Source organism: Shewanella sp. LC6 (genome assembly GCF_006385735.2).
Lineage (GTDB): Bacteria > Pseudomonadota > Gammaproteobacteria > Enterobacterales > Shewanellaceae > Shewanella > Shewanella xiamenensis.
In genome coordinates this window covers 115,343-173,013 of record NZ_CP043902.1, presented here as the reverse complement: position 1 = coordinate 173,013, position 57,671 = coordinate 115,343, and the positions used below count along the sequence as shown (strand labels likewise).

Genomic DNA, 57,671 nt, shown 5'->3' with positions numbered 1-57,671 from the left:
GCATTCGCACTTAAATCATCGGCTCACATTGTCATGAAGGGCGGCAGCAAAAGCAACAAAATTTACCTTTGTTGACTTAGCTAAGTTAATGATTCATTGATAAAAATGATTTTCATTTGTTCATAGAATCGCGTTTAGTACCGCACGAACGGTACTGCAAACTCAAGTATAAAAAGAGTAAACCTTAGGCAACACTTAAGGAAAACTACCTAACAAATCACATAAACTCCTATGCAGATCATAGCCAAGCAAGCGCAGCGTGGCATAATAGCTCCCATATTTGCTCCAACCCTTTGCCCATAAGGAAGACCCGATGTCCGTGAAAGCCGATCCTTGTTCGCAACCTAGCTTAATGCATCCAGATCAAGCCATTCCCCTTCTGCTTGAGCAGGTTAGCCCAGTGTCAGACACCGAAGTCGTTACACTTCCCCACGCGCTTGGCCGCGTGTTAGCAGAGGACTTGGCCTCGTGTATCGATTTACCCCCCTTCGATAACTCATCAATGGATGGCTACGCTTTTCGCTTTGCCGATTTAAACAGTCAAACCGAGCACACCACATTAACACTGATTGGTAGCTCCTTCGCAGGCCATGGCTTTGAGGGTGAAATTACCCCCAACTCCTGCGTGCGCATTATGACGGGCGCGCCAGTGCCTGCGGGTTATGACACAGTGCAAATGCAGGAAGAGACCCAAGCACAGGGCAATCAAATCCAAATCAATCACCCTAAGGCTAAGGGCGCCAATGTGCGTTGCCGCGGTGAAGAGCTGTTGCAAGGCACCAAAGTGCTGAAAGCGGGCATCGAAATTAAAGCCGCCGAGCTCGGTGTATTAGCCACCATTGGCGTGAGTCAGGTGCGGGTTTACCGCCAACTCAAGGTCGCATTTTTCTCCACCGGAGATGAGCTGCGCCCCGTGGGCAGCGACTTAGCGCCAGGGCAAATTTACGACTCCAACCGCTATTCAATCCAAGGGTTACTCAGCCGTGCCAATGTGGAATGGTTGGATTTAGGGGTTGTCGCTGACGATCCAGAGGCGATTCGCCATGCATTTCGCCATGCCGCGAGCCAAGCGGATATGGTATTAACCTCGGGCGGCGTATCCGTCGGTGAGGCAGATTTTACTAAGCAGATCCTTGATGAAGAAGGCAAAATCACCTTCTGGAAACTCGCCATCAAACCAGGTAAACCCTTCGCCATGGGACGCATAGGCAAAGCAGTATTCTGTGGTTTACCGGGTAATCCTGTGTCCTCTATGGTGACCTTCTACAAGCTGGTGTGGCCAATTCTAAACAAGATGCAGGGCTTAACCCCAAAAGCGCCACTGATGTTATCGGCTACCCTGACGACACCAGTGCGTAAACAGCCCGGCCGCGTTGAGTATCAGCGCGGTATTTTATCCCGCAATGCACAGGGCGAGCTGGAAGTCGCCATTACAGGCAGTCAAGGGTCGGGTATGTTGACCTCTATGAGTTTGGCTAACTGCTTTGTGTTGTTAGAACAGTTCCAAGGTGACTCGCCAGCGGGCACAAAAGTCATGGTTGAACCCTTTAACAGCGTGCTTTGCTAAGGTCTTTTTATGAATCAACAAGTAGACATCCTTAGCGATAGCGAACTCACCCGCTACAGCCGCCAAATCTCGATCAAGGCGATGGATATCGATGGCCAAGAACGCTTAAAACTCGCCAAAGTGTTGATGATTGGCGCCGGCGGTTTAGGCTGCGCGGCGGGGCAATATTTGACCGTTGCGGGTATTGGCGAGATGACCTTAGTCGATTTCGATACGGTTGAGCTCTCTAACCTACAGCGCCAAGTGCTGCATCAGGATGCCACTATTGGCCAACCTAAAGTCGAGTCGGCCAAGCAGCGCCTTAATCAGCTCAATCCTCACGTTAAAATCAATACCATCAATGCGGTATTGGATGACCATGAGATCGATGCCTTAGTCGCCAACCACAGTATCGTGGTCGATTGCACCGATAATGTCAGCGTGCGTGAGCAGTTAAACCAAAGCTGTTTTAAGCACAAGATCCCACTGATTTCTGCCGCCGCCATCCGCATGGAAGGCATGGTCACCGTATTTGACTATCAAGCGCAAACGCCTTGTTATCATTGCTTTAGTTCACTTTTTGGCGAGCAGCAACTCAGCTGTGTCGAATCCGGTATTCTTGCGCCTGTCGTCGGTATGGTCGGCTGCTTGCAGGCGGTTGAAGCAATCAAAATCATCACGGGTATGGGCAAAACACTGGCAGGACGAATGCTGATGATCGATGCTATGACCATGGAATTTCGCGAGATGAAATTACCCAAGCACCCTCACTGCAAGATATGTGGTGAGTAGCACATTAACCTTTAATATTCAGCACGCTTTTTACAATTAAGGAATGACAAATCAAATGGATACTGAAAATAGCGTATTTGACCGCCGCACAACCGATGACCCCATTATAGGCGCGGGTGTCTATAACTTAGTGATTGGCTTAACCCTCGTCTGGGGTTTTGCCGTGAACTATATGATGGTCAGCTATATCGACCCCGAGGCGATTGCCAGCGTGAATCCGTGGGTGTTCTTTATCGGTTACTTTGCCTCCTGCTTCTTGGGGATTTATCTGTTCCAATCTTCAACTAATCCCCTCGTCAGCTTTATTGGCTATAACTTTGTAGTCGTGCCCTTTGGCCTGATTATTAATATGGTTGTCAGTCAGTACGATCCCGCATTAGTTACCGAAGCGATTAGAATAACTGGCCTAGTCACGATTGCCATGATGTGTTTGGGCACCCTGTTTCCAGCGTTTTTCCAAAAAATATCTGGGGTACTCACCATCGCATTACTATTGGTGATAGTGGTCGAACTAATTGAAATATTTATCTTTAATACCCATCACGGCATTTTAGATTGGATAGTTGTGCTGATCTTTTGTGGCTATATTGGCTACGATTGGGGCCGCGCGAACCAAATCCCGAAAACCGTCGATAACGCCGTCGATAGCGCCGCCGCTTTGTATATGGATATCATCAATCTATTTCTGCGTATTTTGCGGATTTTAGGACGAAAATAAGTCACTCAATGACAAGGAAAACAGCATGAAACTAACCTCACCACTGTTAATCGGCATCATCATCGGCACCAGCTTAATCGGCTGCGGCGAGAAAACCGAGCCAGCAACAAACGCTCAGGCTGAAACAAAAACGGAAGCGAAAGCACAAATCGCCAACCCGGCATCAGAGTATTGCGCCTCCCTCGGTGGCATATCGGAAATCCAAAGAACCGCAGAGGGGGAACACGGTATGTGTACCTTGCCAAACGGTGAACAGATTGAAGAGTGGGCGCTATTTCGCCGCGACCATCCACAGGAAAAGCCCAGTAATTGAGGCTGAGTAAAAAAGCAGGCGCACTCGGCGCCTGTTGTTTTATGTCCCGCTGACGATCTGATTTCGCCACTGCAAACGTTTAGCCTGCGAATGGAAACTCCAGGCTAACACTCGGGTGATCTTATTACCCTGCTGCATCTCAATGGTTTTAACGGTATCCACACCCAACTTTGCCAATGCTTGATAGCAAGGTTTAAGATTTTCCTGCTTTGACACTAAACTGGTAAACCACAGACACTGCTCGGCAAACGCTTGGCTCTCGCGGATCATTGTGGCTAAAAATTGCCTCTCTCCACCTTGGCACCATAACTCCGCCGCTTGACCACCAAAGTTTAAGGTTGCGCTGGCCGCTTTAGGCTGTTCACCGCGATTAAGTTGCAGATTACGCACCTTGCGCAGCGAGCCTTCGCTAGCTTCTTTTAACGAGCCATGAAAGGGAGGATTGCACAGAGTTAACTCGAAGCGGTCAGATGCCTGAATGATCCCCTTAAAGACCGACTTTTCATCCTGCTGCTGCCTTAAGGATAAGTGCCCCTGCAAACTCGGGTTATTGTCGATAATCCGCTGCACATTGGCTAGCGACTCGGCATTGATATCCGAGGCGACAAACTGCCAGCCATACACTTGATGCCCTAGGATGGCATAAACGCCATTCGCCCCAGTGCCGATATCTAAAACGCTAACTTGTCCAGCACGCTGGACGGGGGCGCCTTCGAACAACAGATCAGCCAAGTAGTGCAGATAATCAACTCGTCCGGGGATTGGTGGGCACAGCGCGCCCTTAGGAATATCCCAAAACGCCAGCCCATAATGATGTTTCAAAAGGGCCGCATTGAGGGTTTTCACCGCCAAGGGATCGGCAAAATCTATCGATAAGGCGCCGTATGGCGTTGGCCGAACAAAGGTTTTTAGCTTAGGGTAACTCGTCATCAACGCCGAAAAGTCATAGCCGTGAGCATGCAAATTACGCGGGTGTAAGGTCTTTCTCTCAACGCCCTGTTTTGGCTTGCTCATCGCTTTAGCGGGGGCAATATTTGGTTTTGCTGATTTTGCTGATTTTGCCACAGGTGGCTTAGGCGTGCTTGGTTTGCTGCGTTTTCCTGTAGGTGACATCGCAGGCTTAGCGGCAATTTTAACGATGGGCTTTGACATAATGATGGTTCAACAAGAGCGGGCCAATCCAAAGATCGGCCCTTAGCCTATTGGCTGGATTAATCGTAAAGATAAGAGGTAAACAGTAGATTGACTACTATTGGTTTACCCGCTTCCGTGGTCAGCAGATTATTGACCATATCAAAGCATTCGCGGCGGATTTCTTCACGGCCAGTAAGAGACTTAATTTTTTCTTCGGCTTGGTTACCCAGCACCTCAATAATGGCGGCACGCAACAGTGGATCATGGCGCTCAACGATCACTAAATCATCGGGACTCTTTACCATCAGTTCAACACTGATCTTTACAAACCCGAGCTTTTTGCGGTTTGAAATATAGTTAGTCACAATTTCGGGCTCAAACCCGTAATAGGCGAAATCCCCAGTAGGGGGTGGAGCTTTCTCGTCGGCTGCATATGCGCTAAACACAGCACTGAGCAAGATCAGGCAGGCTGATAATAATTTTTTCATCGCGGTTTACAGCTCCCTAAAAACAATAATGGTCAATGGAAGAAACTTCCCAATCTATCTGGTAGACTGCCGACGTTTGCTTATATTGTAACGAGTATTTAATGAATGTGACCAGCTTAAGCTTTCCCTATGGCGAATCTATTCAATGGTTTTGTGCCGATAATGCCAAAAATCTTCCCGCTTCTCCCCTTAAGGAATGGTTACTGGCGCCAGGAAGCCTGACGCAAAAACTCAAAACCTGCTGCGATAAGTTTGAAGTAAAAATCCTTGGTGAAGGCCAATGTGCCCCGCTCGAAGGGGAATATCCTAAGCAAAACACCGTTTGGGTGCGCGAAGTGTTACTCTGCCTCGATTCTGTACCTTGGGTATTTGCCAGAACCTTGATCCCTCAGTCTTTGTTATCGACCCGCCAAGCCGATTTTTTAGGCTTAGGTACACGTCCGCTCGGCGAATTATTATTTAGCCAAGATAGCTTCATTCCTGGTCGCATTGAAATCGCCCAATTTGACACCGATAGCCGCCTTGCCCAACTGGCACAGAGTTTAGCGCAAAACGTCGAGCATGAACTTTGGGGCCGACGCCGATATTTTCACCATGACGAAGAGGAAATGTTTGTCAGTGAAATGTTCCTTCCGGCCGCTGTACAAGCGATGGCGAGGCTACAACCCTAGCACTCTTAAGCTAAAACAAAAATGCCTCTATATCAGAGGCATTTTTCGTTAGAACAATCCCTTCTTATTGGCGCTGACGGCGCCACGCAAAACCACCGAGCAACATCAGGCTTAGCCAACCTAGACTGCCACCACCAGAGCTTTCTTTATCACTTGCTGTAATGGGAACTGGTTCGGCATTCGCATTGGCTAAACGAATTACCGCGGTGCGGTTATCGCTGGCCTGAGAGACCACTTGCATCGTCAACCCAAGTTGTTGCAGTTGCATGCCAGACTGAGGTTGTAGTGGTGCGCTGTAATCCAAACTATCATCAAAAAGACTGACCGCATCGAGGTTATTGTCCCCAGAGTAAGCTGTTTGTTTTACCATGCTAAAAGCCGCATCACGGATTTGTTCATCGGTAGAAAGAGTGCCAATCATATTCTGGTCAGCATCAATCACACCTATCAAGCTACGGCCGGGATGATCCGATACATTGTTATCGCTGTAACTGGCATTCTCTAGCCATAGCAGTACACCAGGATCAAACCCTTTACTCTTTAAGCCCGCATCGACACCATTATGGCTACGTAATTGAATAAGGTAACGGGATGCGGCGCCAGGGCGAGTACTGGTAATGCGGCTGTAACCCACAAGAGCCGCTTTACCAGCCACCTCAGCATTATCGGCATACCGCTCAGTTACGCCCTGTTTAATGCTGATATTGTCGATAGTAATCCCCGACTCAATTGCCGCCTCATCGGTCACATAGGTAAATTCAATGGTGACACTCTTACCTGCATAGGCTGACAAATCATATTCCAAGGCAACCCAAGCATCGCTGCCCACTGCGGTAGAGATGTCTGATGACTTACCAGTGATAATATGTCGGGCATTGTTAATTGCGTTGATCGACTTAGTGTAATTACCCGCAATCGCCGTACCATTAACCTTAACTTGCATATAGTCATAGTCAGTCTCAATTGCCCAACTCGCCTGCAAAGAGAGTGTGAGTTTTTCGCTGGTGCTAGGCAAGGTTGCGGTAAAACTCATACTGTTTGTCAGCATGTTACCTTGACCAGAGTAGTACTGGTAACTCCCTTGATAAGGTGCTTTAAAGGCAATTTGTGCCGCTGGAAGCGGTATCGATATTTGATTCACGGCATCTTGGTTTATCGCCTGATTAAGCGTGATTTCCATACCCGATTTAGGAATACTGTCTAAACTAATCTCGCGCTCGTTAAGCCACTTTCCTTTATATTTTGTCTGTAAATACGAACGTGCGTAGGGGCTAAAACCACTCGGCTGCGCACCAGGAATAGCCCCTGTCCAACTGCCTCCCGACATTAAAGACCAATAACCGACAGGCGAACCATCTTTGTTAGCGTTGTCTGTAGTGTCGTACTCATCGGGCAGCCCAAGATCATGACCAAATTCATGGGTACAGACCCCAGTCGCTGCATCAATCGGTTGGATAGTGTAACCAAAGAGTTTTTTGCTCGAGCCCGGTAAAGTGTAACCCTGAGTACCTTGATCCACGTAATAACGGTGCGACCAAATAGCGTTGTCCCCTAATTTACCGCCCCCTGTTTCTTCCCCAATACTCGAGTGGAAAATCATCACATGGTCAATAATACCATCGGGCTCGTTTAGATTGCCGTTATCATTTAAATCATATGGATCTTCAATATCATAGGTTGCAAGCTCTGCAGCTGACATATTCGCTACTGCTAGCGATACTGCTTCTTTAACCAGTTCAGTCACGTTAACATCGTTGCCAGTGTCGGCATCATTAGCGCCATAATAATCAGCATTTTGGCTAGCGGTATACCAACCTTTAACGTCACCACTAAAGAAGAAGGTTTTGCCCGAAACGGCTTGGTAATACTGATAGGCCGAATCTAAAGTTTGCCCCTGCGGGCCACTAAAACCAGCCGTAGAGAAGAGTAAATTCTTGTAGTGAGAAGCAGGATAACTCGAGTAATACATGTCGGTATCACTCGCTGTTAAGCCGTTGTTATTATATTTTAAATCTGGAAAATCAATCAGTACGGTTAACACCTTAACCGTTTTAGTCACATCTGCATCCGCTAAAACACGCTGTGCGGGTGCACGCATCACCGCTGATGTTTTGGCTTTTTGCAGGCGTTCATGCTCAGCCTCAATCACCATTCTAGGCTCTTTAGGCTGTGCGAAACTTGCGCGGGCAATAAAGGCTTCAACGGCCGCTTGCTTAACGCTATCGCTGGCATCCTCTGAAACTTCACCCCGCTTAATCAACCAATAGAGGATCCGCTCTTTATTAATGACTCCTGCATCCGCTGGCGTGTGATTGGGCGCAGCAATACTCGCGCCACTCAGCAAGGCCAACATCAATCCAAACGCTGTGATACTCTTTGTACTTCGCATTACCGTCTTCCTTCCGTCACAATCTGCGCTGTTATAGCCAAGCTATTTTTTAAGGCTAGTGCCTATTTGCTCTATGGCAAGTTTGTTTATTGGTTGTCTTCCCTCATCGGAAAGCCAACTTCAATGGGATGTGAAAACATATCAGGACACCAAGAGTGTAACAACTTGATACAGATTGGAAGGTGATGGTTTTTATACTTTTGTCAGCGTTGGTTCAGCAAGCATCCTCAACAGCGATTTTTTGCCATAAAAAAACCGCATTAACGATGTAATGCGGTTTTTGATAACTTGGTGCAATACGCTTACCCAGCAGTTTTCATATAGTTTGATACTCCATCGAGGAACATTTGTACCGATATCATTACCAGCACCATCCCCATCAAACGTTCAACAGCCGTTAACCCTTTTTCACCCAACATACGGGTAAAGAGCTTATAAAACATTAAGATAACCGCACTCGCGCCCCAAGCTGATACGAGAGCAATAGTCCAATCCCCCATACGTGAGCTATCGGTATGCGCTAGCAAAATGAGCGCGGCAAGAATAGATGGCCCCGCCATTAATGGTATCGCCATCGGCACGATAAATGGCTCCTCCCCTGCTGCAAGGCCAACCACACCACCCGGCTGGGGGAAAATCATCCGAATCGCGATCAGAAACAAAATAATCCCACCGGCAATACTGACCGATTCAGATCGCAGATTTAAGAAACTTAAGATGGCTTCGCCGGCATACAAGAAGGCCAACATGATCACTAATGCAAAAATGAGTTCACGAATCAAAACCCTACGACGTTTTTTAGGATCAATATGCCGTAAAATCGACGCGAATATCGGTAAATTACCGAGGGGGTCCATGATAAGAAACAACATTACCGCAGCAGAAAATATATCCATTTAACTTTATCAACGTCTAAGCCAACATGAGCACATATTGTATAACCTTTTCGCGTTACAGATGTGAAAAATTATCTAGAAAATTCCTTAAGATGGATTATGAGTGCCGTTTCATGATCCTCTAGCGGTTTTTTACCTATCATCCATAAGCCATTGAGTCGTTGATTCATTTTTACTACAAGCCGCAGCACAACATCTCGCTTGAGTAAATTGCCTGTAAGTCGCTGCTCATTTAAATTACAACTGGTATACTACAGCGTTTTTTCAGCCAATTTTCGTGGAATCCATGCTCTATCTTCTTGCTAGTTGTCTCGCACTCTTAATCGGGCCACTGTTTTACCGCTACTTTGCATCAGGCAGCGGATTGCAGAAGGGACTTGATGGCTTTATTTTCGTCTCCTTAGGCGGATTAGTGCTGATCCATATTCTACCTGAACTTCTCGAGCATGGCGGCCTGCTGGCCATCGTCTTTGTAGTACTCGGCCTGTGGGGACCCACTGCCAGTGAACGCTTATTCCACCGCTACTCAGAAATTACGCATAATTTTGCCCTTTTTCTTGGCATTAGTGGCTTATTGCTGCACACCATCACAGATGGGAGCGCTATGGTATTAGCCCAAAATGAGGGCAACTCCATTTTGTTAGCCTTGGGCGTTATACTCCATCGTCTCCCTGTTGGTTTTGCTATTTGGTGGATACTAAAACCTCATCTTGGAGCTCGTTGGACGCTGGTTATTTTTGGCGCCATTATGCTATTCACGAGTATTGGCTATTTTGCTAGCGAACAGCTTTTATCGCACATGAGCATAGATAAAACCGTTTATTTACAAGCTTTTGTGACAGGCTCGATTCTGCATGTTGTGTTACATCAGCCACATGGTCAACAGGAAACAGATAAACAAGGCCAGTATGAATATCAGGCGGGTATCGGCAGTTTGCTCGGTATTGGTTTATTAATGATGCTGTTATTGATGGATTCTGGCGGCCACGAACATGCCCATCACGACCACAGTACAGAGCAGCTAACAACATGGCTAATAACCATAGCGCCAGTGCTATTACTCAGTTACGCCGTAGCGGCACTAAGGTTCCAGCTTGGTTTAACACCACAGGACAATAGCCTCGCCCGTCGTTGGTTCCAACGTTTAGCAGGCCCAGAAGCCCTCGTACTGACGGCGCTATTGCTTGGCCCTTGGTTAGCGCTGTTTCAACTCGTAGTCGTCTTGATCATGAGTGCCTATTTAGCCTATGCGCGGGTCGACATTACCGATCCCCATACTAAATTACCAAGCCAAGCCCTGCGTTTTGGTTTCGCCCATTTGGTTGATCGCAGCGCACCTTGGGTGCTCCTCAGCTTAGTATTAGTTAACTTGATTGGTCACCCTTCGGTACCGTTAAGTAACCCTATATTACAGATTACCGTGCTATTGCTGGTATTTTTACCGATGCGCTTCTGCAATTTAGGCGCGGCCGTATTGTCAATCGCCTTAGCCTATAGCGGCTGGAGTCCGCTGGCCATCGTATTGCCTTTGATTGCCGCTCCGGTGTTGAATATCGCTCAGCTAAAACTTATGGGTTGGTCACAACGTGGGATTTTGCTGGCAATTATTGCCATAGCCCTCGTTGCTGCCCTTAAGTTGCCCATGTGGTTCTCGTTGTTCACTCTACCAGAAGCCATTAACCTCACGGCACTGCTGATCTTATCAGCCTTATTTGCAGCCAGCTTACTGCGCCTCGGGCCTCGTAAATTCTTGCGCCGCTTAATGATGTTAAAACCTGTGGCCCACGGCCATAAACACCGCCATGATCATGCGCACGCGCATGCTAAAACAGCCGAAACATCACATGTGCACGGGCATGGCAACTCTCATTCACACGGTCAGACTAGCGGCCACAGTCATCCCCATAGCGATAAGCACCAGCACTAACACTGTTCATTTGCCGACAGACAGGCTAAGTTAACCCCATCTTTGGATAAACTTAGCCTGTTATGTGCATACTTTTCGTCGCCCTTAATACTCACCCCCAGTATCCGCTGATTATTTGTGCGAATCGGGATGAGTTTCACCACAGGCCCACTGCACCTGCACAGTTTTGGCCGCCTGAGCAGAATATGCTCGCGGGCAAAGATTTACAGGCGGGCGGCACTTGGTTTGGGGTGAATAAGCAGGGACAAATTGCCGGAGTCACTAACCTCAGGGTGGCTCAAAAATCCCAAGAGCCGATGCGTAGCCGTGGCGAACTTGTCATTCAGGCATTAAGTTCGGGCTCGCTGATCTGCCCTAACTGGCTTGTGGAACACGCTGAAAATTATCAACCCTTCAATCTCGTGTTTGGCCAAGGGACTCATCTCTACTGTTTTAATAGTCTTAAGCAAGAAACGGTAAAACTCACGGCAGGATTCCATGCAATAAGCAACGGCGCGCTCGATGATATTTGGCCGAAAATGGCTAAAGGTCAGCGCTCGCTCGAGGCCCTTATTCAACAATCGGGACCGCTTGAGCTAGAGTCACTTATACGGTTGATGCAGGATGATTCTCGGCCACAGGATAACGAGCTACCCGACACTGGCGTCGGGCTAGAGTGGGAACGCCGACTCGCGGCGATTTATATTTGCCACCCCGACTATGGCACTCGTTCCACCAGCATTTTGCTACAAAATGCCCAAGGGGAAGTTCAGTTCACTGAGGTGAGATACGATGGCAAGGGACGACGTTTGGGACAACAGGATTTTCACTTCACCCTACCATCCCAATTACCGCAACAGCCCGACTGCTTAGCCGATTTTTAGTATATCAGTCAGAGCTGTGATCCATAGTGATCACCCAACGGTCATCAATTTTTTCCACCAGCAAGGTAAATACGCCTGTCGGGCTATCCTTTTGCCGCTTTAAATCCCAACGACCCACCACCATTGCGGCGTAGTTACTGAGCATTTTGATTTCTTTGATGGTGAACTTCAGCTCGCCTAGTGCCTCTTTATCGGGATAATTTTTCTTATAGGCTGCAAGCGTTTCTTCCCAGCCATAACGAAACTTACCGTTTGAGACGAATCTAAGCTGCTCACTCTGCCAATAACCCTGCATGTAAGCATCAAGGTCACCGCGATTCCACGCATCTTCCTGACCTTTTAACATTTGGGTAATCTCATCAGTTGGCACCGCACTTACCTGCCCAACAAATAGCAGCAAAAGCGCCGCGAGAGACTGCAAAATGGGTTTTCTTATCAATCCTTGTCGCAACATAGTACCGCTCCCTCACAATCAGGTTAGACTGTATTATCAGTATTTCGGCCCAGACTATCTTGTCTAAGTCGATTTATAATTAAAAAAAGCTAATGATATTATTCATTTTTCGACTCTGGGCACCACACTATGTTTACACATTTATGCCGCTGGCTACTCAAGATTTCAGGCTGGCAAATCCAAGGGGAACTCCCCAATCAAGCCAAATACATTGTCATTGTCGCACCACACACCAGTAACTGGGACTTTATTATTGGGGTACTCGCCCGCGGTGCATTGGCTACGCGCATCCACTTCCTTGGTAAGCATCAATTATTTATTCCACCTTGGGGTTGGTTCTTCCGAGCGATTGGTGGTAGCCCAGTTGATAGGCGTAAAAACAATAACTTAGTCGATTCTGCGGTGCAACTGTTTGCCACTCAGTCCGAATACAAACTGGCACTCGCCCCCGAAGGAACGCGTAGCCCTGTTACTCGTTGGAAATGCGGCTTCTACCATATCGCGACCAAAGCGCAGGTCGCTATTGTCCCTGTAGGCTTAGATTTTGCGCGTAAAGCCGTGGTGATCCGTGCACCACTGCAACCCACGGATATAGAGCAAGATATGGCTGAGATTTTATGCTTTTACCGCAGCATTAAGGGACGTCATCCCAAGGTCATCCCTGATTATTCACCCGATAACAAACGCTAATTCTCTCATCTAACACGGAGCAAAACATGCAGACCGAAACTTGGTTACTCTACCTTTTTGCGATTGTTTTGATTGGTATTTCTCCTGGGCCTATTGCAATGTTGTCTATGTCCCACGGTATTCATTTCGGTAAAAAACGCAGCATAGCCACAGGGCTTGGCAGTGTCAGCGCAGCACTGGTATTAATGGTGGCCTCGGCGGCAGGTTTAGGGGCACTGATCAGCGCCTCGGAATACGGCTTTACCATACTCAAGTGGTGTGGTGGCGCCTATCTGGTGTTTTTGGGTATCAAATTATTGCTCACAAAACAGCACGGTCAGCCATTGGAAGTGGCAAAAAAAGAAGGAAATGGTCAGCCTAAACAACTCTTTAAACAGGCATTTTTAGTAGGGATCAGCAATCCTAAAGACTTACTGTTTTTTGCGGCGTTATTTCCACAATTTATCGATTTAACCGCACCACAATTACCGCAATTGGCGATTCTTGCCCTCACTTGGGCGCTGGTCGACTTTAGCTTTGTAATGATCTACGCCTCGATGGCCAATGTGCTGGCACCTAGCCTTAAGGCCAGCAACAAATTGCATTGGTTTGACCGAACCAGCGGCGGCGTATTTCTTACCCTCGCCGCGATTCTCGTCAGTCGAGACTAACCCTCGACCTTCACCGATTTCAGACTGCGGATATCGTTACCCGTCGGCGCTTGGAAGGCCTGCAAACCAAACTCAGGCAACACGGCAAAGATATGGTCGAAGATATCCGCTTGTATCGCCTCATAAAAAGCCCAGCGGGTATCATTGGTAAAGATATAAACCTCAATCGGTAAGCCTTCAGTGGTTGGTGCCAATTGGCGCACCATAAGGGTCATATCCTTATGCACTTTATCGTGGCGTTGCAGGTATTCCTGCAAATAAGCGCGGAAAGTCCCCACGTTGGTCAAATGGCGACCATTGACCATCATATCCAGATCCGACACTTTAGCATTCGACGCTTGGATCTCGCTGATCTTGGCGGGGAAATACTCTTTCAAACAATTGATTTTACTCAGGCGATGTCGATCTTCCTCAGTTAAAAACTTAATACTGTTGATATCGATATTAACCGCGCGTTTGATACGTCGCCCGCCCGATTCGGACATGCCACGCCAGTTACGAAAAGCATCCGAGACGAGTGCATAAGCGGGGATCATGGTGATGGTCTTATCCCAGTTACGTACTTTAACTGTAGTTAAGGACACCTCCTCCACCGCGCCATCGGCGCCGTACTTATCCATTTGGATCCAGTCGCCCTTGCTTACCATGCGGTTGGCTGCGAGCTGAATCCCTGCGACAAAGCCTAAAATCGTGTCGCGGAACACTAACATTACAAAACCCGTCGCTACACCTAAGCCGCTAAGGAAGTACACAGGAGACTGATCGGCGAGCACAGAAAGGGACACGATAAGGCCGACAAAGAATAGGAACAACTTAAACAACTGCACAAAGCTTTTAACCGGTAGTCGGCGGCTGACCAGATTGATGTCAGAGATTTCATTAACCGCATCCAGCCCCGCGTAGATAGCGCGGATCATCAATACCACCAGCCAGATACTCAGTAGGCGATCAACTAAGCCGCTAAGTACCGGATGCTCTGTTAAGGTTATAGGCACCAGCAGATTGAGCACGATAGCGGGCACTAACATCGCCAGCTTTTCGAGCACTTTATAGCGCATAAACACATCGTCCCACGTCACTCTAGATCGCAGAATCACCATGTTAACCGCGCGGATCACCCCACGGCGCATAATAAAATAGGCAATGGCCGCGACTAACACGCAAGCAAGCAGCATAATGCTGGTTGATATTCCGTCGGATGGTTGACTGTCAATTCCCAAACCCGTTAACCATGCCGAAATTTCGAGCCTTATTTCCTGATCCACAATTCACTCCAATTTAGGCGCTAGCGCAACAAAGTCATACAAAGGAAACAACTGGGTTACCCTCAGTTAAATATCCCTTTAAAAACACTCACCATAAGATACAAAAATTTTACAACCAATTATTTTAAAAGAGATTTTAGCATTTTGAATTGACCACACACAAAAGGAAATGAACAATAATCCACCTGCTACCAAGGAAGCCATCCCATGTATCGTCATTTAGCTAAATTCGCCTATCTTAGCATTGGGCTACTGAGCCTATGCCAACCGCTACAGGCAACGGAATATAACACTTCAAATCATCTGATGATGCCAGATAAATCAGTTGAGAGAACCACCACTCCCTATGTAGCGCTGATGCTCGACTACGTTCCCGCAGAAGATAATCTCTACGGAATCACCCTTGCGCCCTATCATTTCGATGATGATTATCAGCGATGGGGTTATTACCTTGGTTATGCCCGCAGTCGTGAAACCGATATTGAGGTGCCAGAACCCGCACTATCACATCGACAAGAAAGCCTCTGGCGCTTAGGTTTAAGCTACAGTTTAACCAATGACTTTAGCATTTATGCGGGCGGCAGCCTCTATATCAGCACCACAGCTTATACCAACAATATTTCACCCCGCATTATCGATGGCAAACCCTCGTGGGAAGAAGATAAGTCCAAACATTGGGGTGCCGAAGCAGGCCTAAGATATCGCCTAACAGAGCATGTCATGCTGAGTGCAGGTTATAACTCCAGCACTGAATCGACCATTTTGAGCATAGGGTATGCGGGTTAAACCGAAAGAGTCCGAAGTTATTGTGCGAGCTCTGCTCTCGCCTTAGCAAGCTCAGATTCAACTTCTGCAATCTTTTGGCGTTTTTTATTGATTTTATCCATAGGCTTACCATCGGCAATCGCTTCGGTAAGCTCATGCTGGCGCTCGGCTAATTTAGCCTCTAAGACCTCAATTTTAGCTAAACGCTCGGCAGTTAAGCTGTCATCGTCACAATGGTTTGCGACCTCACTATAGGCCTTTTCTAGCCCTGCCACTTTGTGCTGATGACCAGCAGCCTTAGCCTCAGTGAGTTCAGCACTTATAGCCGCTAATTTTGCAGCACAGCCCGTTTTAAGAGGCTCATCTGCCCAGGTTACAGCACTGAAAATCAAGCCGATAACGAGTCCATAAGTACGATGTTTACCTTGCATTTTACTCTCCTCTACAGACGTTTATAGACAATCCGACTCTATGACAACGCCCTGATACTTTTTATCCCTAAGCGCAAACCTTAAACTCAGTCTGCCCTCTCTTACGGCTAAATCCGCTTTATTCATCAAAACGCGACTTAGACAGTGACGAATATGCTGCAAATTGTTTATGTTAGGGCAGAATGTTGACTCAGATGGATACCGGAGCCAGAAAATCAATGCAAACCTTATTTCGCCTTAGCGCACTTAGTTCACTCTTATTGCTCTCATCCTCAGTGATGGCAGCCGATGTGGCCACCATTACCCTTGAGAATGGCGCTCAAGTCAGACTAAAAGACGACTTTACCTGGGAATATATCATCACAGAGACCAAAGCCGCTAAAGCGCCAGCAGTTGCTACAGTTGCGACCCCAAGTTCTACTGTAACAACAGCCGCAGCGGCAGTAGCCAGCAGCACATCCGCCGTTGAAGCAACCAAACCTGTCACAACTCTGACCGCCAATGCCATCGCCAGACCCGAGATCTTAGGCTCTACTGCCAAAGACGGCATTAAAGTCACCTTCAGCGAGAGCCAATGGAAGCAGGAAAAACTCGGCTTGACCTTTGAGCTTGCCAGCACCAGTGGCGAGCACGTAACCTTAGTTGAGGTAGAAGCCAGCTTCTTTGCCGACGATGGCACCTTACTCAAAACCGAAAAACTGGAAGTCTGGGAAGCGATTTTCCGCATGCCAGAAACCTACCTACGTAAGGGCGAGCAACGTAAGAGCCCTGTGATTTGGGTTGAAGGCGTCGATAAAAACCGTTGGCAGAAACAATTGCTCAATCTCAAAATCACCGAAATCAATTCTCGTTGATCCTTAAGCAAGATAGGGAATTGGGTGCTAACATCCAATTCCTGAAATCTTCGCCTATTGTTATTGCCTTACTCTGCGCCATATAGGCTAGAATGCCCAAATCTTCGACACTGTTTATTTTTTAGAGCCAGCCACTAATGCCAAATCACTTTTCTAGGTTATCTGTAGCCATATTACTGGCAGGCTTAAGTGGGCAAAGTCTGGCAGATACTGTGTTACTGAGAAATGGCGATAAAATCACTGGCGAAATTAAAAGCTTTGACGAAGCACACTTAGTTATCAAACCCAGTTATTCCCCCAAAATATCCATAGAGCGTAGCGCGATTAAAAGCTTTGAAACCACCCAAAATCAGCATTGGAGCATCAACCGTACGCTACAAGATGTGAGCATAAAATCCTCCGAACTCGATGGGTTTGTTCAGGTTAACAATAAACAAATTCCCATTAGTGAGCTGGTGTATTCAGACCGAAAAAGTGACTCAGAATGGCGCTATAGTGGCAGTGTTGAGGCCGCACTCGATGTCACCAGCCACAGCAAAAATACCCAAAAACTCCATGCAAAAAGCGATATCACAGCCGAAACCTTGCAATGGCGCCATAACCTGAAAAGTGAAGTGCGCTATGAAACCGAAGGTAACGCCACCAAACGTAATACGATTGAAGGCCACTACAGCCTTGACTACCTCATCAGTGAACATTGGTTATTGCGGCAAGAAGATTATTTTCAAGAAGATAGACTCGACTTCCCAATTAGCAACTATTACGCCGCGATTGGTCCGGGTTATCGGTTTTGGGGAATAGGACGAGATAAACTGGACTTTGTTGTTACATACAACCATTTTTGGTTGGATACCCAAATATTTACCTATCAACTCAACGCTTGGGCATCCACGCTCAACTATAAACAATATTGGTTTGATGGCGTATTGGAGACCTATGCCGATCTCCAAATCGCCTTTCCTGACACACCAACCATTGATTATATTTCGGACTCAACATTTGGGCTTAAGTATCTACTGACTCAGCAAATTTACCTCTCATTCAAATATGATATCAATGAGACTAAAACCTCGATACGCCATGTTCGGGATGTCAGTTATAACCTAGGGCTTGGTGTTAATTTTTAATCATTTAGCTGTTTTGACCGTACAGGTCATTTCTGGCGCTTCATATCCCCAGACAATTTTGGCTTCGCCATGGTGTTCCCATAGGCTTTCGTTGCGCCCCTGATACTTAGCGCCACTGCCACTTGGCTGAACAAACATCAAGGAAGTTTGATCGCCATACTCTGCAATTAAGGTGGCAGGTTCAGTATTAAAGTAACTGACCACGACTTCATTGGCAGGGTTGCCATCGCAGGCATAAAATACTGGGCCAGTCATCTCAACGAGGCGATATTGCGCCTGTAACTCTGCAATCCGTGTTTGGTAACTCGATTCAATACACGCATGTTTATCATCGCTTTTCCAACATTCGTTGCGACCTTTTACCCAACCCCGTTGCAGCGCTTTTAACGTCGGAGGCTGTTCATTTTTAGCTTTTGCGGTGGCCTTAGCATAGACCTCGGCCAATTGTTTATCTAACTTAGTTAAGCCCGCATCCTTACACACCATATCTTCGATACTGTCCGGCTGTACTTTACTACAGTCAAAGGAAGGCTTTTCAGCCGCAATAGCAGGCATACTCAAAGCGATGGCTAAAAACCCCGCTATTCCTGCGATTTGCATATTGATTATCTTAGTTAACCTCATACTCTTGAGTCCCTTATATCAACGACCAATCACTATTCATTGCCATAGCTAACGCCATCTCAGCTTAACCTAAGCTGACTTAAGCAAAATACGCTTATCAAACTGGCAAAAAACAGCACTACTCCACAAATAACCACTCAATGCCTGTTCCGCAATCAAGCAGTGTTTAACAAACTCGACTAAGTGTAGTGCAGCCTGATGGGTTATCCCAAAAGTGTCCACTGAACGGACACATTGAGACTGAACGCGCGGACACATTTAGGCTCGCCAGGCGGACACTTTCTACATGTGATTGATAAATAAAGAATATTTTATTGGCATGGACTCTGCTTATACAGGTGAGTTAATCACAAACACTTATTCATACAAGGAAGCATTATGAACACACGCACTAAAGTATTCGGCGGCTTATTGATCCTCGCACTTATCCCCTGTGGAATTTGGGCTACACAGCAGACAAGCACTCAGTCATCGACCGAAACCAATATTTCAATCAATAGCAGTAATTATCCTGACTTTTCGTGGATTTATGTACGCCAAGATGGTGAACTCACGATAGGCGCGGGTGAAAGCCAAGATTGGAACACACTCAAACAACAAGGCAATGCTTACCAAACGGATTACCTGTGGGTTAAGACTGGCGGAAACCGCTATGTGATTACCGATCCAGCCCTTGTAAATCAAGTGAAAGAGGCCGTGCGCCCAATGCAGATCCAAGGCGAAAAAATGCAGCGTCTAGGCGAGCAAATGCAAGTAAAGGGTGATGCTATCAGTGCCGAAACCAACAACCTCTTAGTCAATCTCGCCTCAGGTGAAAAAGATGCTGAGAGTAACGCGCAAATTGAAAGCCTAGGCGCATCGATGGAAGTGATGGGCAAAGAGATGGAGCAACTCGGCGATGAACACCAAAAGCTAGTTAATATAGCAGAAAAGCAGGTTTACGAACTGGCGCAAAACGCGATTAAAAATGGCACCGCCGTATTGGCACCTTAAGCCATTTTTAGCACGAAAAGGTAAATTATCGGTTATTCCAGTTATAGAGATTGAATTTCCTAGTGAAATTGACTATTTTCACGCCGCTTTGTTATTTCACTAGGAAAAGGATCAACATGGAACAAGTGGTTAGTGCAGGGAACGACAACCCTATTCAAATGACCGATACCGTCTATTCGAAGGAAAAGTCACTCTTTACAATTTTAGCGATTATTTCAGGACTGATTTGGGCCGTGCTTATCATAGCCACTAAAGGTCTCGCCCTGATTTATGTGCTGATGTTTTTTATTATCTACCTCTTCACCCACTCGGCGTTTATCAGCTACTTAAAGGGAACGGCGGTTGAGATTAGCCCTGAGCAGTTCCCCGATTTACACAAGCAATACCTTGCTTGCTGTGAGCGTTTAGAGATTAAAGAACCACCGCGCGCCTACCTGTTAGCCGCCGATGGTATGTTAAATGCCCTCGCGACCCGCTTTTTGCGCCGCAACTACATAGTGCTGTTCTCATCAATAGTGGATGCACTTGAGTCGGATAAAGACGCAATTAACTTTTATATCGGTCATGAGCTTGGCCATATTCGCCGTAACCATATTGGCAAAGAACCGCTGTTAGTGTTTGCCACTTGGCTGCCATTGATCGGCGCCGCCTATGCCCGTGCCTGTGAATATACCTGTGATTTACACGGCTTGCGCTGCTGCAATAGCTTACGTTCAGCCACCAATGCAGTCGCCGTACTCGCCGCCGGGGTTGAGCAGTGGAAACGGATGAATGTCGATCAATATATTCGCCAAACCCAAGAGTCGAGCGGCTTTTGGATGTCTTTCCATGAGATCAATAGCAGCTATCCATGGCTCACTAAACGCATGGCAAGAGTACAAGCAACCGCACAAGGCAAAGTGTATACGGCGCCTTCACGCAGTGTATTTGCCTATCTCTTTAGTTTGTTTATGCCACGTATGGGCACAGCAGGCGGCGGGATTATCATCCTTGCGGCGATTATCGGTGTAGCAGCAGCGATCGCGATTCCCGCCTATAAGGAATACCAAGAAAAAATGGGCGCAGAAGTAAGTTATGAGGCGCCAACTGATCAAACTCCGGCTTTAACTTTGACCGTTCCCGATACCGATGCTGCGGTTAAACATATAGATCAATTACATCAGTCATTAACGCCCATTACAGATACTTTAACGGCCTACTACCAAGCCCACAAAGCTTGGCCGACAGAATTGGAAGTCCTTGGGCTCACGGATGCACAACTGGCCACCTTTAATCTCTACACCGATGGCATAGTCGGGTTTGTTGGCGGTGAAACCCTAGGGGATTATCAAGACTATGAGGTGTACCTATCGCCACAAGTCGACGAGCAGGATAATGTGACTTGGGTATGTAGTAGTAATGGTATTCCCGACGAGTATTTACCCGTCGATTGCCAAGGCTAAGATCAAAAAGCGCTAAAGTGCTAAATCCCCTCCCTAAATGAGAAAAAGGCATAGCAAATCGCTATGCCTTTCACTTTATTGGTCGCTTGCTTCAGCACTTTTCACCCGCAGAGGGGTTATCGACGCCAAAGACTGTGCATTACAGACTCGGCAATACGCCTTGGGGCAAGTAAGTATTAAAGCTGGCGGTGTACAACAGATCCGTTGCCGCTTCGATATCCGGCGCGAAATATCTGTCTTTATCGTAGTAGGCAACCACTTCGCGTAGCTCGGCTTTGGCCTTAGCCACTGCATCACTTGGCGCTAATGGCGCGCGGAAATCCAACCCTTGGGCGGCAGCTAACAATTCAATCGCTAATACGCCGCGGGTGTTTTCACTCATATCCCGCAAACGGCGCGCCGCAAAGGTCGCCATTGAGACGTGATCTTCTTGGTTTGCCGAGGTTGGTAAACTGTCTACCGAGGCTGGATGGGCGTAAGTTTTGTTTTCAGAGGCTAATGCCGCCGCCGTTACTTGAGCGATCATAAAGCCCGAGTTAACGCCGCCGTTTTTCACTAGGAAAGGTGGCAATTTAGACAGGCTAGAGTCGATGAGCAGCGCAATACGACGCTCTGCAATCGCGCCTAATTCGGCAATCGCAATCGCCAAATTATCCGCAGCCATAGCGACTGGTTCGGCGTGGAAGTTACCGCCGGAGATAATGTCGCCAGTATCTTGGAACACTAGCGGGTTATCGGTCACGCCGTTGGCTTCTGTGCCTAACACCTCGGCCGCTTGGCGAATTTGCGTTAAGCAAGCGCCTAGCACCTGTGGTTGGCAGCGCAGTGAGTAAGGGTCTTGCACCTTCTCGCAGTTGATGTGGCTTAAGCTGATTTCAGACTCTTCGCCCAGCAGATGACGGAACACCATCGCCGCATCGATTTGTCCTTTCTGACCACGGGCCGCATGAATGCGTGGGTCAAACGGACTGCGGCTACCCATGGCCGCCTCAACGCTCATCGCGCCAATCACTGAGCTGGCAGCAAACAAGTCTTCAGCGTGGAACAAGCCTTCCAGCGCCAGCGCGGTAGAAGCCTGAGTACCGTTGAGCAGCGCTAAGCCTTCCTTCGCGGCTAAATCGATTGGCTTGAGGCCAGCGATTTCTAAGCCTTCGGCGGCCGAAATAATCTGCCCTTGGTAGCTCATCTCACCTTCACCCAAGAGCGGCAAACACATATGGGCTAACGGCGCTAAGTCGCCGGAGGCACCCACAGAACCTTTTTCAGGCACGCAGGGATAAACCTCGGCATTCACTAGGCTGATAAGGAAGTTAATCACCTCTAAACGAATGCCAGAAAAACCACGGCTTAAGGAGTTGATTTTTAACACCATCATCAAGCGCACGGTCGCATCCTGCATATATTGACCCGTGCCCGCTGCGTGGGATAACACGATAGAGCGTTGCAGCAATTGCAGATCTTCCGGGGCAATCTTAGTGTTGGCCAGCAGACCAAAACCTGTGTTGATGCCGTAAACGGTGCGACCTTCATCCAACACCTTTTGCACGATTTGCGCGCTGGTGTTGATGTCGCTTATCGCCTCTGGCGCCAGTTCGAGTGTCAGTTTATGACGGCTGATTTCACGCAGTTGCGCCAGACTTAAACTGCCAGGCGTTAATACTAAATGATTGACTGATTTCATTTTTACATCCGTATTCTTGTCGTTGTTTTTCACGGTTTGTTGAATAGTTAGTCTTTAAGCATGGGCAAATCTAAGCCCTGCTCCTTGGCGCAGTTTTTCGCGATCTCATAACCCGCATCGGCATGGCGCATCACGCCTGTCGCTGGGTCGTTCCACAGCACGCGGCCAACACGTTTAGCAGCGGCCTCAGTACCGTCACAGACGATCACCACACCCGAGTGTTGGCTAAAGCCCATGCCCACACCACCGCCGTGGTGCAGCGACACCCAAGTCGCGCCGCTGGCAGTGTTTAGCAGCGCGTTCAGTAATGGCCAATCGGATACTGCGTCTGAACCGTCCATCATAGATTCGGTTTCACGGTTAGGGCTGGCGACTGAGCCTGAGTCTAAGTGGTCACGACCAATGACGATCGGCGCCGACAGCTCGCCGTTTTTCACCATCTCGTTAAAGGCTTGGGCTAAACGCGCACGGTCCTTTAAGCCCACCCAGCAGATACGCGCAGGTAGACCTTGGAAGGCGATACGCTCACGGGCCATATCTAACCAGTTGTGCAGGTGAGGATTATCTGGGATCAGTTCTTTGACTTTAGCGTCGGTCTTGTAGATATCCTCAGGATCGCCAGACAGGGCAACCCAACGGAACGGGCCGATACCTTCGCAGAACAGTGGGCGAATATAAGCAGGCACAAAACCTGGAAAATCGAACGCGTTTTTAACGCCGGTTTCGAAGGCCATTTGGCGAATGTTGTTACCATAGTCTAAGGTCGCTGCGCCTGCCGCTTGCAGATCCAGCATGGCTTGCACCTGCACCGCCATCGAGGCTTTAGCCGCTTTAACGACGGCAGCCTCATCGGTTTTACGCATGTCGGACGCTTGCGCCATGGTCCAGCCCTGTGGCAAATAGCCGTTCAGCGGATCGTGGGCAGAGGTTTGGTCGGTGACAACGTCAGGAGTAATACCACGCTTCACTAATTCAGCAAATACATCGGCGGCGTTAGCTAATAAACTCACAGAGACGGGTTTGCCCGAGGCATTGGCGTCATTGATCATAGCCAAGGCTTCGTCTAATGAAGTGGCCTTTTTATCCACATAACGGGTACGCAGACGAAAATCGATTCGGGTTTCATCGACTTCACAGGCAAGCACAGAGAAACCCGCCATAGTACCGGCGAGCGTTTGCGCACCGCCCATACCACCTAAACCACCTGTGAGGATCCACTTACCGGCAGCCACACCGCCAAAGTGCTGTTTTGCGACAGACACAAAGGTCTCGTAGGTACCTTGGACAATGCCCTGAGTCCCGATATAAATCCAAGAACCCGCAGTCATCTGGCCATACATTGCCAAACCTTGTTTATCTAACTCATTGAAGTGTTCCCAGTTTGCCCAATGTGGTACTAGGTTAGAGTTAGCAATCAGCACGCGCGGAGCATCTGCATGGGTGCGGAATACGCCCACAGGTTTGCCCGATTGCACCATTAAGGTTTCGTCGTCTTCGAGGCGTTTTAGCACTTCGATAATCTTGTCGTAGCAGTCCCAGTCACGGGCCGCGCGGCCGATACCGCCGTAAACCACTAAATCCTCTGGGCGCTCGGCCACATCGGGATGTAAGTTGTTCATTAACATGCGCATTGGCGCTTCGGTTAACCAGCTTTTACAGCTTAATTGGCTACCATGGGGCGCAATAATACGGCGGCTTGGGTCGTGTCGCTTGTCCATTGAGATGTCCTCTTTCAACCTGTTGAACTCACTCGCCATTCGGCTAAGTGCTATTGTTTTTATTGTGTTTTTGTCGCTAAACATCGGATGAATGCCATAAGCATTCACCTCTGTTTGCGTACGTTATTTATTGAATGTCAGGTGTCCGCCGAGCTTAAAGCGGCTCCCCGGGTGTACTAATTTGGCAAAACTCACCACCCCTTGGCGTGACCAAGTGCGGCGTGAAATCTGTAAACAGGGTTCAGTCGCCGGAATGGCTAACCTCTGCTGCAACTCGCTACTGGCAATAATGGCTTCGATGGTGTGGTGCGCCTCGGTCAGCGGCGCCACCTGCGACAGGTATTCATGGGGAGTTTGCTCGCTAAAGTCCTGCACAAGGTAGTCTGGTGCAAAGGCGGGATTCACATAACGCTCCTCGACTTGCAGCGGCACGCCCTGCTCGCAATGCACTAACACCGAATGAAACACCGGACTCCCGAGCTCCAGCGCCAGTGCGATGGCGATAGGCGCGGTGGCATTCACTTGCTCAAGTGCCAACTGCTGCACACTGTAACCATGACCACGGTCTTTGATTTCGTCGGCAATGTTGCGGATCGCCAACATCGAGGATTGCGACTTTCGCCCAGCCACAAAGGTGCCCAGCCCCTGTGAACGCTCAAGCACGCCGTTGTCTGTCAGCTCGGTCAAGGCGCGACGCGCCGTCATGCGGCTACAGACAAACAGTTCGGCCAGCTGATTTTCCGAGGGCACGCGGGCATTTTCTTCCCACTCACCAGACTCAATACAGCCAATGATATATTGCTTAATTTCTGCAAACTTAGGCGTAGCCAAAACACTTCCTCGGTATAAAAATCTAGAATCTAGGTGCTAGATGCGGGCACACTTTCAAACGTTCAAAATTGCGGCTACAATCCTAGCTTGTATATACAAGTAAATACAAGCTAGCTCACATAACTTTCGATAATAAAGAGTTTGCGGGGCCCAAAAGCCAACGCAGCGAGGGATAACAATGTCTTGGGATCAGGTTTGGATAGACGTTAACGTAGCAACAATGGACCCTTCCATATCAGCACCTTACGGCGGAATTACCAATGCGGCTATCGCAGTAAAAGACGGTAAAATTGCCTGGTTAGGCCCACGCAGCGAGCTGCCCGCCTTCGATGTGTTGTCCATTCCTGTTTACAGGGGCAAAGGCGGTTGGATCACTCCAGGGCTGATTGATGCCCACACCCACCTAGTATTTGCTGGTAATCGTGCCAACGAATTCGAGCTACGCCTAAAGGGCGCCACCTACGAAGAAATCGCCCGTGCTGGCGGCGGAATTATTTCCACGGTTAACGCTTGCCGCGAGGCCGACGAAGCCGAACTATTTGACCTCGGGCGCCAGCGTTTAAACGCGCTAGCCAAAGAAGGGGTGACTACGGTTGAGATTAAATCTGGCTACGGTCTAGATACCGAAACTGAACTCAAAATCCTGCGCGTAGCCCGCGAACTCGGCCAACATCACCATGTGGATGTCAAAACCACCTTCCTCGGTGCCCATGCGGTGCCCCCCGAGTTTAAAGACAATAGCGACGGGTATGTCGACTTAATAATCAATAAGATGCTGCCTGCGGTGATTGCCGAAAACCTCGCCGATGCGGTGGATGTATTCTGTGAAAACATCGCCTTTAACCTAGAGCAAACCGAGCGCGTACTGAGCGCCGCCAAGGCGGCTGGCCTGCAAGTTAAACTGCATGCCGAGCAATTATCCAATATGGGCGGTTCTGAATTAGCCGCACGTTTAGGGGCTATGTCGGTTGATCATATTGAATATTTAGATGAGGCTGGCGTTAAGTCCCTAAGTGAAAGTGGCACCTGCGCCGTGCTGTTACCGGGCGCGTTTTACTTTTTGCGGGAAACCCAAAAACCGCCTATCGACTTATTGCGTCAATACGGCGTACCTATGGTGCTCGCCAGCGACTTTAACCCCGGCTCATCGCCCATTTGCTCTACCCTGCTGATGCTGAACATGGGTTGCACCCTGTTCCGCTTAACGCCAGAGGAAGCGCTTGCGGGTTTAACACTCAATGCAGCCAAGGCGCTAGGGATTGAAGAGAATGTCGGCAGCTTAGTGGTCGGCAAACAAGCCGATTTTTGTCTGTGGGATATCGCCACCCCAGCGCAGTTGGCCTACAGCTACGGCGTCAATCCCTGCAAGGATGTAGTGAAAAGCGGTAAGTTAGTGCATCAATAACCCGCGGTTCAGCTAAACAAGGTCGCCATGGATACTGGCGGCCTTGTTTAGCAATCATATCTGCGGTTATTGAGCGCCATTTTCTAACTGCTCATCTTGTTGTTTTACCAGCTTGTGCTCGCCTTCATTACAGCCGATTTTCCAGTAACTTGATGTATAAAAATGGCTTTTCGGTAAGTCGTATGTCTGCTTAAGCAGCTTACTTAGGGCGCGCATACTGCTAAATTCGCAGGCGAGCCATACGGCGCCTTGTCCCTCCAATTTGGGCAACTGGGCAATGCGTTCGGCCAAGGGCTTACCTTCTGGGTCGGCCTCTGGATTAATCACCCAATGCAGTTGCACATTGCTAGGATGCACTAAGGGCTGAATATCGGCTTCACTTAGCACCTCAATAACAGCGTAACCCACTGCATTGCTTGGCAATTGCGCCAAGTTCACGCTGATGGCGGGCAAGGCCGTCATATCCCCTGCCAGTAAAAACCATTCGGCATCCACATTGATCAGTTTTTTCAGTCCGGGGCCACCGATTTGGATGGCATCCCCAATCTCGGTCGACTTTGCCCAAAGGGATGCGGGGCCATCGGTATCATGCAGCACAAAGTCCACATCGATTTCATTAACCCGCTGCTGACGAATGGTATAAGTGCGCATTAATGGCCGCTCATCCCCCAGCTGCGGAAACAGTAATTTGATATAGGCACTTTCTTGTTCGGCGGGGAAACCTACAAAGCCATCGCCGCCTAATGTGATACGCAGCATATGTGGCGTGACTTGGCTTTTACCTATCACGGTCAATTCGCGCGGAGCGGGTCTGTTCATACTTAAACTCCAAAAGGATAAATAGCACTCAATTGTTAGCTTTCCGCCACGCTATCACTGATCTGGTTGGCAATACGGATAAACACCGCAATTTCGTCCTGATCGAGCGCTTGGGTCATATGGGCAACGGTGGCTTTTTCGGCGGCAATAATTTGCGTCATCAACTGCTCGCCCTGCACCGTCGGCCTCAATAACTGGCTACGGCCATCCTTAGGATTATCGACCTTGAGGATATAACCACCCTGCTGTAGCTCATTGAGCACCCGCGTAATTTGGGCTTTATCCCGTTGCATGCGTAAGGCAATAGATTGCGCCGTAGCCTCGGGATGACGGCAAATCCCCTTGAGCGCCCGAATATGGGTGACGGGTAATTCAATCTGCTGCGCGGCAATATCCGCACGCAGCTGTTTTTTGTAGGCATGCACTAATCTGTGCAAGGTTTCACCGAGGGAAATAGCAGACATAATGGCATCTCGATATAGTTGATAATATCAACAATATCGAGATTAATTGACAATGTCAACCATTTGAAATTAGAAACCGTATTTTTGACTTACATCCACTAACAATTCCTGCCATTTAGGATAGTTTGATAACTCTCCATTCCATGGCGCCATAGTCTTTTCTATTTCTGGTTTTTGGCCTTGCTTTAACTGATATAAATAGGCAAACGCTGAGGCGCGATAATTAGCAAGGCAATGAACTAACACATTTTTCCCCTTATGCTGATCCATTACTGTAAAGAAGGCTTCAACATCTTCTACTTTAGGGTTTTGCCAATCCACGGGAATATACACATAGTCCATTCCGGCCTGAGTCACGAGTTTTCTTTCATCGGGATGGGCATCTTTGCTACTGTCCGGCATAAGGTTGATCACTACATCCACACCCGCCTGTTTTAGCTGCGCAAACTGTTGCTCACTCGGCAAGCCTGAACTTAATAACTGTGGCGCTTGCTGCTGTAATGCCCTCACATCTTTTATATTTTCAACCGATTTAAATTCAGCCGTGATATTTGTGGCATTCGCCAGTGGAGTACCTAAAAGTAGGGCAAAAACAAGGCTCGAAAGTGCAGTTTTTCTCATCAACAACTCCTTAGTCAATATAAACATCAACGACTTACTTAATCCTCTGATAATCCCTTATCCGCTAAGTTCAGTAAAATCACTCTGGATGTAAAAACCTTTGAGCAAGCGCTCATTTTTAATATTACCTAGGACAACTTTTCCCAAATACAACGCAAAGACAGCAATTAATCGCTCAATCGCAAAAATTAACCACTGAATGGCAGCAGCCTCAGCGAGATGAACCCCAATGGTATTGCCTATCTGCCCCAGAGGCCATGATGAATAATGCTTTCTCAGTTAGATATGAATTAGGTGCTTTGCTGTTTTATGTGGATGGGAATCCATTTGAAAGCTACCTATTTGAAAATGGCTGCCCATTATAATGATCGATAAGGATTTCCTTAGTCCCCCACTTCCCTTTTCACTCCAGATTATCAATAAAACTAGTAACAAAATTTATGCAGTTTGAGTGCAATAAACTGTTAGGATAACCGTTCAAATTTGAGCTTGATCACACTAATCACGGTTTAACGCTTGCGGCACAAGTCCAACAACGGATTTGCCACAATGTTTTTGTATGAGTAACCTGATGAAAAGAATAGTAAATGCTTTAATTCTGGCCATGTTAGCAACGGGTTGTAGCGATCCAAACCCAACACAGACCAATCAAACTACTGAGCAGGCCAAGGCCGAAAAGGCCGTCCAAGTATTGAGCCTTAAGCAGCAACTTGCGCCAATCACCCAGCGTTATTTTGCCCTTAGACCCGAAATCGCCACCTATTATGGCGTGGCCGAGGATGAGGCGGGCAAGGATGTACTCTCTAAGCTGACCGATTACAGCCCGTCGGGGGAAAATCATCGCCGTAAAGCGCTTAAGGCCATATTAGCTGAGCTCAATGCTATCGATGCCAGTAAGCTTAGCGCCTCTGAACAAGTGAGTTTAGGCTCGATAAAATCTGAAATCGCCGGCGCCCTGTTGCCTGCCGAAACCGTGGCCTATGGCACTATGCTTGGTGAATACGGCGTTTGGTTTTTACCTTATGTCGTCAACCACTTATCTGGATTGCATGTTGAATTTCCGAGCTATATGGAAGATAAGTTTGCGGTCAGCACTCCAGCGCAAGCTAAGGCTTATCTTAACCGCTTAAGCATGTACCCTGCCGCCATGGGTACGGTTATCGATAAGCTGGATCAAGATGTACAAATGGGGGTAATCCCACCCGATTTTATTATCGATAAGACCATAGCTGTGTTGCAGCAACAGTTAGTCCACCATGCCAACAAGCATCCCTTGGTCAGCAGTTTTAAAGCCAAATTAACCGCCGCCCAAGTACCAGAAAGTGAGGCGTTGGTGAACTCTGCCGCCGAACTGGTGGAGACTGAATATTACCCTGCTACGCGCCAGTTGATTTCAGCACTACAAGCTGTGCGTCTCAAGGCCACCCATGTGGCGGGACTTGGACACCAGCCTCAGGGCGCGAAACTCTATAAGGCGATGATTAAACACCTCGCCAATTCAGATAAGACCCCAGATGAGATCCACCAACTGGGATTAGATGAAGTCGCCCGCATTACCGCCGAGATGGATGTGTTACTCAAACAAGTGGGTTACCGCAAAGGCACAGTTGGCGAGCGCATGCAGCGATTGCTCAAGGATCCTAAATATATCTACCCCAACACTGCCGAGGGCAAACAACAATTAATGACGGACATTCACGGCTATCTGGCGCTAGTCAATGCCAAATTACCCCTATGGTTTGGCCGCTTACCCGATCAACAAGTTGCAGTTGAAGCCGTGCCCGATAGTCGCGCCGCCGCAACCAGCGGTGCATTTTACGATGCGCCGTCACAGGATGGTTCGCGTAAGGGTACTTTTTGGATAAGCCTGTACGATATGGCGGCGCTGCCCTCCTATTCGCTGCAAACCTTAACCTATCACGAGACCAATCCCGGCCATCATCTACAGACCCTTATCGGTCTGTCGGATACCTTGCCGCTGCTGAGTACCATTTTTTACTCCAATGCCGCAGGTGAAGGTTGGGCGCTCTATGCCGAGCGGTTAGCCGCTGAGATGGGCATGTATCAGGATAATCCGATTAACGATCTTGGTCGCTTGCAGTCCGAGTTACACCGCGCGGTGCGCTTAGTGGTCGACACAGGTATGCATGCAAAGGGATGGAGTCGTGAGCAAGCCATTGATTATGCAGTGGCGACTGAGGGAATACACCGCTCAGAGGCCACGTCCGAAATCGAGCGCTATGTGGTTTGGCCGGGACAAGCCTTAGGTTACAAGTTGGGCGAGCTGAAAATTATCGAACTGCGAACTAAGGCCAAACAAGCCTTGGGCAATAAGATGGATATCAAAGTCTTCCACGACAAATTGCTCGAAAATGGCGCCTTGCCCTTAGATTTATTAGAGCAAAAGATGGATCGGTGGCTCGAGTCTGCTAAGACGGCCAATGCTACCGAGACCAAGGTTTAACTCGGGTAAAACCGCTCACATCATCTCAAATCGGGGCAGCTTAGGCGGCCCCTGTTCTTTTTACGGCTCCCTATGCTTTTACGTTTCAGGTTAATCCGCAAAGCGACGCTGATACTTGCCGCTTAAATAGCGGATCACCACAAAACCCACAACACCTGGCAGTGTCCACGACAACAGACGCAAATTGCCATGGTCGATAAACAAACGGCTGCCACCAAAGGCGAAAAAGGCGGTGTAGCAGGCGATACCTGAGCCAATCATCGCGCCTAAATGCTCTATCCACCATTCTAATTTGGTCAGAGTCGCCTTAAAACTATAACGCAGGAATCCCGCCCCAACCGTAGTGCCTAATAGGCCGAAAATCACCGCGAGGATCAGCTTTTCTTGGTATCCCCATAGCGCCATCACGGGGCCAAGTAGCGTTAAGCTCAGCATTAACGACAAATGCAGCGGCGATTTTAATTGCTGACGCTGCGCCTTATAACGCAGAACCAACACGCCATGCCTAACGGTCACTAGAGTTAACAAGCTGATATAGATGAGAAATATCCAAGAATTTTTACGTTCCGCTATCTGCTCTGCTAAGGCGTCGACACTGGCCGCAGGCTGTTTAATCACAGCGAGCGGATCAATGAGGCCCGTCGTTGCCATCGCCACGCCCGTCGTCGCCACTGTGTACATGGCATAGACATAATAACGGCCAAAACGACTATGGTTCGCGCTGCCCTTTTTCAGCATGGCAGGCATCCAAAATAACACTAATGCCAGTGCGCCCGCGGTGATATGTAAAAATTGCGACAGGGTGAAAATCGTGTTCATCATCTTGCTCCATCAAAGTTGAAGCTTGATAGTAACGAGCACGGGGAGTCACCCATAAGTGCCAAAAGTCATGTTTTAAGCTGTAGCATAAAGCAGCCACTTAATGTGGCTGCAATTGAGGCGACTGTCGCTATAACCCAGAATGTTTATCGAGCCTTAAGGTATCGATGATCGAGAAGGTATAACCTAGCTCGGTGAACATCCACTCGATATTGAGCTTAAAATCGATGGGGCGATCTAAATCGAGTTGATTGATAAAGAAATGGTGTTTAGTCGGGATCTTTATCAGTAATTGTTTTTGATAGAAACAGGCTTCAACTTCGGCATTTAATTCGCGACTAAGGACTAAGAGATTCTCCATCATCAAAGGATTGAGTAAGTAGCGCGCCTCGACTTGGTCGCTGCTATACACCTCAAAACAACGCTCAAAACGCACATCCTCAAGCTTAACCCGCGACAGCTTTGTCTTAAACCCCTCAATTAGATTTTTTAAACTGCCCTTATCCGTGACTAAAAGCGTAGTGCCGTTGAATCGCTTAGGAATATTGCACACCAGCAGCACACCATTGAAGATGGTCTCTCGCTCAACCGAACCATTATTGTTCGCTTTAGTGTTGTAAGCATCGACCTCGTAAAACTGGAACGGCACCTTGTTATAGGTTCCCTTAAGGCAATTTTGCGCATACTGCTTATCGGTTTTAGGCAGCAGCCCCAGCTCAAGGAAGAGAGAGAAATCGACCTTAGGCGCCCTCGTTAGCGCAAAGTCATCGCCAAAATACTTAAGGCTAATGGGATAGAGTTTTTCAAAGGCAGCATTATAGAGTTCATCGCTTTCCTTACCCGAGGCAATGACTACTAACGCTATCACGGGAACGGGCAGAAACACGCCAATCATCAAAGGCACAAAATAATCCATAGGCACCAGCATAAACTGCACCCCGAGCAGCCCAGCGAAGGCCCCTAAAATCACCGTGATGCATAGGTAGTAGATTGGGGTGGTGAACTTGGCATTTTCACGCAGCCTTTGGTTTACGCCTTCACGTTTTGCTTCAAACAGTGCACATTTAGGGGCGATTTTTTGTTTGTAATACTTCAGAAAGGGAATGCGGTGCTCTTCGGGAATATCAAATTCAATCGAACTCATTGGCTCCTACTCTTTACGACTCAAATCCATTTAGGCCAATGATTTTACGGATTTTATTCCTGCAAGGCCAGTTTAAGGCCTACAAATGACCCATTAAGCCTGAGCAAGCCTGCGGCCACGGCGTTGCAGTAAGCCAAAAATAATCAGCACCCCAAAGGCGGCGCTAAAGAGAGTTAAAGCTCTAGCTACACCGTAAAAGTCCGTGAGATTAAAGGAAACCCCATCCGCCCACAGCACCAATAAACCCAGTGGCATTTGCATCGCCACCGCAGTGTACCAATCGAATGGTAATCGAGGGAAAAGCCGCTGATAGCTAAATAGCATCAGCCCAGAGAGCAGCAATAATAAGCCCGCATCATGGGCAGCTAACCCCAGATAAACCGGACTAGTGGGGCTAAGATTATCGACGCTCCCGAGCAAGGCATGCATATAGCCAGCACTGGCAACCAGTGCAAAACTCGTAAAGCTCAATACCGCCAACAGAATACCTAAGCCTAATGCGGGTAAATATTTCATAAACAGCCTCATCATTGCTACGCGCTCAATCCAATCTTTAAATCGTAAAGGCGCACAAATTCAGTCGAAAGAGAGTAAAGCAACAATAACAGCCAAAATTTCCCTTAGCTATTAAGACCATAGTCTTATGTCGACAACAAACTGCTGGATTATAAACAGCATAATTCCCCACACTAGATCCAGTATTTCACCTATATCCACTAGATAAGCCTCTAAAATTACTCATTTAATTGATTTCCAGCCAAATGAGTTAGTGATATGGCGCACATTCTCCCTTGGCTTAAAGGTGAAATCCACTAGCCAATTACCCCAATAACGCTTAGGATCGGGGTTGCATTTTTTAGCCAACATATTGTGGAGTATCAAAACATTATGGGTATCAGAGCCATAGTCGTAGACACAGCAGGCACCACGACAGACCTAACCTTTATCCAAGATGTGCTATTCCCCTATTCTGTCAAAGCCTTGCCAGACTTTTTAGCGCAGAACCAACACAATGTTTTGGTGGAAAACTGTATCTGCGACACCCGAGATATCGCGCTAGAGCCAGATGCTGACTTAGCGCGCGTGACTGAAATTTTACAGCAGTGGGTTCGTGAAGACCGCAAAGCGACCCCGCTCAAAACCCTACAGGGGTTAATTTGGAAGCAAGGTTATGCCCATGATGAGTTTAAGGGCCATATCTTCCCTGACTTTATCGAAGCTGTTAAACGTTTTAGCGCACAAAATCTGCGTATTTACAGTTTCTCATCGGGCTCTGTCGATGCCCAAAAACTGTTATTCAGCCACAGCGATGGCGGTGATTTAACCGAGATGTTTAACGGTCATTTTGATACCCGTACAGGTAACAAATTAGATAAACAAGCTTACTGCAATATTCTCAACACCATCAGCTTAAGCCCTAAGCAAGTGCTGTTTGTGTCTGATGTGATTGAAGAATTAAAAGCCGCCGATGCAGCGGGCATGATGACCTGCCAAATGGTGCGCGACAGCAAGCAACGCACGGGCGATTTTCGCACTATCAGCAGTTTCGATGAGCTAGTGATCGAGTAACATCGGCACTGCACATCAAAAGCGACCCTAGGGTCGCTTTTTGTTTATCGGGCAACCAAACCTACCTATCCGCAGGGTGATTCACGCCATCGCAAACGGGCACATCACCTAATTCGTAGGGATTTATGCCTTCGAGGCAACCAAGGTTATAGCCATATTCATTGGGGTTGGAGCGCCTTTGATGATGGGTATAAATGCCGCATACAGAGCAGAAATAATGCTTGGCTGTTTTGGTATTAAATTCGTAGCACTTTAATACGGCCTCGCCCTTGATAATCTTCAATCCCGCCAGCGGCACAGAACCAACAATTGCGCCCTTGCGCCGACAGATTGAGCAATCACAACGCCTTGGCTTTTCAATGCCATTGGGCAGCGATAACTCCAACACCACGGCGCCACAATGGCAAGACGCAAGATGTGTTGCCTGAATAACCGTATCCCCAATCTGTTTTATCATCGCCAACTCCTTGCTTCACTTAATGTTGTCACTATTGTCTAAGGCTTGTCGCTCGCACTTTATACTGCTAGTCTGGCTGCCTTAAACGAGCGTTTTAACTAGAGCTTTTGACTATGAGTAATGCAATGGAAAGTCCAACACTAAGTCCAATGGAAAAGTTTCTCGCACAGCACCCACTAGTGACCGAAATCCCCGTGGCTTGGGGCGAAATGGATGCGCTGCAACACGTCAACAACGTGGTCTATTTCCGCTATTTTGAAACCGCACGTATCGACTTTTTCAACCGCCTTTTTCCACTCGATGCCCTGTATAAATCCGGTGTTGGCCCCGTGATTAGCGAAAATCAGGCCCGCTATAAACGTCCAGTGACCTTCCCCGATACGCTATTGGTCAGCGTGAGTATCAGCGATATTCAAAGCGACAGATTTACCATGCATTATCAAGCATTTAGTAAGCAGCAACAGGCCATTACGACCTTAGGTTCTTCGGTCGCTGTGATGTTTAACTTTAAAACTGGTCAAAAAGCCGAGCTTCCCACGGAATTACTCGCCATTCTAAAACAACACGAGCAAGCTTAAGCTACCGAGTCGATGGCTACATTGCCATAACACTTTAGGCCATATCAGAGGGAGGCTGTATGTCAGAAAAAGCACCAATTGAAATCACCGTTGAGCATCAACAGGATAAACAACGCTTTGTGATCCACGTTGACGGGCATGAAGCCGTGCTGGAATACCGACTCAATGGCCAGCACATCGACTTTAACCGTACCTTTGTGCCCGACGAGCTGCGTGGCAAAGGTCTTGCTGAACATTTAGTTCGCCATGGCCTAAAATGGGCCAAAGCCCAAGATTACGAGATAGAAGCCAGCTGCTGGTATGTGCAGAAGTTTTTGAAATAACTGGCTTCTCGACAGGTACGCTAAATCCAATACACAGGGTAGTGGCGCTTGGGATCGGTGGAGAGATTATTCACGACCAACGCCACCAGTAATAACAGTAGTGAGCCGAGGAATACTGGCATCAACGCATAGAGAAATCCGAGTTGATGCACGTTCTCACCGCCTATCACAGCAATTAATGCCGTTGCACCGCCCGGTGGGTGCAGCGTGCGAGTTAAATACATCAATGCGATGGCTAGTGATACGGCTAGAGCGCTCGCAAGCACCATATAATCGGCAAACACTTGGTACACAGCCACACCAATCAGTGCCGATAACACACTGCCGCCAATCAAGTTACGTGGCTGAGAAAACTCAGCCAGTGGCGCGCCATACACTAATACCGCCGACGCCCCAAATGAGCCAATCACAAACATAGTGCCAAGCAGATGTTCGCCCATATAAGTGGCGAGACTGGCGACTAAGTAAATGCCACAAAAGGCCCCGACCCATGACCAAACGATCTTTTTCAGGGGTTGTCGTGGCGGACAGATGTCCTTAGAACGCATTCGGGTGAAGTAAAATCTCATGCTAAATCCGGCCAAGAGGAATAAAGGTGCAGATAAGTGATCCGCATCACGTTTGCGGCCGCCACGTTAACGTTTTCACCGCACAATTGCAATTGTGCGGTGAAAGCGAATATCAGACTTATGCAGCTTCGCCGTTCAGGCTAGCTAAGATTTCACGAATATCTTCGGGAATAGGGCGACTCTTTTCACAACTGTAGTCGTAGTGGACTAAGGTAGTTTTCACTTCCGCAGTTTTACTGCCAGCTTGCCAACAGCTTTGAGTCAGTTCGAAACTGCTATTACCGATACGGCTAACATAGGTTTTCACCGTCACGCTCTTGCCGTAATAAGTCGGCGCGATAAAGGCTACAGTAAAACCCGCCACAATCAGATTCCATTGATGTAAATCCAACTCGGGATTAAAAATCTCGAAGATTGGCGTGCGCGCCGCCTCGCACCACACGGGGATCACTGTATTGTTAATATGGCCTAGGCCATCGGTTTCGGTAAATCTTGGCTGGATTTCTAGGCTGTATTCGGTGGCTGACATGCAAACTTCCCTTTTGTTGTTCTTATACTTTTATGCTGTGAATGGGATAAACAAGGCGATTGCCCCGTTTATCCCTACCAAGCCTAACAGAAATAAGAAGCGCGATGCTAGAACTGGCAGCTCGCGGTATCTGGGGTTTGCTTGCCGTTAGCATCGTACTTTTTCATACAGCCAGCTTTACCCATATCATAAATTTTTTCGTATTTGAGCTTGCCACTGCTGTCGTAGGACTTAAACACACCATGGCTTTTTGGGTTTTCTAGGTGATAGATTTTGCGTCCCTTGGTCACATGGGAAAAATCCGAAAACCCAGGTTCCTCTTGATAGATCACTCCGTTGATATAGCGCTTGTGCACCACATGTTGCTCATCAATCCGCAGCATTTCGCTGGCTAACTTGCCATTCTGGTCATAACAGACTTTATCCACGGCATAATTGCTGTCGAGATCCTCGATACAACTCACGGCACCATTATCAAAATACTCCCGCTGGATACCGCAGCGTGCAATGGCGTTATCCCAGAAATAAGGTTCACCGTTCCAGGTTTCGCCTTCTTGCTGGCAATAGTTCCATAAACTCTTTAACTGGCCGTTCGGGTAAAAGGTGTAATGGGGGCCAGAGAGACGGTTATTGATAAGATGACCATATTGTACGAGCGAATAGCCGCCGTCGGTGGAATAGCGAATGCTTGGGCCATATTCCTTACCCGCTTTATAAGTCTGCAAAGACATTAAGCGGCCGTTAGAATCGAATCGATATTCTTTATCGACTGACCCATTGGTGTAATAGCTTAATTCGGATAGTCGGCCGCCGCGATACACTCGCTGATCACCATCTTTAATCGAGCTAGTCTCGGCATTGTTTGCGTTTATTACACCCTCACAATCTCCTGTATAAGGCTCTTTTCGCATCATGCATTCATCCTGCGAGGGTTTAAGTTTTACGGCGTCATTGAACTTATACTGACTCAACTCATTCAGATCGCCGTTAGGTTCGAGCCACATTTGTGGGCCATCTAACTCGCCTTGACGATAGTTAGCTACATTGCTGACAGTATTCGGGGCTGAATACCATAGACTCTCACCGTGGAGTCTGCCCTTATCATAATGTTTAAGGGCAAACATAAAATTATCTTTATTGAATAACTTAGCCTCACCTTGGCGTAGGCCGTTCTCATAGTTGACTTCCGTCTTGTAGAGGTAAGTCACCGATTGCCTAGTGGTAAATGCATCGTTAGCATCTGGGGTTCGAATATATACCCAAAGGCCTGAACGTTTACCATCGAGGTAGCTGCCTTCACCGCTTTGAAAGCGATAATCCCCTTGGGTGACCTTTTCTACCCAAGCGCCTTGCTTCACACCCTTTTGGTATTGGCCTTTGCTGCCATCGGACTCAAGCCACTCACCGTCTTTTACGCCATTGAGATAAATGCCCTTTTCGGATAATTTCTTCGCGCCTTCAGTGCCGGAATCGTAATCTGGGGTATAGATTTCACTCGGGCCATCGGGCACGCCCTTGTTGTAGTGAATAAAGCCGTAGTTATCGGCGTCATCCATCATGGACTGCAATACCCATTTACCCTGCTTTTGGCCGTCGAGGTACTCGCCCTCCCAATAGGTTTCACGGCTGTCGGCTTCTATCCATTTACCCACTTGTTTGCCCAGCTTATAGTCACCGGCATACATCACACTGCCATTGCGGGCATCGTAGGCGGCAAAGTGACCATCAAGTTCGCCTTGAACATAATTGGCTTCACTGGCAACACCAGCCCAAGTACTGCCCATGCTCATGAATTCGTAAAAAGGCCCTGTTCGCGGGATTTTTTCGCTGCCATTTTTAAGCCAATCGACATCGTCGGCCTCATAACCAATGGCGACTAACATAAAACTGCCATCTTCTTCGACGTAGGCACTGCGATCAAACGTGGCGACTAGACTGTATTTTCGTTCACGCCCCTCGGCATCCTTATCGGTGCGAGTCACGGGATAGCGCAGCTTGTATTCCACTGCGGTTTTTACATCCGCCGCTGTGCCTTCAGAATTGCGATAACCAATTAGTGTTGGTTTGAGCTTAGAGGTCCCATCCAAAATCGCTTTAATATCAGGATCTTTTACCCCTTCCGCCTCATAGGTCATACGATACTGCTGCGGCGGCAGCTGGCTTAACACCTTGCGAACGCCGCCGACGGTAAAGGTGCTAATGCTTGGTACAACTTCATCGAGCACTGCTTGCAAGCGTGGCAATTTAGTTAGCTCTTCACCCTCAAAGCCATAACCCCGTAGATGCTGACCATCGGCATCCTTGAGCATGACGATAACTTCCTTAGTACCGCCCTTGTCAAAGTCATGGTAAAACACCGCCACGATTTCAGCGCGGCCGTAATCGTCAATACGCACACCGGGCGCATCGCCATAGAGCATTTCGCCCCATACCTGTTGATCTTTTTGATAAAAATTAAGCCATTGGCCATTGGGAAGATCCACGGGACCGTGAACCATTTTGTCATATTCCGCCGCAACCGCAGCAGGAATGACCACAAAAGAAGATAACCACACCGCACCGACAGCGGCGCATAAACGACGAATCGAAAGTTCCATTTAACTATCCTTTACACCGACACCTTGCGCCTCGTGCGCACCAGTAAACGGGGCGAATTTTAAGCTAAGAACTATGCGTCAGGAAGTAGTTGAGACAAAAAAGGCCGCTAAGCGGCCTTTTAAGATCAAATATTTAACAATCAATTATTATACATAGCATTAATTTCATGGGCGTACTTGTGATAAATCATTTTGCGACGCAACTTAAGCGTCGGCGTGATTAATCCTGCCTCCATCGAAAAAGCTTCCGGCAGCAGGGTAAACTTTTTGATTTGCTCAAAACTAGCCAACTCCTGCTGGAGCTGTTTGAGGCGCTGCTCGAAATGCTCAACCACATGGCTATGGCGCAGCAGCTCAATAGGCGACTCATACTTTAAGCCTTTTTCCTTTGCCCATGCTTCGAGGGATTCAAAGGCTGGCACAATCAGCGCCGTCACATAGTTACGCGCATCGGCAATCACCGCCACTTGTTCGATAAAAGGACAACACCCAACAGCACCCTCAACCCTTTGCGGTGCAATATATTTACCGTTAGAGGTCTTCATCAATTCTTTAATACGATCGGTAATAAACAAATTGCCGTGGGCATCGAGTCGTCCCGCATCGCCAGTCTTTAACCAGCCGTCTTCAAAGGCGGCGGCAGTATCTTCAGGGCGATTGTAATAACCACGCATCACAGTGTCGCCACGGACTAAGATTTCATCGTCTTTACCCAGTTTAATTTCGATTTCGGGCAAGACTTTACCGTTTGACCCCGCGACACGGTTATCCAAAGTGTTACAGGTCACAGTAGCGTTTGTTTCGGTCATGCCATAGCCACAAAGCACAGGAATACCAATAGCATGGAAAAAAGACGCCACATTTAAATCAAGTGCAGCACCGCCACAGGGCATAAACTTTAAGCGTCCACCGAGCACTGCCTGCAACTTGCTGTAAACCAATTTATTCGCCAAACGCCATTGCAAGGATAACCACAAACCGCCCTTAGCGCGGCCTTGGCTCACTTCAAACTGACGCTCGCCAACCCTCATCGCCCAAGCAAATAATTTTTTACGACCCTCTGCGGATTTCGCGACCTTATCCTGTACTGCGCTGTAAACCTTCTCGAGGAAACGCGGCACCACACACAAGGTATGCGGACGCACAGCACTTATCGCCTCTTTTACTCTTTGGGTATTTTGCAGATACACATTATGGCCACCACGGCATAAAACGTAGAAACTCCAGCTACGCTCAAACACATGGCTTAGCGGTAGGAAAGCTAAAGACACATCGCCAGCATTAAAAGGCAAAATCTGATCGTGCTGACGCACAGTCGAAGCCATATTGCGGTAATCCAGCATGACGCCCTTAGGATCACCCGTGGTGCCGGAGGTATAAATCAGGGTTAACAGATCATCAAGATTCGCGTCTTTTAAGCGTTGCCCCAGCTCGGCACTTTGGTCGTATGCCTGCGCTAGCACGTTATCTAAATGTCTATGCTGAGGTTTATCCTGAGCCAACTGAACTGCGGCATCGAACACAATCACATGCTCTAGAGTCGGACACTGTTTTTGTAGCTCGCAGGCCAGCGCATATTGCTTAGCGTCGTCGACAAAAATCACCTTAGCCGCCGCATCATTAATGATAAAGCTGGCTTGCTCTAAGGTACTGGTTGGGTAAATAGGCACGACAATGGCACGGCTTTTCAGAATGCCGATATCGGCACAGGTCCATTGTGGGCAGTTTTGTGACAGGATCACACAGCGGTCTTGCACTTGTACGCCGAGTTGAATCAACACTTGTGCAATTTTATGGCTGATCTCATCAAATGCCTGCCAACTGACTTGATGCCAAGGGGCTGCCATTTCAAAACCTTCCAGCGCAATAGCCTCCTTTAACGACTGGCTTTGCTGCTGTAATAGTCGAATTACGTGATATTGTTCGAGCGACATGAGTGACTCACCTTTTAGCTTACAAGTGTTCCGCTTTTGCAGCATTCTACCTGAAGGCAAGCTAAAAACTAAGAGTTTTTGCTCTAATCTTGTGCAAATGTCGCCCAAATCACGTCATTTAAGGCCGATTACAGCCCAACGATATCGCCCCGCCATAACTTTTTACGGCCGCCAAACAGGGCAATTTGCCCCAACACAACCAGTAAAAGATCGCCTATTAACCAATAATATAGATGACCATCATGCTGCAATGCCGCCAAACTGATAGACACCCATAGTGAATGCCCCAGCACCACCAGCATAGTCAAGCTAACCTGTAACACTCGGCGGCACAGGCAACCTAGCCCTAACACCAAGGCACAAGCCCAATAGGTGCTCATCACTAAATGCGCCAGCAATGGCGCACTTATCCCGCCATTGAGCCAAGTAATAAACACACTACAGAGCAACATGCCGACACTGATGAGATACAGCAATCGTTGCTGCCCTCGGGCAAAAGCATTAACCAAACCGGTTCTGCCATCAAAACCCGGCATCAATAACAGTAACTCTGTTGCACGCGCTCGTTGCACCCGACTCCAATGCACCAGCGAACAGCTGATCACACAAAACTGCGCCAGTAGCAGTAACACCGGAAAATCCCAATTAAACTGATGGGATAATACCCCCAGCACCAATGTCAGCACGGGCAGCAACAACAGCAATACGGTTAACATCGGCCCGATAAAAAAGTTAACCGGATGCAAATAACGCTCGAAACGGCTCAAAAACCGCATGGATTGCAGATTAGGCAACCAAAACCAGCCCATTTCTAACCCGTTGAGGTACACACTGCGTGCTTCCACCCGCCAAGGTAACACTAGGCAGCGGCGCCAAATCAGAACGACAAACACAAACAACACTATGATGCTCAGCCACAATGGTACTTGCTCAGCCAAAGCGCTAGAAAACGGCACTAAGATAAACAGTAAAAATGAGGAGTAAAACCATTGGGTGTGCCGCAGACACAGCAAAATAAAACCTAAGCTTATCCCTTGGGCAAACACCAGTAGCGACAGGCTAGAGGTAAAATCAAACAATACGCATAAGAGCACCGCAAGGCTAAACACGCCAATGAGCATCACCTCGCACTGGATAAAAATATTCTGCCGATAACGGGGGATTAAGATTGAGCACTCACTCGCCATCAAGCGAATCAACTGCCATGCGACCGCTGCCGAGGTAGAGACAATCCCCATGCCGACAAAAATATCAAAACTCTCCTTCTGCCCGGCCCATCCCGCCAAAACGCTCAGGGCTAAGCCAAATAATCCGGTACCCAAAAAACTCACACTGCCCACGTCAAATAACCACAGGCGCAGCATGCCGTTAAAGGGATTGATTGAATGCTGTGTTACAGGCTTATCAGTAGGTTGCACAAGCGGTTTAGCTGAACTCATTTGTGTAACTCCACAAAGAGTTGCTCCAAATTAAGCGCTTCACTTCGCTGCACGCCGGGAAGATTGAGATCGATTGCGCCACTATCCACCAGCACAGAATTACCATCACGGCTCAAAATACGCACCTGCTCAGGCAACTCCGTACCCACAGCCAGTTTGAGTAGACGCACCTCTTCCCGTAGAGCATCGATTTCCTTAAACAGCACTAATTCGCCCTGTTTAATCAGTGCCACATGACTCGCGACCCGCTCTAAATCTGAGGTGATATGGGATGAAAACAGCACCGCCGAGCCGGATTCGAGGGCCAAGTCGAACAAATCGACCATAAATTTGCGTCTGACGATAGGATCGAGACTGGCCACGGGTTCGTCGAGGATCAGCAACTCGGGACGATAGGCCATTGCCATGATCAGCGCCAAGGATTGGCGCTGGCCGACGGACAGACGTTGTACCTGTTGGCTGACATCTAACTCAAAGCGGGCAAGCCAATCTTGCTCTAACTGCATGTCCCAATGGGGATAAAAGCTGCGGTGTAAATCAAGGGCGCGCTCAACGGTAAAACCTTCATAACCAAAGGGTTGTTGTGGCACATAACCAAGGCGCTCCTTTGCGGCTGACGAAAGTTGTTCCGGCGTCTCACCTAAGGTGCGGATGTCACCCGAATCGGGCGAAAGAATCCCCAAAGCGCAGCGCATTAAGGTCGATTTACCCGCACCATTTTGTCCCAATAAGCCAACCACCATCCCGGCAGACAAGCACAAGGACAGATCCTTTAACGCCTGTTTTTCAACGCCATTTTTTCCACGAAAAACTTTGTTTACCTTAGAAAACTCAAGTATTGGGGGAAACTCTTGATCCATCGAATTGCGTCCTTTTTATTCTCGTTTTCGCTTGGGCCGACTAGGCTTGCCAGCGCTCGTTAATCAATTGCAGCAACTCGGGCAGGCTCACGCCCAGCTGCTTGGCTTGTGCCAATAAGCCATCTAATTGCGGCTCAAGCAAACTCACGCCCGACTCCATCGCCTCGGTACGGGCAGCAACCCGAGTCGCCTGCCCACGGCGGCGTTCTAACCAGCCCTGATCCACCAATTGCTGAATCGCGCGAGATACTGTCATCGGGTTCACCGCAAGGTATTCCGCAATCTGGCGCACTGAGGGTAATACGTCTTCCTCTTGCAGTTGGCCGCCCACAATCAAGCGCACGATTTGCTCGTGTAATTGCTTGTAAATTGGCTCACCACTGCTGGGGTTGACATTTAAAAGTTCTAACATTAGGCTTTACACACTGTATTAATACATTGATACACCGATACACTGCATTTAAAGTATCACACTCATCCTGAAATGCAAAAAGGAAAGCGCTCATGATAGATAGCATGATCCACAGGAAGTCCCATAATGCCGGCGCTTGCGTTGCGATTAAGCGTTCAAACACAGGCTGGCATAAACATATTTCAACTCGCAAAATCATAGGGTTGAGTACGCTTATGCTCGCTATGGCTAGCGCAACGGTTTGGGCAAGTGAAAAATCAGCTCCTTCAACAACCCCCACAAATACCTGTTATGTGGACGGTGTTTCGGACCGTTTAAACTGCGGCTTTGTGACTGTGCCTGAGAATCCCAACAAGCCCGATGGCAAACAGATCCAAGTGCATTATGTGGTCTTGCCTGCGGTGAAAAACGTCAATCATGAAGAAGCACTGCTGGCGATAGCAGGCGGCCCAGGTCAATCGGCCATAGATAATGCGGCAAGCTTTGATAGCATGCTGAATAAAGTGCGACAGCAGCGGGATATTTTGCTGATTGATCAACGCGGTACAGGTCGCTCAAATCTATTGAATTGCGATGCAGGTGAACAATCCTTACTCGCCCTCAACGATGACAATATTGATAGCTTAGCCGAGGCGCAAAAATGCCGAGATCAATTAACGGGTAGCGATGTAACCCAATACGGCAGTCTCAATGCAGTGGCAGACTTCGAAGCCGTGCGCGCCCATTTAGGCTACAAAAAGCTGCACTTATACGGCATTTCTTACGGCACACGCATGGCGCAGCTCTATATGCGTTTGTATCCCGAGCATCTAGCCACAGTCACCTTAGACGGCGTAGTGCCGATGCAGCAAAGCGTATTAGAAATCGGCTCGGCAATTGAGCGCGGCTTTGACTTATTGTTTAAAGACTGCCAAGAAACCGCGGCCTGCCATGCCGAGTTTCCTGAGCTCAAGGCCGAGTTTGACCAAGTGGTCGCAAGACTAACCGAAGGGCCAGTGATGGAGCAAGTACACGACCCGGTCACGGGTGAAAAGACCTTACTCACACTCACCCGCGCGAAGTTTTATGGCGCGATCAGAATGGCGTTATATCAAACCAATGTGCGCGCCTTAGTGCCCCATGCGATTCATCAAGCCGCCAAAGGTAACTATCAACCGCTACTCGGATTGTATGCCTTAACTACCGATGGTGCAGGCATGGCAATGGGCATGCACGCCTCCGTAGTTTGCGGTGAAGACATCCATCGCATCACCCCAGCGATGCGTGAACAGGCAAAAACCTCCTATGTTGGCAAATCTATGCTCGAAGGCCTAGAGGCATCATGCTCTGTGTGGAAAGTGCCACCCGTCGATGCCAGCTTTAGCGAGCCTATTAAGAGTGCTATCCCCACACTGTTGCTGTCGGGCGAAATAGACCCTGCCACACCACCAAGTTGGGCGGAACTTGCGATGGAAAAACTCACCAACGCTAAACACTTGGTCGCGCCATACGCCACCCATGGCGTGGCCTATCAGTCCTGTGCCAATAACTTAATCGCCGAGTTAGTGCGTACTGGTTCGGTTAAAGATCTCGATGGTGAATGTTTGAAAAAGGATGTGCGCCGTAGTTTCTATTTAAATGCCAGCTCGGTTGAGCCACTCGCGACCGAAGATGCAACCCAATCTGCCAAAGATAAGCCCAGCACTGGAGCCAAGGAGTAAGTCATGATCAAAGTATCCCATCTTTCTAAGCGCATCGGCGAAGTGCAGGCCTTAAACGATTTGAGTTTTGTTGCCGAAAATGGCCAGATCACCGGCCTACTCGGCCCTAATGGCGCGGGTAAAACCACCTGTTTACGCACCATTTTTGGCCTGTTAAAGCCCGATACTGGCACGGCTGAAATTGAAGGTATCGATGTCGCCATCGACCCGATTGGTGCTAAGCAGCAACTCGGCTTATTCCCCGATCCATTTGGCCTGTATGAGCGCCTCACGCCGCGGGAATATATCCGTTACTTCGCCGAACTCAGCGGGTTATCTGCGAGCGACGCCAAAGAAGCCACCAGCAAGGTTATCGCCAAACTGCGCCTCGAAGATATTAGCGATCGCCGCTGTAAAGGCTTCTCCCAAGGGCAACGAATGAAAACCGCCCTCGCCCAAGCCATAGTCCACAGTCCGAGCAATATTATCCTCGACGAACCGACCCGTGGGCTGGATGTAATGAGCACTCGCTTGCTGCGCGATATTCTTATCGACCTTAAAAACCAAGGGCATTGTGTGCTGTTTTCCAGCCATGTGATGCAGGAAGTCGCGGCGCTGTGCGACCAAGTGATTGTGATGGCACAGGGCCGAGTGGTGGCCATCGGCAGCCCAGAACAGCTTTGCGCACAAACGGGTAAGGCCTCACTCGAAGATGCCTTTATCCAGCTGATCGGCACCGATGAGGGTATTGCCGCATGATGACTCACAGCATCAACGCTCACACAAATTGCGATAACACCTGCTTCGACTTAAATAGCGAACAGATAAACTTGGGATAAGGAATAATCATGAACAAAATCATCGCAATGGTTCGCAAGGAACTGATAGACGCCGCCCGCGATAAACGCTCTGTGATGGCGGGGCTCTACTACGCCATCGGTACGCCGCTGATCATGTGCGGCCTGTTTATGGTGCTTATTGGCCAGCTGACCAGCCCGGACGATCTTAAAATCAGCATCACTAATCCCGACAAAGCGCCGGATTTAGTGCGTTTTTTATCTAACAAGGGCATTACCCAAGGCGAAGCTGGCGCGAAGGATTTGAAAGCCATCGAGCTGATTATCAGCCCCGACTATGCTAAGCAGATGAACCAAGGCAAAGGCGCAGAGATCACTATCGTTGCCGATAACTCAGAGGAAAAACTGCAAAACTCGATTCGCCGCTTAGAGAAACAGTTGCAGGCCTACAGCGCCGAAATGGGCAGCCTGCGCTTAATCGCCCGCGGTATCGACCCTCGCGTGGTGCAGCCCCTGAAAGTGAATGTGCACGACCAAGCCACCACCGACTCTAAGGGCGGGATGATCTTAGGCATCGCCATTTTCACTATGATTTACTCAGTGTTTATCTCGGGGATGAACTTGGCCATCGACACCAGCGCCGGTGAGCGTGAACGTAACTCCTTGGCATTGTTACTCAGCCATCCGCTAACCACGCGCCAATTAGTGCTCTCTAAAATCATTGCTGTCGGTCTGTTTGCCCTACTCGGCTTAGTGTTGATTTTATTAGTATCTAAGGTCGCCTATACCTTCGTGCCTTGGCAGGAGCTCGGCTTTAGCGTCAGCATTACCAGTGAATTTATGGCGTTGATGCTGCTGGTCGGTATCCCAGTTGCCCTGATGGCTGCCTGTTTGCAATTGTTTGTGTCCTTTATGGCCAAAACCTTTAAGGAAGCCCAGTCCTATCTAACCATGGTGCTGTTTGTGCCCTTGGCACTGTCGATGGCCGCCAGCTACAACATCGCGCCCGACGTCCTGCAATGGTTGCCCGTCTCGGGTCAGCAACAGGCACTGATGGACTTTATTAAAGGTAAAGATATGAACATGCTGCAATTGCTGGTATCGACGCTGGGCACACTCGCCATTGCGGTAATACTGGCATTCGGCATGGAAAAATCGTTAAAGAGCGAAAAAGTGATCTTCGGTTTATAACACTATCAACCCACAGAGGGCGCGCCGCGCCCTAACATTGAGTTAAGGAGCCAATCATGGAAAAAGAATTTATTATCATGGTCATTATGGTGACCTTTATTATCGGTGTAAGCGCTACAGAGATGTTTAAGCATTACCTAAAAATGCGCCAACTGGGTGGCGGAAACGATCGACAGCTTGAGGATAAACTCACCCAGCTGAGTCTACAAAATCAGGTACTGATTGAACGAGTACAAGTGCTGGAGCGCATAGTGACAGATGCAGAGGACAACGCCGCCAAGACCACACTGGCACAGCAAATTGAGGCATTAAAATAGTCGTTAATGCACCGCAGTTAAACTCGTATTACAGAGTATTAAAGCTGTGTCTATAGGCGCTAAGTCAAGCTGCGTAGTTGCGACTTAGCGCGACCACAACCGTCCATAACGAATGCCAATAAAAAACCCAAGCTAGGCTTGGGTTTATGTCATCTTGCTGTGCGGCGCGTTATTTTGCCTTAGGTCTAAAAGGCTTCATCACGGCCTCGTTACACTCGAGGTACGGCCCTTCCATCAGGTCGATACAGTAAGGAATCGCTGGGAATACCGCATCTAAACATTCGCGGATTGATTTAGGCTTGCCCGGCAGGTTCACAATTAATGAATCCCCCCGTAAGCCCGCGGTTTGGCGCGAGAGAATCGCCGTCGGTACAAACTTTAACGACTCAGCGCGCATCAGCTCGCCAAAGCCCGGCATCATGCGATCGCATACGGCCTCGGTTGCCTCAGGGGTGACATCACGTTTTGCAGGGCCAGTACCACCCGTAGTCACAATCAAGCAGCAATCCTGCTCATCAGCCATCTTGATCAGGGTCGCTTCAATCACATCCTGCTCGTCGGGGATCACTTGATAAATCGGTTCCCACTCGCTGGTGAGGTAGTCATTGAGAGTATCGATAATCGCCTTGCCCGAGATATCCTCATAAATCCCCGCGCTGGCACGATCGCTCACCGTAACAATCCCGATTTTTGCTTTGCTCATTGGAAATCCCCAATCATGTTGAAATAAAACCATATCGACCGTAAGCAGAGGAGAAACCTATGCTCCTTCGACTATAAGCCGCAGCTAAAATAGCATAAATGCTCGGCCAATGGGGCAAGTAAAACGTGATGAAGTTCGCGCAATATGCTCGAAAAAAGCTAAGGCAAGCCATAGCTCACCTTAGCTTGATAGTTTGGAGTGAAGGGTTAACTCACCTGCAACAACGTGGGTAAAGCAGGAAAAGCGCCTTTCTGGCAACAGGTTACAGCGCCGCAACGCACCGCAAACTCAACCGCCTTGCGCAACTGTGCCTGACACGCAAGTCGATGTTTTAAGGTTAAATGCTCGAGATCAAACTCCAACTCAGAACCCAGTGCAAACAAAAATCCCGCCATAAAGCTGTCACCCGCCGCCGTGGTATCTACGGCTTTAATTTGGGGGACTGGTACGCTAAATCGCTCATCTACTGTTATGCATTGCACTGGATTGGCGCCGTCAGTAATCAAAATCACTTCAACACCTTGCGCCAAACAAAACTGCAAATAATCTTCGAAACTCTTATTCCGCGTTAAGGCTAAATAGTCGGCTTCTTCACGGCTCATTTTCAGCACTTGTGTGTAACGAAAACACTGCTCTACTCGCTCTGCAAGCAATGCGGTATCGGGCCAGAGTGATAAGCGCAAGTTAACATCAAAACTCACTATCTTATTGAATGAATTAGCACAACGGGCGCCATAGAGACTCGCGTTAAAAATGTTCGCTTCGGTAAAGGTATTAGAACAGAGATGGAAAATATCCATCTGCGGCCATGGAATGGCATCGAAATGGCGCGGGCTATAGCACAGATCGGCCGTAGCCTGACGGTTAAACTCGAAGGTTCGTTCACCATTTTCATCCAAATTTACGACCACTGTCGCCGTTGGCGCACCTGGCACTTCGGTCAAGTAATCCGTTACAACCCCTTCATTCGCTAGGGCTTGTTTTAACATTGCGCCATAATCATCGCAGCTAATGCCGCCAGCAAAATAACTCTTACCGCCCAGTTTGGCATAACCTACAGCCACGTTTGCAGGCGCGCCGCCTGCAATGGCTTGATGGGATTTGTCGCTAGCCTCCGTGGGTAATAAATCCACTAACACCTCACCAAAACTGAGTAATACCGTCATATGGATCCCTTTATATTTCTATTAGTTAAGCAAAAAGCCCATGCTGGATGGGCCTTTTAAATTGTCGGTTTTAAACCCCAAACCCGCCGGAGTTAAAACTCGTATTTCAAGGTTGCACTCGTGGTTCTGCCATTAATGGTGCGAGCGCGGATAATATTGTTATCAGGAATCGAACCTTCCTCTGCTTCGGTAATACCCGTAGCGTCAAACAGGTTGTTGACGTTTAAGGAGACACTTAAGGCCTGAGTTAAGTTGTAGGTTGCAAAGGCATTGACCTGATTGTAACCATCAAACTTGAGGTCATTATTATCCTGTGCATAGGAGTCAGTAGTGCCAATCAGGTTGATACCCACTGAACCTTGGTCAAAGTTATAACGTCCCATCAGCGAGTAGATAAAGTCGGCCTGTCTTCTTGGAGTATTCCCGACAACGTCGGGTGTTAGAGCGTCCTTAGCAATTTCAGCGTCGGTCCAAGTGACATTGCCCCTAAAATCGAAGTCACCGATAAAATAGGCCGATTCAATTTCAATTCCTTTAGCTTTGTACTTACGGTCGAAGAAACGCTGACTCGTCGCCTCAAAGTTTTGCTCCTCGGTCTCTGAATAGAAGGCGGTCGCGAACACCGATAAGTCATCGTAACGGTACTTAACGCCTAACTCATATTGATCCACATTATCGACAGCATCTTCTTTTGCCACTGAACCATCGGCACGAACCTTACCAAACAACAGGCGATCCGCATTGGCGCGGCCACCATGACTCAAGCGACCAAATGCAGCTAAATCACTGGAAAACTGATAGTTTGCACCGAGAGAATAGGAGGTGTAACTCCAGTCATAATTTACGGTTTGCGGATTGGCATTATCGATAGAAGAGACACTTTGCTCAGGAATAGAGATAACGCCATCCAAGTTCATATCGACTTGCGATTGCACATTGCCGGCGTAGTAACCACTGGCATCACCGCTGTCGTAACGCACACTGGCATCCAGCGACAAATCCCCAAAGCTCGACGCGACCGCAAGATAAGGCGCCTTAATGTTGTATTCGGTATCGTAATTACGTTGGCAACAGTTGCCCCAATAAGGCACGCCATAGCCGTACAGTCCAGCATCTGAATAGGCGGTACCATCGGCGGCCACAACATCAAGCAATGCGGCGTTATCCCCTTTGACTTCCATCAAATAGGAGTTCCACATCCAGGTCATATTGATATTTTGGGTGGCATTGTAATAACCCACAGTAACGCTGGTATCGTCAAAGGTTTTCGTTAATTTTAAGTCGTTTACGATTGAGCCAAAGTCATTCATCTTAACGTCGAAGGTATGGATCCGCATGGCGAGTCCATCCATAGGATTGCCCGCATCAGGGCCATTGGCATAAATTAACTTAGCGCCAGTGCCGGCGATACTGGCCGCAATGTCGGCGCCATTAGCCACCTCGGCTGGGAATGGTGCCATAAAATTGCCGCTCACATCCGAGAAACGGAAGCGGTTTTCGACCTGCCAATCATTGCCTAAATCAAAAGACGCCTCTAAACCCACAGAGTTAACCTCAGGGTTCATCCCATCGCGCATATCACCGCGACGACGCTCACCATCGGCGCCCAAACTCAGGGTTGAGAGGAAATATGCTGACTGAATGGCATCGGATTTCGCATTAAAACCTGGGACAGAGCTACCGTCCGAATACATTGGCATGGGTAAGTAGCCAATACTTTTATCATCTAAGTGCTTGAAATAAAGACGAACATAGCCACTATCGAACTCTTTGGTTATGTTAGCTTTTACCTGACCGCCCTTGTTGGCGTCATAACCTGCTTGGCGAGGGCCTTCACCAGTACGCACAAAACCACCCACATGGAAACGCAGGCTGTCATTGATGCTGGTGCCATATTCAAAGTCGGTACGGAAGGTATCGTAGTCCAAGCCAAAGGTGGTCGACACGCTGCCAGCATCTGAACTTCCGGTTTTACTGATCACGTTAATAATGCCACCGGGCGCATTACTGGCTGCAGTTGATGCCGAACCACCACGAATAGATTCAATGGTTTGTACTGTAGAGTCTAAACGTAAAAAGATATCCGCATTACCAAAGGCAATATCGCCAAACTGCAGAATTGGTAAACCATCTTCTTGAATTTGGAGAAACTTAGCACCACCCGATGCCACAGGTAAGCCACGGACAGCAATGTTAGCGTTACCTTCGCCGCCCGTTGATTCCACCTTCATCCCTGGAATGATCCGAAATGCTTCGGCGGATGAACGTGGAGTACTAACCTCCAACTCGGCGAGTGATACGCTGCTGACTGACACGCTCGAGTCCATGACGCGGGTGCCACGGGCCACGCCCGTAACAGTAATGCGCTCAAGGCCTAACGCATCTTTCTTGGTTTCTTCCTGTGCAGGTGCATCGGCAGCCCAAAGCTGAGAACTCACCAAGACGGCGATTGTGCTTAACAAGAATTGTTGTGATGTGCGATTTATCATTTTTATGTCCCCACCCATATTTGAGAAGCCGCCCCTCTCCCCACGGCGACTTCTACTGAAATTGTTGTTAATCGATTAGCCTGTTATTTCACTTTACTAAAAAACATCTTAATCGATTAAGTTAACAAGTTAGCAACTAAATAACAAAAAGCAAGTGCATTTTTTGTACAAACCAACAAACTTAAAGTGGGAACAACAGACAATTAATTGATTCATTAGAGAAATGTGACATAAAAATTTTTTCTGTCACATTTCAATTTAAGCAGTTTCACGGCCCAACAATGATTGGGTAGGATCTTTAATCAGATTAACGCCCGCTAACAGGCACAGTAAAACGGCAAACCCAGTTGCGAGGTAAAAGCCATACTTCACATGGCCGAAAATATCCCCAACTAACCCCATACAAAGGGGAGCCAGCGCCGCAGAAACCGCGGTAAAAAACAGGATAACTCCAGCCACAGAACCGTGCTGCGCCACGGGGAAACAACTGATCCCCTTGGAGTTTAAGGTGGGATATATCATTGACATAAACAGCCCAGAGAGCGGCAAGAGAATAACAGCGGCCTCAACCCCATAGAGCATAGAGCCGAGATAGCAAAGGCTAATCGCTAAGCTAAACCAGAACATAACCTGTTGCCATGAAAAGTGATTTAGTATCCATCCGCCCAAAAACCGCCCACCCGCTCGCAGGGTAAAAAAGAGGGTCAAGGCATAAGCCGCCAGTACAGTGTAATCGCCCTGATACTCTTGCAGCAGGCTAGGCATCCATACATAAATCGCCACTTCGGTGGCCACATACAAACCAATCGCAAGGGAAAACCCTAATGCATAAGGGTTTTTCATCATGCGGAAGGTGTTCGCCAGATTAATTGTCTCCGTCGAGGATTGCTTAACCTGCGGATAATCGGCCCTAAACGCCAACCAACAAAGCAGCAGACAAAAAATCCCTGCCCCAAAATACAAATACTTCCATGACACACCACTGATAAGCAGATAGCTAACGATAGCTGGCCCCACCATAGCGCCAACCCCAAAGAATCCTTCGACCGTGTTCATGGTGCTGGAATGTTGTTTTGGTGACCGAGAGATATCACCGATCAGAGCTAAAGCCCCAGTTTTAAATACCCCAATTGCCAAGCCCACCAAGGCCAATAGCATCAGGAAATAATAAAACGACTCCCCAAGCGCAAATAAAAAACAGGCAATAGCGAACAACAACAACCCTAATAAAATGGTTAGTTTACGCCCTATTTTATCCGCCAAAAAACCCAGAAACAGACCGCTTATTGCGATAAAAATCATCGGCATATAATGGAAGGCGCTCGCCTGAGACAAAGAGAGGCCAAATTCAGATATCAGCTGCGGGATGATCACGCCCACGGCATCGGAGGTCATAGCAAACATAAAAAACATTAAATACGTCAGCACTCTAATACGAGTGTGATGGCGATTTTCTACAGAATTTGAATCACTTACCATACTGTTTCACCTTATCGTTATCGCGCCTAACTCCCTTTGAAGCTGGCTAAGCCCCAAACAGCTTTAGGCATTATTTATGTACAGCAGTGAGCTAATCCCCCCAAAACCTAAGACTAACTCAAAAATAAAACAAACCACTTGAATAATGTTTCACATTGGTTAAATATACAACTTAATCGATTAAGTTTGTTTGCGCAATTTATAAATAAAAGCGGGCAAACTTTACTCTGGGAAGGCTACTCAAACGTGGGCAAAGTATGAAAAATCAAGTGCAATTGATCACCTATGTCGATCGGATAACCGGTGCCGGACTCAAAGAACTCAAAGCCTTACTCAATAACGAGTTACAGGGGTTATTTGGGGGCGTTCACCTACTGCCCTTTTACTATCCTATCGATGGCAGCGATGCGGGTTTTGATCCCATAGACCATGTGCAAGTGGATTCTCGCTTAGGTGATTGGGACGATGTCAAAAGCATAGGTGAAGAGTTCGACATCATGGCCGACTTGATCGTTAACCATATGTCCGCGGAGTCTCCCGAGTTTAAAGATGTGCTCAAGCATGGCAAACAATCGGCTTACTGGGATTTATTCCTAACCAAGGACAAGGTATTCCCCGAAGGATTAAGCGAGCAGGATCAAAAAGCTATCTACCGCCCTCGCCCAGGGAGCTGTTTTAGCACTTACACCTTAGCGGATGGTTCAACGGAAGAGTTTTGGACCACCTTTACCCGCAACCAGATCGATATCGACGTTAATTCCGCAGCAGGTAAGGATTACTTAAACCGCGTATTGGCGCGATTTAACCACAGCAAAGTCAATTTAATCCGCTTAGATGCCGCAGGTTATGCAATCAAAAAGCCCGGCACTAGCTGCTTTATGATTGAGGAGTCCTTCGAGTTCGTGGATAAATTAGCAAAGCAAGCCAATCAGTTAGGCATGACAACCCTAGCCGAAATCCACTCACATCATATGACGCAAATCGATATCGCCAAACGGGTCGATATGGTTTACGACTTTGCATTACCGCCGCTGATTTTACACACGCTCTTCAGCCAAGATTGTCGCGCCCTGAGCCACTGGCTTGAAATGGCGCCTCGCAACTGCATTACCGTACTAGATACCCACGATGGTATTGGCATTATCGATGTCGGCCCAATGGATGGCTTGCGCGGATTATTAGACGAAAAACAAATCGATAATCTAGTTGAAACCATACACAGCAACAGTCAAGGCGAGAGTTTGCAAGCCACAGGGGCGGCCGCCAGCAATGTCGATTTGTATCAAATCAACTGCACCTACTACGATGCCCTAGGGCAAAATGACCTAGATTACTTGATGGCGCGAGCAATTCAGTTTTTCGCACCAGGTATTCCACAGGTCTACTACACAGGCCTGCTTGCCATACCAAACGACATGACGTTGCTGAATCAAACCCACATCGGCCGAGACATTAATCGCCCCTATTTAAACCGAGAAAAGGTGCAACAAGCCCTGCAAAAGCCTGTCGTTAACGCTTTAATTAAATTGATAAAACTGCGTAATAGTAGCGCAGCATTCAATGGCGGCTTTTCGATGGCTGCCAGTGGAAAATCACTAACACTCACATGGTCTGCACAAAATGCATCGGCCAGTCTTAGTCTCGACTTTGCCCATAAACAAGGGCTGATCACCCTGCTTGATGAGCAAGGCATCGAAACCCAAATTGCCTTGACCGACCTGCTTACCCCTGCGCAGGGGTAAATACCAAACATAAAACAAAAGGCGCTTTAACAGCGCCTTTTGCATTTAAAAATCAATACATTAGCAGCTTTTACCTAACCGTAATTCATACCCTAATACCTGAGCATGCACGGCATCGTCGATAAACATCTGCGCCGCCATTTGGCCTTTTTGCTCTGAGTATTGATAAACCGTGGTCAGCGGTGGAGTTGAGCGAGTTGCCTCATCAATACCATCAAATCCCACAACACGAATATCCTCTGGAATTGCTAATCCCATGGCCTGCGCCTCCCCCATCACACTGAGAGCAATTAAGTCGCTCATACATAAAAATACATTGGGTCTTGGGGTCGAATTCAGTGCCTCCTTAGCCGCTATCCGTGCATATTCCGCATTACTTTCTGGAATATTCCAAATCCGATCATTACCAAGGGTGACACCCGTTTCCTCAATCGCCTGTAAGTATCCCTGCAACCTCTGGTGTGCAATCGACATATCGATTTCGAGCAAATTCAAATCGTAAACTCGGCAGGTTAAATGGGTATCGAGCAACCTTAACCCTAATACAGCCACCTGATCGGTGGGAGATTTTAACGCTAATTTGGCCACCTCATAGGCGGCTAACTTATTGTCGATGCTGACAGAAGCGTTGCGGTGGATATCAAAATCCACAGTAACCACCTTCTTCTTAACTTGTTTTAGTTGCTCGGCAAGCAAGGCATTGCGCGGGCGACCATAACAAATAAACCCATCCACAAAATCGGCCACTGCATTCACACTGTCGGAGCTGCCAGAAAACAACAATAAGTTTAGTTTTTCCCGCTCCAATACCGAAGCTACCCCCTTCATAAACTTACTGGCGACAGGATCGGACACCATATATTCAACACTATCGGACAATACCAACGCGACGGTATCAAATTTGCCCCTACGTAGGGACTGCGCCGCCTTGTTTGGGCCAAAGTAACCCAATTTAGAACAGGCGGCCAAAATTTCGTTGCGGCGTTTTTCCGATAGTTGATCGGGACGATTAAAAGCATTAGAAACAGTGGCGTTAGAGACACCTAGCTCGTTAGCTATGCTTTTTAAGGTCCAGTTTTTAGTTGTCATGCAGAATTCCTGGCAAAGAATGGGGTCACAGCGGAAGCTAACCTATCGCAAATACTACACAGCTTAAATCCGTCGTGCACCAACAAATCTACTCATGATCCCTAAGCGCTGTGGCGGGCGAGAGATACCCTACAATCGCAGAGCTGAGCGCCACCAAGGCCGCCGCGATAAAACCCCATTGGAAGGCGTGATGCACAACCTCAATGGGTAGCTTTTTTATCGCCGCAATCCCCACCTGCGCCCCTTCGAGCGGTAACAAGCTATATAGCAACAGGCTGAATAAGGCCGTACCAATTGCCGCGCCCATGGAGCGACACAAGGACACCATAGCGGTAATTTGGCTTAAACGCGCCTTGCCCGACACACTCTGCACAACTAACTGCACGCTGGGCATCACGGTTCCTAACCCTATGCCCACCAGCACACCTAATCCGCCAATAAGATCCGCATTGGGCGGGACTAAACCGATAGAGAGTAAACCGATAGAAGCCAGCCCCATCCCGAAGGTCGGCAACCATTTAGGTGCTACATCTCGGCTCAACAACCGGCCCGCAATAGTAGAACCTGTCACTATACCAAAGGTCATTGGTATCAATAGCAAGCCCGTTTTGGCCGGATTGGTTTGCAGACCAACCTGTAAGTAAATGGGTAAAAAGAAGATCATCGCAAACAGACAGGCGGCAAACAGCGCAGCGGTTAATAGCGGCATATAAATGGCTTTGTTGGCGAGTAAATCCAGCGGCAAAAAAGGACT

The 57,671-nt window shown here is 48.2% G+C and carries 54 protein-coding genes and 1 pseudogene (1 of these 55 cut by a window edge); 24 read left to right on the top strand and 31 right to left on the bottom strand.

Features of this window, described 5'->3' with window-relative positions:
• The first annotated feature begins 313 nt into the window (after positions 1 to 313).
• The 4 genes from glp to FJD32_RS00745 are packed head-to-tail and all read left to right on the top strand — an operon-like array spanning position 314 to position 3,369.
• Complete coding sequence (glp, locus tag FJD32_RS00760) at positions 314 to 1,567, top strand: gephyrin-like molybdotransferase Glp (RefSeq protein WP_037416354.1); 1,254 nt, start codon at positions 314 to 316, stop codon at positions 1,565 to 1,567.
• A gap of 9 nt (positions 1,568 to 1,576) precedes the next feature.
• The gene (moeB, locus tag FJD32_RS00755; RefSeq protein WP_037416352.1) at positions 1,577 to 2,338 is read left to right on the top strand and encodes a molybdopterin-synthase adenylyltransferase MoeB; all 762 of its coding nucleotides are present in this window, start codon (positions 1,577 to 1,579) and stop codon (positions 2,336 to 2,338) included.
• 55 nt (positions 2,339 to 2,393) lie between these two features.
• Positions 2,394 to 3,056 carry a Bax inhibitor-1 family protein gene (locus tag FJD32_RS00750; RefSeq protein WP_037416350.1) on the top strand — a complete coding sequence of 221 codons (663 nt, stop codon included), beginning with the start codon at positions 2,394 to 2,396 and terminating at the stop codon, positions 3,054 to 3,056.
• A gap of 25 nt (positions 3,057 to 3,081) precedes the next feature.
• Positions 3,082 to 3,369, top strand: coding sequence for a DUF333 domain-containing protein (locus FJD32_RS00745; protein WP_037416348.1), 288 nt, complete (start codon positions 3,082 to 3,084; stop codon positions 3,367 to 3,369).
• A gap of 39 nt (positions 3,370 to 3,408) precedes the next feature.
• Here the strand turns inward: FJD32_RS00745 and rlmF are convergent.
• Positions 3,409 to 4,362 (bottom strand): annotated as a pseudogene (gene rlmF / locus FJD32_RS00740) (23S rRNA (adenine(1618)-N(6))-methyltransferase RlmF); the annotation flags it as partial.
• A gap of 218 nt (positions 4,363 to 4,580) precedes the next feature.
• Positions 4,581 to 4,991 (bottom strand): flagellar basal body-associated protein FliL, encoded by a 411-nt coding sequence (locus FJD32_RS00735; RefSeq protein ID WP_088586487.1) that lies wholly within the window; start codon positions 4,989 to 4,991, stop codon positions 4,581 to 4,583.
• Between the two features lie 101 nt (positions 4,992 to 5,092).
• On the opposite strand from FJD32_RS00735, the gene FJD32_RS00730 reads away from it, so the two are divergent.
• The gene (locus tag FJD32_RS00730; protein WP_037416341.1) at positions 5,093 to 5,662 is read left to right on the top strand and encodes a chorismate lyase; all 570 of its coding nucleotides are present in this window, start codon (positions 5,093 to 5,095) and stop codon (positions 5,660 to 5,662) included.
• A 64-nt stretch (positions 5,663 to 5,726) separates the two neighbouring features.
• Here FJD32_RS00730 and FJD32_RS00725 read toward each other — a convergent pair whose 3' ends face one another.
• Together FJD32_RS00725 and FJD32_RS00720 are read right to left on the bottom strand one after the other, a co-directional pair.
• Positions 5,727 to 8,051 carry an immune inhibitor A domain-containing protein gene (locus FJD32_RS00725; protein ID WP_088586486.1) on the bottom strand — a complete coding sequence of 775 codons (2,325 nt, stop codon included), beginning with the start codon at positions 8,049 to 8,051 and terminating at the stop codon, positions 5,727 to 5,729.
• Between the two features lie 302 nt (positions 8,052 to 8,353).
• Positions 8,354 to 8,947, bottom strand: a complete 594-nt coding sequence (locus FJD32_RS00720) for a YhgN family NAAT transporter (protein ID WP_037416335.1) — start codon at positions 8,945 to 8,947, stop codon at positions 8,354 to 8,356.
• A 286-nt stretch (positions 8,948 to 9,233) separates the two neighbouring features.
• Here FJD32_RS00720 and FJD32_RS00715 point away from each other — a divergent pair, with 286 nt between their 5' ends.
• On the top strand, positions 9,234 to 10,874 hold the full coding sequence (locus FJD32_RS00715; RefSeq protein WP_047536493.1) for a metal transporter: 1,641 nt from the start codon (positions 9,234 to 9,236) through the stop codon (positions 10,872 to 10,874).
• A gap of 62 nt (positions 10,875 to 10,936) precedes the next feature.
• A complete protein-coding gene (locus tag FJD32_RS00710; RefSeq protein WP_088586485.1) occupies positions 10,937 to 11,737 on the top strand; it encodes an NRDE family protein in 801 nt (266 codons plus the stop codon).
• Positions 11,738 to 11,741: 4 nt separating this feature from the next.
• On the opposite strand, the gene FJD32_RS00705 is transcribed toward FJD32_RS00710, so the two are convergent.
• On the bottom strand, positions 11,742 to 12,191 hold the full coding sequence (locus FJD32_RS00705) for a nuclear transport factor 2 family protein (protein ID WP_037416327.1): 450 nt from the start codon (positions 12,189 to 12,191) through the stop codon (positions 11,742 to 11,744).
• A 129-nt stretch (positions 12,192 to 12,320) separates the two neighbouring features.
• On the opposite strand from FJD32_RS00705, the gene FJD32_RS00700 reads away from it, so the two are divergent.
• Entirely contained in the window at positions 12,321 to 12,881 is a 561-nt protein-coding gene (locus FJD32_RS00700) for a lysophospholipid acyltransferase family protein (RefSeq protein ID WP_047536489.1), read from the top strand.
• Positions 12,882 to 12,907: 26 nt separating this feature from the next.
• On the top strand, positions 12,908 to 13,531 hold the full coding sequence (locus FJD32_RS00695; RefSeq protein WP_088586484.1) for a LysE family translocator: 624 nt from the start codon (positions 12,908 to 12,910) through the stop codon (positions 13,529 to 13,531).
• Here the strand turns inward: FJD32_RS00695 and FJD32_RS00690 are convergent.
• Positions 13,528 to 14,796 (bottom strand): mechanosensitive ion channel domain-containing protein, encoded by a 1,269-nt coding sequence (locus tag FJD32_RS00690; protein ID WP_088586483.1) that lies wholly within the window; start codon positions 14,794 to 14,796, stop codon positions 13,528 to 13,530. The genes FJD32_RS00695 and FJD32_RS00690 overlap by 4 nt on opposite strands.
• 207 nt (positions 14,797 to 15,003) lie before the next feature.
• On the opposite strand from FJD32_RS00690, the gene FJD32_RS00685 reads away from it, so the two are divergent.
• Positions 15,004 to 15,582: an outer membrane beta-barrel protein gene (locus FJD32_RS00685; RefSeq protein WP_088586482.1), complete on the top strand. Its 579-nt coding sequence runs from the start codon at positions 15,004 to 15,006 to the stop codon at positions 15,580 to 15,582.
• A 17-nt stretch (positions 15,583 to 15,599) separates the two neighbouring features.
• Here the strand turns inward: FJD32_RS00685 and FJD32_RS00680 are convergent, their stop codons facing one another.
• A complete protein-coding gene (locus tag FJD32_RS00680; RefSeq protein WP_037427934.1) occupies positions 15,600 to 15,992 on the bottom strand; it encodes a DUF1090 domain-containing protein in 393 nt (130 codons plus the stop codon).
• A gap of 218 nt (positions 15,993 to 16,210) precedes the next feature.
• Here FJD32_RS00680 and FJD32_RS00675 point away from each other — a divergent pair, with 218 nt between their 5' ends.
• Together FJD32_RS00675 and FJD32_RS00670 are read left to right on the top strand one after the other, a co-directional pair.
• On the top strand, positions 16,211 to 16,846 hold the full coding sequence (locus tag FJD32_RS00675; protein WP_088586481.1) for a DUF3157 family protein: 636 nt from the start codon (positions 16,211 to 16,213) through the stop codon (positions 16,844 to 16,846).
• Between the two features lie 137 nt (positions 16,847 to 16,983).
• Positions 16,984 to 17,973 carry a DUF481 domain-containing protein gene (locus FJD32_RS00670; RefSeq protein WP_037416307.1) on the top strand — a complete coding sequence of 330 codons (990 nt, stop codon included), beginning with the start codon at positions 16,984 to 16,986 and terminating at the stop codon, positions 17,971 to 17,973.
• Here FJD32_RS00670 and FJD32_RS00665 read toward each other — a convergent pair whose 3' ends face one another.
• Positions 17,974 to 18,597, bottom strand: a complete 624-nt coding sequence (locus tag FJD32_RS00665; RefSeq protein WP_037427935.1) for an MliC family protein — start codon at positions 18,595 to 18,597, stop codon at positions 17,974 to 17,976. It abuts the gene before it with no gap.
• Between the two features lie 378 nt (positions 18,598 to 18,975).
• Here FJD32_RS00665 and FJD32_RS00660 point away from each other — a divergent pair, with 378 nt between their 5' ends.
• Both FJD32_RS00660 and FJD32_RS00655 read left to right on the top strand, forming a co-directional pair.
• Positions 18,976 to 19,590 carry a hypothetical protein gene (locus FJD32_RS00660; protein WP_037416298.1) on the top strand — a complete coding sequence of 205 codons (615 nt, stop codon included), beginning with the start codon at positions 18,976 to 18,978 and terminating at the stop codon, positions 19,588 to 19,590.
• A 116-nt stretch (positions 19,591 to 19,706) separates the two neighbouring features.
• Positions 19,707 to 21,032 (top strand): M48 family metallopeptidase, encoded by a 1,326-nt coding sequence (locus tag FJD32_RS00655; RefSeq protein WP_088586480.1) that lies wholly within the window; start codon positions 19,707 to 19,709, stop codon positions 21,030 to 21,032.
• Positions 21,033 to 21,171: 139 nt separating this feature from the next.
• Here FJD32_RS00655 and hutH read toward each other — a convergent pair whose 3' ends face one another.
• From hutH to hutC, 3 genes are all read right to left on the bottom strand, one after another.
• On the bottom strand, positions 21,172 to 22,713 hold the full coding sequence (gene hutH / locus FJD32_RS00650) for a histidine ammonia-lyase (RefSeq protein WP_088586479.1): 1,542 nt from the start codon (positions 22,711 to 22,713) through the stop codon (positions 21,172 to 21,174).
• 47 nt (positions 22,714 to 22,760) lie between these two features.
• The gene (gene hutU, locus FJD32_RS00645) at positions 22,761 to 24,431 is read right to left on the bottom strand and encodes a urocanate hydratase (RefSeq protein WP_088586478.1); all 1,671 of its coding nucleotides are present in this window, start codon (positions 24,429 to 24,431) and stop codon (positions 22,761 to 22,763) included.
• 123 nt (positions 24,432 to 24,554) lie between these two features.
• Positions 24,555 to 25,262 (bottom strand): histidine utilization repressor, encoded by a 708-nt coding sequence (hutC, locus tag FJD32_RS00640; RefSeq protein ID WP_088586477.1) that lies wholly within the window; start codon positions 25,260 to 25,262, stop codon positions 24,555 to 24,557.
• Between the two features lie 178 nt (positions 25,263 to 25,440).
• Between hutC and hutI the strand changes: the two genes are divergently transcribed.
• Positions 25,441 to 26,667: an imidazolonepropionase gene (gene hutI / locus FJD32_RS00635; protein ID WP_088586476.1), complete on the top strand. Its 1,227-nt coding sequence runs from the start codon at positions 25,441 to 25,443 to the stop codon at positions 26,665 to 26,667.
• A gap of 66 nt (positions 26,668 to 26,733) precedes the next feature.
• Here the strand turns inward: hutI and FJD32_RS00630 are convergent, their stop codons facing one another.
• The 3 genes from FJD32_RS00630 to FJD32_RS00620 all read right to left on the bottom strand — a co-directional run bounded on the left by FJD32_RS00630 (position 26,734) and on the right by FJD32_RS00620 (position 28,571).
• Complete coding sequence (locus tag FJD32_RS00630) at positions 26,734 to 27,486, bottom strand: siderophore-interacting protein (protein ID WP_088586475.1); 753 nt, start codon at positions 27,484 to 27,486, stop codon at positions 26,734 to 26,736.
• A 35-nt stretch (positions 27,487 to 27,521) separates the two neighbouring features.
• On the bottom strand, positions 27,522 to 27,950 hold the full coding sequence (locus FJD32_RS00625; RefSeq protein WP_037416251.1) for a MarR family winged helix-turn-helix transcriptional regulator: 429 nt from the start codon (positions 27,948 to 27,950) through the stop codon (positions 27,522 to 27,524).
• A gap of 69 nt (positions 27,951 to 28,019) precedes the next feature.
• A complete protein-coding gene (locus FJD32_RS00620; protein WP_088586474.1) occupies positions 28,020 to 28,571 on the bottom strand; it encodes a protein tyrosine phosphatase family protein in 552 nt (183 codons plus the stop codon).
• A 571-nt stretch (positions 28,572 to 29,142) separates the two neighbouring features.
• Here FJD32_RS00620 and FJD32_RS00615 point away from each other — a divergent pair.
• A complete protein-coding gene (locus tag FJD32_RS00615; protein ID WP_240199978.1) occupies positions 29,143 to 31,035 on the top strand; it encodes a DUF885 domain-containing protein in 1,893 nt (630 codons plus the stop codon).
• A gap of 90 nt (positions 31,036 to 31,125) precedes the next feature.
• Here FJD32_RS00615 and FJD32_RS00610 read toward each other — a convergent pair whose 3' ends face one another.
• The 3 genes from FJD32_RS00610 to FJD32_RS00600 all read right to left on the bottom strand — a co-directional run bounded on the left by FJD32_RS00610 (position 31,126) and on the right by FJD32_RS00600 (position 33,514).
• Entirely contained in the window at positions 31,126 to 31,857 is a 732-nt protein-coding gene (locus FJD32_RS00610; RefSeq protein WP_181159856.1) for a hypothetical protein, read from the bottom strand.
• Positions 31,858 to 31,984: 127 nt separating this feature from the next.
• Complete coding sequence (locus FJD32_RS00605) at positions 31,985 to 32,998, bottom strand: DUF3137 domain-containing protein (RefSeq protein ID WP_088586471.1); 1,014 nt, start codon at positions 32,996 to 32,998, stop codon at positions 31,985 to 31,987.
• 93 nt (positions 32,999 to 33,091) lie between these two features.
• Complete coding sequence (locus tag FJD32_RS00600; RefSeq protein ID WP_037416234.1) at positions 33,092 to 33,514, bottom strand: hypothetical protein; 423 nt, start codon at positions 33,512 to 33,514, stop codon at positions 33,092 to 33,094.
• Between the two features lie 372 nt (positions 33,515 to 33,886).
• Between FJD32_RS00600 and mtnC the strand changes: the two genes are divergently transcribed.
• Positions 33,887 to 34,567 (top strand): acireductone synthase, encoded by a 681-nt coding sequence (gene mtnC / locus FJD32_RS00595; protein ID WP_037427953.1) that lies wholly within the window; start codon positions 33,887 to 33,889, stop codon positions 34,565 to 34,567.
• 61 nt (positions 34,568 to 34,628) lie between these two features.
• Here mtnC and FJD32_RS00590 read toward each other — a convergent pair whose 3' ends face one another.
• Complete coding sequence (locus FJD32_RS00590) at positions 34,629 to 35,024, bottom strand: GFA family protein (RefSeq protein WP_088586470.1); 396 nt, start codon at positions 35,022 to 35,024, stop codon at positions 34,629 to 34,631.
• A gap of 149 nt (positions 35,025 to 35,173) precedes the next feature.
• Between FJD32_RS00590 and FJD32_RS00585 the strand changes: the two genes are divergently transcribed.
• On the top strand, positions 35,174 to 35,602 hold the full coding sequence (locus FJD32_RS00585; RefSeq protein WP_088586469.1) for a thioesterase family protein: 429 nt from the start codon (positions 35,174 to 35,176) through the stop codon (positions 35,600 to 35,602).
• A 59-nt stretch (positions 35,603 to 35,661) separates the two neighbouring features.
• A complete protein-coding gene (locus FJD32_RS00580) occupies positions 35,662 to 35,925 on the top strand; it encodes a GNAT family N-acetyltransferase (RefSeq protein ID WP_088586468.1) in 264 nt (87 codons plus the stop codon).
• A 20-nt stretch (positions 35,926 to 35,945) separates the two neighbouring features.
• Here the strand turns inward: FJD32_RS00580 and FJD32_RS00575 are convergent, their stop codons facing one another.
• The 7 genes from FJD32_RS00575 to FJD32_RS00545 form a co-directional block, all read right to left on the bottom strand.
• Positions 35,946 to 36,494, bottom strand: a complete 549-nt coding sequence (locus FJD32_RS00575; RefSeq protein WP_037427960.1) for an HPP family protein — start codon at positions 36,492 to 36,494, stop codon at positions 35,946 to 35,948.
• Between the two features lie 118 nt (positions 36,495 to 36,612).
• On the bottom strand, positions 36,613 to 37,023 hold the full coding sequence (locus FJD32_RS00570; protein WP_055646913.1) for a thioesterase family protein: 411 nt from the start codon (positions 37,021 to 37,023) through the stop codon (positions 36,613 to 36,615).
• Positions 37,024 to 37,130: 107 nt separating this feature from the next.
• Positions 37,131 to 39,620, bottom strand: coding sequence for a hypothetical protein (locus tag FJD32_RS00565; protein WP_088586467.1), 2,490 nt, complete (start codon positions 39,618 to 39,620; stop codon positions 37,131 to 37,133).
• 140 nt (positions 39,621 to 39,760) lie between these two features.
• Positions 39,761 to 41,554, bottom strand: coding sequence for a long-chain fatty acid--CoA ligase (locus tag FJD32_RS00560; protein WP_069453857.1), 1,794 nt, complete (start codon positions 41,552 to 41,554; stop codon positions 39,761 to 39,763).
• A gap of 128 nt (positions 41,555 to 41,682) precedes the next feature.
• Positions 41,683 to 42,993, bottom strand: a complete 1,311-nt coding sequence (locus FJD32_RS00555) for an ABC transporter permease (RefSeq protein ID WP_069453858.1) — start codon at positions 42,991 to 42,993, stop codon at positions 41,683 to 41,685.
• Positions 42,990 to 43,853 (bottom strand): ABC transporter ATP-binding protein, encoded by an 864-nt coding sequence (locus tag FJD32_RS00550; protein WP_047536432.1) that lies wholly within the window; start codon positions 43,851 to 43,853, stop codon positions 42,990 to 42,992. Before FJD32_RS00550 ends, FJD32_RS00555 begins: the two co-directional genes overlap by 4 nt.
• 40 nt (positions 43,854 to 43,893) lie before the next feature.
• Positions 43,894 to 44,265 carry a GntR family transcriptional regulator gene (locus tag FJD32_RS00545; RefSeq protein ID WP_037427968.1) on the bottom strand — a complete coding sequence of 124 codons (372 nt, stop codon included), beginning with the start codon at positions 44,263 to 44,265 and terminating at the stop codon, positions 43,894 to 43,896.
• A 92-nt stretch (positions 44,266 to 44,357) separates the two neighbouring features.
• Between FJD32_RS00545 and FJD32_RS00540 the strand changes: the two genes are divergently transcribed.
• From FJD32_RS00540 to FJD32_RS00525, 4 genes are all read left to right on the top strand, one after another.
• Complete coding sequence (locus tag FJD32_RS00540; RefSeq protein WP_088586466.1) at positions 44,358 to 45,965, top strand: alpha/beta hydrolase; 1,608 nt, start codon at positions 44,358 to 44,360, stop codon at positions 45,963 to 45,965.
• 3 nt (positions 45,966 to 45,968) lie between these two features.
• Positions 45,969 to 46,703 (top strand): ATP-binding cassette domain-containing protein, encoded by a 735-nt coding sequence (locus FJD32_RS00535; RefSeq protein WP_037416198.1) that lies wholly within the window; start codon positions 45,969 to 45,971, stop codon positions 46,701 to 46,703.
• Positions 46,704 to 46,792: 89 nt separating this feature from the next.
• Positions 46,793 to 47,932, top strand: a complete 1,140-nt coding sequence (locus FJD32_RS00530) for an ABC transporter permease (RefSeq protein ID WP_037427971.1) — start codon at positions 46,793 to 46,795, stop codon at positions 47,930 to 47,932.
• 56 nt (positions 47,933 to 47,988) lie between these two features.
• A complete protein-coding gene (locus FJD32_RS00525; protein ID WP_037416192.1) occupies positions 47,989 to 48,249 on the top strand; it encodes a phage-shock protein in 261 nt (86 codons plus the stop codon).
• 169 nt (positions 48,250 to 48,418) lie between these two features.
• Here the strand turns inward: FJD32_RS00525 and mog are convergent, their stop codons facing one another.
• The 4 genes from mog to FJD32_RS00505 form a co-directional block, all read right to left on the bottom strand.
• Positions 48,419 to 48,952: a molybdopterin adenylyltransferase gene (gene mog, locus FJD32_RS00520; protein WP_088587005.1), complete on the bottom strand. Its 534-nt coding sequence runs from the start codon at positions 48,950 to 48,952 to the stop codon at positions 48,419 to 48,421.
• Between the two features lie 206 nt (positions 48,953 to 49,158).
• Positions 49,159 to 50,118: a carbohydrate kinase gene (locus tag FJD32_RS00515; RefSeq protein WP_088586465.1), complete on the bottom strand. Its 960-nt coding sequence runs from the start codon at positions 50,116 to 50,118 to the stop codon at positions 49,159 to 49,161.
• 92 nt (positions 50,119 to 50,210) lie between these two features.
• Positions 50,211 to 52,607 (bottom strand): TonB-dependent receptor, encoded by a 2,397-nt coding sequence (locus FJD32_RS00510; RefSeq protein WP_088586464.1) that lies wholly within the window; start codon positions 52,605 to 52,607, stop codon positions 50,211 to 50,213.
• A 258-nt stretch (positions 52,608 to 52,865) separates the two neighbouring features.
• A complete protein-coding gene (locus FJD32_RS00505) occupies positions 52,866 to 54,086 on the bottom strand; it encodes an MFS transporter (RefSeq protein WP_088586463.1) in 1,221 nt (406 codons plus the stop codon).
• 257 nt (positions 54,087 to 54,343) lie between these two features.
• On the opposite strand from FJD32_RS00505, the gene gtfA reads away from it, so the two are divergent.
• Positions 54,344 to 55,828 carry a sucrose phosphorylase gene (gene gtfA / locus FJD32_RS00500; protein ID WP_088586462.1) on the top strand — a complete coding sequence of 495 codons (1,485 nt, stop codon included), beginning with the start codon at positions 54,344 to 54,346 and terminating at the stop codon, positions 55,826 to 55,828.
• 60 nt (positions 55,829 to 55,888) lie between these two features.
• Here gtfA and FJD32_RS00495 read toward each other — a convergent pair whose 3' ends face one another.
• Together FJD32_RS00495 and FJD32_RS00490 are read right to left on the bottom strand one after the other, a co-directional pair.
• The gene (locus FJD32_RS00495) at positions 55,889 to 56,917 is read right to left on the bottom strand and encodes a LacI family DNA-binding transcriptional regulator (RefSeq protein WP_088586461.1); all 1,029 of its coding nucleotides are present in this window, start codon (positions 56,915 to 56,917) and stop codon (positions 55,889 to 55,891) included.
• A gap of 88 nt (positions 56,918 to 57,005) precedes the next feature.
• Positions 57,006 to 57,671 carry the 3' end of an MFS transporter gene (locus FJD32_RS00490; RefSeq protein ID WP_088586460.1) on the bottom strand. Its footprint extends 783 nt past the window's final position, so the window shows 666 of its 1,449 coding nt (coding positions 784–1,449); its start codon lies beyond the right edge, outside the window; it ends in the stop codon at positions 57,006 to 57,008.

Bases quoted from the DNA above. Each gene is read 5' to 3' on its own strand.
- glp (WP_037416354.1), top strand. From the start codon at position 314: ATGTCCGTGAAAGCCGATCCTTGTTCGCAACCTAGCTTAATGCATCCA.
- moeB (WP_037416352.1), top strand. From the start codon at position 1,577: ATGAATCAACAAGTAGACATCCTTAGCGATAGCGAACTCACCCGCTAC.
- FJD32_RS00750 (WP_037416350.1), top strand. From the start codon at position 2,394: ATGGATACTGAAAATAGCGTATTTGACCGCCGCACAACCGATGACCCC.
- FJD32_RS00745 (WP_037416348.1), top strand. From the start codon at position 3,082: ATGAAACTAACCTCACCACTGTTAATCGGCATCATCATCGGCACCAGC.
- FJD32_RS00735 (WP_088586487.1), bottom strand. From the start codon at position 4,991: ATGAAAAAATTATTATCAGCCTGCCTGATCTTGCTCAGTGCTGTGTTT.
- FJD32_RS00730 (WP_037416341.1), top strand. From the start codon at position 5,093: ATGAATGTGACCAGCTTAAGCTTTCCCTATGGCGAATCTATTCAATGG.
- FJD32_RS00725 (WP_088586486.1), bottom strand. From the start codon at position 8,051: ATGCGAAGTACAAAGAGTATCACAGCGTTTGGATTGATGTTGGCCTTG.
- FJD32_RS00720 (WP_037416335.1), bottom strand. From the start codon at position 8,947: ATGGATATATTTTCTGCTGCGGTAATGTTGTTTCTTATCATGGACCCC.
- FJD32_RS00715 (WP_047536493.1), top strand. From the start codon at position 9,234: ATGCTCTATCTTCTTGCTAGTTGTCTCGCACTCTTAATCGGGCCACTG.
- FJD32_RS00710 (WP_088586485.1), top strand. From the start codon at position 10,937: ATGTGCATACTTTTCGTCGCCCTTAATACTCACCCCCAGTATCCGCTG.
- FJD32_RS00705 (WP_037416327.1), bottom strand. From the start codon at position 12,191: ATGTTGCGACAAGGATTGATAAGAAAACCCATTTTGCAGTCTCTCGCG.
- FJD32_RS00700 (WP_047536489.1), top strand. From the start codon at position 12,321: ATGTTTACACATTTATGCCGCTGGCTACTCAAGATTTCAGGCTGGCAA.
- FJD32_RS00695 (WP_088586484.1), top strand. From the start codon at position 12,908: ATGCAGACCGAAACTTGGTTACTCTACCTTTTTGCGATTGTTTTGATT.
- FJD32_RS00685 (WP_088586482.1), top strand. From the start codon at position 15,004: ATGTATCGTCATTTAGCTAAATTCGCCTATCTTAGCATTGGGCTACTG.
- FJD32_RS00680 (WP_037427934.1), bottom strand. From the start codon at position 15,992: ATGCAAGGTAAACATCGTACTTATGGACTCGTTATCGGCTTGATTTTC.
- FJD32_RS00675 (WP_088586481.1), top strand. From the start codon at position 16,211: ATGCAAACCTTATTTCGCCTTAGCGCACTTAGTTCACTCTTATTGCTC.
- FJD32_RS00670 (WP_037416307.1), top strand. From the start codon at position 16,984: ATGCCAAATCACTTTTCTAGGTTATCTGTAGCCATATTACTGGCAGGC.
- FJD32_RS00665 (WP_037427935.1), bottom strand. From the start codon at position 18,597: ATGAGGTTAACTAAGATAATCAATATGCAAATCGCAGGAATAGCGGGG.
- FJD32_RS00660 (WP_037416298.1), top strand. From the start codon at position 18,976: ATGAACACACGCACTAAAGTATTCGGCGGCTTATTGATCCTCGCACTT.
- FJD32_RS00655 (WP_088586480.1), top strand. From the start codon at position 19,707: ATGGAACAAGTGGTTAGTGCAGGGAACGACAACCCTATTCAAATGACC.
- hutH (WP_088586479.1), bottom strand. From the start codon at position 22,713: ATGAAATCAGTCAATCATTTAGTATTAACGCCTGGCAGTTTAAGTCTG.
- hutU (WP_088586478.1), bottom strand. From the start codon at position 24,431: ATGGACAAGCGACACGACCCAAGCCGCCGTATTATTGCGCCCCATGGT.
- hutI (WP_088586476.1), top strand. From the start codon at position 25,441: ATGTCTTGGGATCAGGTTTGGATAGACGTTAACGTAGCAACAATGGAC.
- FJD32_RS00630 (WP_088586475.1), bottom strand. From the start codon at position 27,486: ATGAACAGACCCGCTCCGCGCGAATTGACCGTGATAGGTAAAAGCCAA.
- FJD32_RS00625 (WP_037416251.1), bottom strand. From the start codon at position 27,950: ATGTCTGCTATTTCCCTCGGTGAAACCTTGCACAGATTAGTGCATGCC.
- FJD32_RS00620 (WP_088586474.1), bottom strand. From the start codon at position 28,571: ATGAGAAAAACTGCACTTTCGAGCCTTGTTTTTGCCCTACTTTTAGGT.
- FJD32_RS00615 (WP_240199978.1), top strand. From the start codon at position 29,143: ATGAAAAGAATAGTAAATGCTTTAATTCTGGCCATGTTAGCAACGGGT.
- FJD32_RS00610 (WP_181159856.1), bottom strand. From the start codon at position 31,857: ATGATGAACACGATTTTCACCCTGTCGCAATTTTTACATATCACCGCG.
- FJD32_RS00605 (WP_088586471.1), bottom strand. From the start codon at position 32,998: ATGAGTTCGATTGAATTTGATATTCCCGAAGAGCACCGCATTCCCTTT.
- FJD32_RS00600 (WP_037416234.1), bottom strand. From the start codon at position 33,514: ATGAAATATTTACCCGCATTAGGCTTAGGTATTCTGTTGGCGGTATTG.
- mtnC (WP_037427953.1), top strand. From the start codon at position 33,887: ATGGGTATCAGAGCCATAGTCGTAGACACAGCAGGCACCACGACAGAC.
- FJD32_RS00590 (WP_088586470.1), bottom strand. From the start codon at position 35,024: ATGATAAAACAGATTGGGGATACGGTTATTCAGGCAACACATCTTGCG.
- FJD32_RS00585 (WP_088586469.1), top strand. From the start codon at position 35,174: ATGGAAAAGTTTCTCGCACAGCACCCACTAGTGACCGAAATCCCCGTG.
- FJD32_RS00580 (WP_088586468.1), top strand. From the start codon at position 35,662: ATGTCAGAAAAAGCACCAATTGAAATCACCGTTGAGCATCAACAGGAT.
- FJD32_RS00575 (WP_037427960.1), bottom strand. From the start codon at position 36,494: ATGAGATTTTACTTCACCCGAATGCGTTCTAAGGACATCTGTCCGCCA.
- FJD32_RS00570 (WP_055646913.1), bottom strand. From the start codon at position 37,023: ATGTCAGCCACCGAATACAGCCTAGAAATCCAGCCAAGATTTACCGAA.
- FJD32_RS00565 (WP_088586467.1), bottom strand. From the start codon at position 39,620: ATGGAACTTTCGATTCGTCGTTTATGCGCCGCTGTCGGTGCGGTGTGG.
- FJD32_RS00560 (WP_069453857.1), bottom strand. From the start codon at position 41,554: ATGTCGCTCGAACAATATCACGTAATTCGACTATTACAGCAGCAAAGC.
- FJD32_RS00555 (WP_069453858.1), bottom strand. From the start codon at position 42,993: ATGAGTTCAGCTAAACCGCTTGTGCAACCTACTGATAAGCCTGTAACA.
- FJD32_RS00550 (WP_047536432.1), bottom strand. From the start codon at position 43,853: ATGGATCAAGAGTTTCCCCCAATACTTGAGTTTTCTAAGGTAAACAAA.
- FJD32_RS00545 (WP_037427968.1), bottom strand. From the start codon at position 44,265: ATGTTAGAACTTTTAAATGTCAACCCCAGCAGTGGTGAGCCAATTTAC.
- FJD32_RS00540 (WP_088586466.1), top strand. From the start codon at position 44,358: ATGATAGATAGCATGATCCACAGGAAGTCCCATAATGCCGGCGCTTGC.
- FJD32_RS00535 (WP_037416198.1), top strand. From the start codon at position 45,969: ATGATCAAAGTATCCCATCTTTCTAAGCGCATCGGCGAAGTGCAGGCC.
- FJD32_RS00530 (WP_037427971.1), top strand. From the start codon at position 46,793: ATGAACAAAATCATCGCAATGGTTCGCAAGGAACTGATAGACGCCGCC.
- FJD32_RS00525 (WP_037416192.1), top strand. From the start codon at position 47,989: ATGGAAAAAGAATTTATTATCATGGTCATTATGGTGACCTTTATTATC.
- mog (WP_088587005.1), bottom strand. From the start codon at position 48,952: ATGAGCAAAGCAAAAATCGGGATTGTTACGGTGAGCGATCGTGCCAGC.
- FJD32_RS00515 (WP_088586465.1), bottom strand. From the start codon at position 50,118: ATGACGGTATTACTCAGTTTTGGTGAGGTGTTAGTGGATTTATTACCC.
- FJD32_RS00510 (WP_088586464.1), bottom strand. From the start codon at position 52,607: ATGATAAATCGCACATCACAACAATTCTTGTTAAGCACAATCGCCGTC.
- FJD32_RS00505 (WP_088586463.1), bottom strand. From the start codon at position 54,086: ATGGTAAGTGATTCAAATTCTGTAGAAAATCGCCATCACACTCGTATT.
- gtfA (WP_088586462.1), top strand. From the start codon at position 54,344: ATGAAAAATCAAGTGCAATTGATCACCTATGTCGATCGGATAACCGGT.
- FJD32_RS00495 (WP_088586461.1), bottom strand. From the start codon at position 56,917: ATGACAACTAAAAACTGGACCTTAAAAAGCATAGCTAACGAGCTAGGT.